Source organism: Loktanella fryxellensis, from assembly GCF_900110065.1.
In the GTDB taxonomy this organism is placed as follows: Bacteria; Pseudomonadota; Alphaproteobacteria; order Rhodobacterales; family Rhodobacteraceae; genus Loktanella; species Loktanella fryxellensis.
Genome location: NZ_FOCI01000010.1, coordinates 55078 through 112748, shown reverse-complemented (window position 1 = coordinate 112748; position 57671 = coordinate 55078). Strand labels below are relative to the sequence as shown.

The following is a 57671-nucleotide window of genomic DNA, read 5'->3' as shown; positions in this document are numbered from 1 at the left end:
CCGGGTTTTTCCAGTTCGCTCAGGATGTCGCAGATCGTGGGCAGGCCGAAGGCATCGTCCACGAAGTCCTCTGCCCTGACGCCCGACAGCGCACCGTCCTGCCCCATGATCGCGCGAATGTCGCGTCCGCAAGCCTGCACGATGCGGCGGGCGACGCCGTACGCCTCAGGATGGACGGCGGAGGCGTCGAGCGGTTCTGCGCCGTCGACCCGCAGGAACCCCGCGCACTGTTCGAAGGCACGCGGGCCCAGCCCCGCCACCTTCAACAGCGCCTTGCGCGTGGGATAGGCGCCGTGCGCGTCGCGGTGGGCCACAATGGCCTGCGCCAGCGACGGGCCGACCCCCGCCACGCGCGCCAGCAGCGGGGCGGAGGCCATGTTCAGGTCGACCCCGACGGCGTTCACCGCATCCTCGACCACCGCATCCAGCGACTGCGCCAGACGGCGCTGGTCCACGTCGTGCTGATACTGGCCCACACCGATTGCCTCTGGTGCGATCTTGACCAGTTCCGCCAGCGGGTCCTGCAGGCGTCGCGCGATGGACACCGCACCGCGCAGGGACACGTCGAGGTCTGGAAACTCCTTCGCCGCCAGTTCGGAAGCGGAATAGACCGACGCCCCTGCTTCCGACACGATCACCTTGGCGGGGCGCGGTCCGGCGGGCAGGGCGGCGATCACCGCGTCGACCAGACGTTCGCTCTCGCGGCTGGCGGTGCCGTTGCCGATGGCGATCAGCGCGATGCCGTGCCTGCGGATCAGGTCGGACAGCATGGCACTGGCCCCAGTCACATCGTTGCGCGGCTGGAACGGATAGATCGTCGCCGTCTCCAGCACCTTGCCCGTCTCGTCCACCACGGCGATCTTGCACCCGGTGCGGATACCGGGGTCGAGGCCCAGCGTCCGCTTCGCCCCCGCAGGGGCGGCCAGCAGCAGATCACGCAGGTTGCGGGCAAAGACGGCAATGGCAGCCTCGTGCGCGCGGGTGCGCAGGTCGGCCATCAGGTCCATGAACATGGTCAGGCTCAGCTTCACCTTCCACGCCCACAGGGCCGCGTCGCGCAGCCACAAATCGCCGGGGGCCTGCCCCCGGATGCCGATGGTCGCGGCGATGGCGTCGGTGATGCGGGGCAGCACGGTGTCGGGATCGGGCGCAATCTCGACGGTCACCACCTCCTCCTTCGCCGCACGCAGGATGGCGAGGGCGCGGTGCGAGGGGATCTTGGCCCATTTCTCGCGGTGATCGAAATAGTCGGAGAACTTGGCCCCCGCCGCTTCCTTGCCGGCAATCAGCCTGGCGGTGATGTCGGCCTCCTGCTGCATGATCTGGCGCAGGCGGCCCAGCAGGGCCGCATCCTCGGCCAGCTCCTCTACAAGAATATCGCGGGCCCCCGTCAGTGCGGCCTTGGTGTCCGGCACGGCCTCGGTCACGTAAGCGGCGGCCAGAATGGCAGGCTGCGCCGCGCGGTCCGCCATGATCGCCCGCAGCAGCGGGTCGAGGCCGTTTTCCCGCGCGATCATCGCCTTGGTGCGCCGCTTGGGCTTGAACGGCAGATAGAGGTCTTCCAGCGTGGCCTTGCTCTCTGCCGCGTGGATCGCGCGGGACAACGCATCGGTCATCGCACCCTGTTCGGTGATCGACCCAAGGATGGCGCTGCGCCGCTTTTCCAGCTCGCGCAGATAGGTCAGGCGATCCGACAGGGTGCGCAGCTGCGTGTCGTCCAGCCCGCCCGTCGCCTCCTTGCGATAGCGCGCGACGAAGGGGACGGTCGCCCCCCCGTCCAGCAGCGCCACCGCGGCGGCGACCTGATCGGGGCGGGCCGCAATCTCTTGCGCAATGGTGCGGGTGATGCGGGGCATGGCGTTGTCCACGGCGGTCTCCTGTTGGGTGGCCTGCGTGATAGCGCAGCACGCGCAGCATCGCAAAGGGCGCGCTGTGCGCTAGGTCTGCATGAAACGAAAGGGCGCGTCATGGACCTGCAACTGGATTGGGAATTCGTCGCCGACACGGTGATGGGCGGCGTCAGCACAGGTCGCGTGACACGCGCGCATGTCGCGGGTCGCGATGCCGCGCGGTTGACCGGGCTGGTCAGCCTGGAGAACGACGGCGGTTTCGTGCAGATGGCTGCCGACCTGCCGCCGGGCGTCGATGCCCGCGATCATGCGGGCCTGTGGCTGGACGTGTACGGCGACGGGCAATCCTATGACCTGCGCCTGCGCACCACTGATCTGGCGCGACCGTGGCAATCGTTCCGCGCGTCCTTTGCAGCCCCCGCCGCGTGGACGCAGGTGCGCATCCCCTTTGCCGCATTGGTTCCGCACAAGACGGAGGCGACCTTTCAGCCCGAAAACCTGCGGCGTATCGGCATCCTCGCCATCGGGCAGGCGGGGCCTGCGGACGTGGCGGTGGCGGGGATCGGACTTTACGTCTAGCGGGTCAACGCCGTGACCACGGCGGCGCTGGGAAAGCACGTCTCTGCCTGCCCCGTCGCCGCCTGCCAGCGCCCGATGCTGCGGCGGGTCTTGAAGCCCGCCAGCCCGTCGGCCCCGCCCACGTCGTGACCCAACCCCTCCAACCTACGCTGTGCTGCCGCCACGTCGGACCGCCGCAGGGTGTCGACGGCCCCCCAGCCTGCCGTGAAGTCGCTGACGCCATACTGGATGCGGTCGCCCACGTGGCCGACGAACAGCGCATAGACATCCGACGTGTTGTACTCCTTCAGCGCATAGAAGTTCGGCGTGACGACGAAGGCCGGCCCGGTCCGCCCCGCAGGCAGCATCAGGAAGCCGACCCCCGGCATCTCGCTGGCCGGAAAGGCAGCGCCGCCCACGCGGTTGACGCCCATCGCCGCCCAGTCGGCGATGGTGCGCCCCTGATCCGGCCCCTCCAGCGTGCAAGACACGGTGGCGGGCAGCGTGACCTCGAACCCCCAATCGCGCCCCGGCACCCAGCCGTGCCGCGCAAGGTAGGTCCCGATGGACGCGATCGTGTCCGCCTCCGACCCCCAGATGTCGGCGCGCCCGTCGCCGTCGCCATCGGCGGCATGGGCAAGGTAGTTGGACGGCATGAACTGCGGCTGCCCGAGGGCACCCGCCCAACTGCTTTTCATGCCCCTTGGCGCCGCACCCGCCTGCGCGATCTGCAGCGCCGCCACCAGCTCGTCGGTGAAATAGGCGGCGCGGGTGGACATGAAGCCCTTGGTGCCCAGCACCTGAAACACGTCATGCGGAATCTCGGCCCGGCCATAACCGCTTTCGCGCCCCCAGATGCCAAGGATGATGCGCCCCGGCACGCCGGTCGCGCGTTCGACAGCCGCCAGCGTCGCCGCATGGGTCTGCGCCATCTGCCGCCCGACGCTGGCCGCCCCGTCGAGTCCACCCCGGTCGAAATAGCGGCCCGGTGCGCCGAACTCTGCCTGCCCGCCGCCGCCCGTCGGGGCCATGCCCGGTGGCACCAGATCGGGCAGGTCCCAGTTCAACGTGACCCCGGCGAAGGCCGCATCGAACGTCGGCCTTGCCACACCGGTCTGCGCCGCGCGTGGCCAGACGGCCTGGTCGAGCCAGCCGCGGAACTGCCCTTCGACCGCAGCGCGGGATTGGGAAAACGCCATGGCGGGCCACAGCAAGAGGATCAGGATCAGGATACGCATGACGTCACAGGACCATGCCCCGCCCTGCTTGTCAAAGTCAGGCGGCGGTGCGGGGGGCTGCCCGCAGGGCGGTAACGGCATCCCATTGCGACTGGAACACCTGCCCAGACAAGTGCGTAAGGAAGTGGGTCCGTGCGAGGCGGTCCATGACCGGGCCCTTCACCTCTGACAGGTGCAGGCGGATGCCCATGTCCCCCAGCCGCGCCGACAGCGCCTCAAGGCTTTCCAGCGCGCTCAGGTCGATGGCGTTGACCGCGGAACACATCAGCACGACCTCGCGCACCACCGGATCGCGCGTCACGCGGTCCAGCACCACATCTTCGAGGTAGCGGGCATTCGCGAAATAGAGACTTTCGTCGATGCGCAGCGTCAGGATCGCGGCGTCGGTCTGCACGTCGTGGCGGGTGATGTTGCGGAAATGCTGGGTTCCGGGGATGCAGCCGACCTCGGCGATGTGCGGCTTCGACGTCTGATAGAGGTGCAGCATGATCGACAGGATCACGCCCGCCGACACGCCGACCTCGACCCCGGCGATCAGCGTGGTCAGGATCGTGACCGCCACAGCCGCGAAATCCGCCCGGGAATAGTGCCAAGCGGTGCGCAGGATCGAGAAATCCACGAGGCTGAGGACCGCCACGATGATGGTCGCGGCCAGCGTGGCGTTGGGGAGGAAATGGATCAGCGGCGTCAGCGCCACGGCGGCGATGCCCAGCCCCACCGCCGTGTAGGCTCCGGCGGCGGGCGTGTCGGCGCCTGCGTCGTAGTTCACGACAGACCGGCTGAACCCGCCCGTCACCGGGAAACCGCCGGTCAGGGACGCGGCGACGTTGGCCGCGCCCAGCCCGATCAGTTCCTGATCCGGGTCGATGCGTTGGCGTTTCTTGGCGGCCAGCGTCTGTGCCACCGAGATCGATTCGACGAACCCGATAACCGAGATCAGCAGCGCGGGCAGCAGCAACTGCCCGATCAGCGCGGGAGAGAACGACGGCAGCGTCAGCGGCGGCAGGCTGGCGGGCACCGTGCCCACGATGCCGACGCCACGCTCTGCCAGCCCGAGGCCCCAGACGACCACGGTCGTGGCGACCACCGCCAGTACCGGCCCCGCCTTGGTCAGCGCGCCGGCCAGCCCCACGCCCAGCCCCCAGCGGCGCAACAGCGGGTTCAGCCCGCGCCGGACCCAGAACAGGAACGCCAGTGCGACGCAACCGATCGCCAGCGTGACCGGATTGGTCTGGCCCACGTTGGCGGCGAGCGACACCGCAAGCTCTGGCAGCGTGTCGCCCGACGCGGCGATGCCAAGGATATGCTTCACCTGCCCCAGTGCGATCAGGATGCCCGATGCGGTGATGAACCCCGCCACGACCGGATGCGACAGGAAGTTGGCCAGAAACCCCAGCCGCAGCACACCCATTGCCAGCATCATCGCGCCGGACAGTCCCGCCAGCGTCAGCGCCGCCACGGCATAGCCCATCGTCCCCTGCTCCGCGACGCCGCCGATCGCCGCCGCCGTCATCAGCGACACCACGGCGACAGGTCCCACCGCGAGCGCGCGGCTGGTGCCGAAGATCGCATAGAGGATGATCGGTGCGATGGAGGCGTAAAGACCCGCCTCCGGCGGCAGGCCCGCCAGCATGGCGTAGGCCAGCGACTGCGGGATCAGCATGATCGTCACGATCAGCGCCGCACCCGCGTCGTTCGACAGGTTGCCGCGCGAATAGGTCCGCCCCCATGTCAGGATCGGCAGGTAGCGGGCAAGGCGGGCGGCGGTCATGGTCGGTTCTTTCAAGGTCGGGGGTCACCCCGGATCGGTCCGGGACGTGTGCCCGAGGACCCCGGGGTCCTCGGGCGGTCGTGGGTCGTCATGGGCGCGTCAGGCGTCGATCCGGTCGGGCTCGGCCATCCACTCGCGCCCCTTCAGCATGCCGTTCCAGTAGATCTGCGGCAGCGCCTGTGCCTTCAGCGCCCAGGCAAGGCGGCTGGGCTGCGTGCCGTCGATCACCCACTTGGGAAAGCTGGGCAGCACCTTGCCGCCGTAGCCGAACTCGGCCAGCACGATCTTGCCCCGTTCCACCGTCAGCGGGCAGGACCCGTAGCCGTCATAGGCGGACACGGGCGGCTTGCCAGCGATGTCGGCGATGACGTTGTCGGCCACGACGGGGGCCTGCTTGCGCGCCGCGGCCATCGTCTTGGCGTTGGGGGCGTTCATCACGTCGCCAAGGCTCCAGATGTTGGCGTGGATCCTGTGGAGCAGGGTTGCCGGGTCCACATCGACCCAGCCCGCCGCATCCGCCAGTGGTGAATTGCGGATGAACGCAGGCGCGCGCTGCGGCGGGCAGACGTGGATCATGTCGAAGCCTGTCGTGATCTCTGTCGCCGTCGTGTCGGGCTTGGCCACCCGGAACGTCGCGGTCTTCGCATCGCCGTCCACCGCCGTCAGCGTGTGAAAGAAGTTCAGCGTGGCGTCGTATTTTGCCACATACTCCATCAGCGCCAGCACATAATCCTTGACCCCGAACAGCACGCCGCCGGCGTTCATGAACTGGATGTCGATTTCGCGCAGCACGCCGCGCCGGTGCCACGCGTCGCCGGACAGATACATCGCCTTCTGCGGCGGCACCGGCGCACTTGATCGGCATGGGCGGCTGGGTAAAGATCGCTCGACCGCGCTTCAGCCCCTTCACCAGCTCCCACGTGTAGGGGGCAAGGTCATAGCTGTAGTTCGAGGTGACGCCGTTGCGCCCGAGCGTCTCGCTGAGCCCCACGATGCCGTCCCAGTGCAGCTCTAGCCCCGGACAGACGATCAGCCGATCGTAGCCCACCACGCGCCCGTCCGTCAGGGACAGGGCACAGGCGTCTGGCATGAACTCTGCCACCGCCGCCTTGATCCATGCGACGCCCTCTGTGATCAGCCCCGCCGTCTGCCGCCGCGTGTCGCTGGCGTCGAAGACGCCGCCGCCGACCATGGTCCAGCCGGGCTGGTAATCATGCACCTCCGACGGGTCGATCAGCATGATATCTAGGGTGTCGTCCCGCGCCCGCAGGCTGGCCGCAACCGCAATACCGGCAGACCCCGCACCCACGATCACGATGGCGGCGGACATGTCCGGGCGACGCGGCGGCGGCGCATCCTGCGCCACCACGCCGGTCATGTCGTACCCGGCGGCGGCGGTCAGGGTCAGCAGGTCCGCCGCAGGACGACGCCCGGCCTGACTGCGCGCCCACAGGGTCGCGGCGCGGGTGCCGGACTTGCAGAACGCCAGCACCGGACCGGGCAGGTCCGCCAGCGCGGCCCCGAACCCCGCCACGTCGGCATCCGTGATCCGCCCGGACACCACGGGCAGATGCAGGGCACGCAGCCCCGCCGCCGCGGCGGCCGTGCGGATCTGCCCAAAGCTCGGCTGGCCCGCCTCTTCGCCGTCGGGGCGGTTGCTGATCACGCTGGCAAAGCCTGCCGCGCGGATCGCAGACATGTCCGCCACCGCAATCTGCGGTGCGACCGCCACGTCCGGTGTGATCGTCCTGATATCCATGGCTTCCGCGCCTCCCCTTACCGACCGTGTGGGCCGTTCGTTGTGACAGACCGTTCAGCTTCAAAGACCGTCGACTGCTAAAGACCGTTGACCGGCACCTTCAGCATCATGTGGCCGTCGTCGTCGCGCGGCACTTCACCTGCGCGCATGTTCACCTGCAGCGACGGGATGATCAGCTTGGGCACCGCCAGCGTCGCGTCGCGCTCTGTGCGGAACTTGACGAACGCCTCCTTCGTGGCACCGTGGCCCACGTGGATGTTGTGGACCTTCTGCTCGGCCACCGTCGTCTCCCACCGGATGTCGCGCCCGCCCGGGCCATAGTCGTGGCACATGAACAGCCGCATCGCGTCCGGCAGGGTCAGCACGCGCTGGATGCTGTCATAAAGGGTGCCCGCATCGCCGCCCGGAAAGTCAGCCCGCGCCGATCCGCCGTCGGGCATGAACAGCGTGTCGCCGACGAAGGCCGCGTCGCCCACCACATGCACCATGCAGGCGGGCGTATGCCCCGGCGTGGCAAAGGCAAAGGCCTGCATCCCGCCGATCATGTAGGTGTCGCCATCGGCGAACAGCGCGTCGAACTGCGACCCGTCGCGCTGGAACGCGGTGCCTTCGTTGAAGATCTTGCCGAACGTCTCCTGCACGACCCTGATCTGGTCGCCGATCCCGATCTTGCCGCCCAGCTGCGACTGGATATAGGGGGCCGCAGACAGGTGATCCGCATGGACATGCGTCTCGATCAGCCACTCCAGCGTCAAGCCGTTGTCGCGGACATGCGCGATCATCCGGTCGGCGTGGTCATAGGTGATGCGGCCGGCGAAATAGTCGATGTCCATCACGCTGTCGATGATGGCGCAGGACGACGACTGCGGGTCCTTCACCACATAGCTGATTGTGTTGGTGGCCTCGTCGAAGAACGCGGTGACCTGCGGTTGCACGGTCATGTCCACGGGGAAATCGGTCATGGTCTAGATCCTTTCAAGCGGTCGCTGTGCGGGGGCTGCGGGCCGCAGTGATGCCCCGTGCCAGCAGGATGCCGGCGATCGATGCGCCGACGAAGATGAACACCGGCGCATCCAGCGTGCCGAGTGCGGGCAGCGCGCCGCCGGGGCAGAAGCCCGCGATGCCCCAGCCGATCCCGAACACCGCCGATCCGCCCAGCAGGCGGGCGTCGATGGCGCGGCTGGTCGGCAGGTGGAACGCATCGGCCATCGCGGGCATCGGGCGCCGCAGAACGAACCGATAGCCGATGAACGTGACGATCACCGCCCCGCCCATGACGAAGGCTAGGCTCGGGTCCCAAGTGCCAGCCACGTCGAAGAAGTTCAGCACCTTGGCCGGGTTCGCCATGCCCGACACGGAAATGCCCGTGCCGAAGATCAGTCCGATGAGGTAGAGGGAGAGGTACTTCATCTTACGCTCCGATCACGTGGCGGATGACATAGACGGTCGCGGCAGTCGCCAGCATGAAGGTCGCAACCGACGCGGCGGACCGCGGCGACAGCCGTGCCAGCCCGCAGACGCCGTGCCCGGACGTGCAGCCGGACGAGAAGGTCACGCCGACGCCCACCAGAAGGCCGCCCACGATCAGCATCGCGGTGGACACCGGCACATCGACCGCGGGCATCGCCCCGGTCAGCGCCAGCACCAGCAGCGGACCGCTGACCATGCCCGCCAGCAGCACCGCCCGCCATGTGAAGTCGGGCCGCGACGCGGGCGCGACGATCCCCGTCAGGATGCCCGTCGCGCCGAAGATGCGGCCATGCAGACCCATCAGCAGCACGGCGGCAAGCCCGATCACGACACCGCCGCCCAAACTTTGCAAGGGGGTGAACGCGGTTTCCATCAGCGCACCCGGCACGTGCTGACGCCGATCAGCGGATACAGCGGACAGAACCGCACCAGCGCCGTCACGATCATCGCCACACCGACCACCGTGGCGATCCAGAACGCCGCACCGCTGCCCAGCGCCGCCACCGGCCACACCCATGTCAGCGCCAGCAGCACCAGCCCCACCGCAAACCGCGCTACCCGGTCCATGCCACCCACATTCCGTGTCATCGTCAAAATCCCTTCGTCGATCATGACACAGGGATAGACCACCGAATCGCGTGCGTCTGTGACCTCGTCACCAACCGTCCGAAAAGATCACGCCGCTTGCGCAAGACCCGCGATGGCGTCCGGATCCAGCAGCGTGACCCGCCCGCGCGACTGGGCGACCCAGCCGCGGCGCTGGAATTCCGCCAACTGGCGCGAGATGACCTCGCGCGCCGTTCCCAGTTCGACCGCAAGATCCTGATGCGTGATCGCAACCGCATCGCCATCGCCCGCCAGCGTCAGCAACCGCTGCGCCAGCCGGATGTCGAGGCGCTGGAACGCGATCTCCTCGATCACGTGGAACAGGTCGGTGATCCGCTGCGCATAGGCGGCAAAGACGAAGTTCCGGAACGGCACCGACCGCGACACCAGATCGTCGAAGACGACGCGCGGAATCGCCACGGCGCGCACGTCCGTATCCGCATGGCCTTCGGCGGAATAATCCTCGTAGGCCAGCATGCACGCGGTCGTCAGGACGCAGCTTTCGCCAGCATTCACACGGTAGAGGACGATTTCGCGCCCCTGTTCGGAGGTCTGGTGCACGCGGACCGCCCCGTCGAGCAGCAGCAGCAGGTGTTCCGGCGACTGCCCGGGGCCAAAGATGCGCGTGCCCTTGGGCACCTCGACGATGGCGCTTTGCCCCACCAGCACGTCGCGCACGTCTGGCGACAGGGCCGCAAGGCCCGGAAAGCGGGTGATCCAGTCGTCGGTCATGGGCGGGTCCTTCTGCTGCGGGGCCGCGGGTCTGGCCGCCATCCATCTAACGGTCGTCTGTCTGACAGTCGTCGGTCTAACAGGTTGTCCACGCACCCGACATGGCAAATGGCCACACCGCCGCACCGCTTGCCCCTTGCGCACCACCCGCTACCCTTGGCCTGCAAGAACGGGGGGCAGGCATGACCATCAACACGACTCCGATCTCGGCGGGCCGGGCGCTGGATGCCCTGCGGGCGGGTCACGCGGCGCAGCGCGCGGGCACGCTTACCGCATCGTGGATGCTGCACGGCCGCCCCGGCATCGGCAAGACCGAGATCGTCAGCCAATTGGCAGCCGAGACGGGCAGTCGCCTGTTCGACCTGCGCCTGACGACGATAGAGCCGCAGGACCTGCGCGGACTGCCGTTCTATGACCACGACGCACGGCGCACGGTCTGGTATCCGCCGCAGGACCTGCCCGACGATCCCGACCGCCCGGCGATCCTGTTCCTGGACGAGCTGACGGCAGCCGCCCCCGCCCTGCAACCCACGGTCTATGGCCTGCTGCAGGAACGCCGCGTCGGGCTGCATGTGCTGCCCGCCAACACCTTTATCGTGGCCGCCGGCAATACCGTGGACGACGGCGCAATCGCCTACGAGATGGGGACCGCCCTGTCGGACCGCCTGATCCACCTGTCCGTGGTGGCAGAGGCATCGGACTGGATCACGCGCTATGCGGTGCCGCAGGGGCTGCATCCCGCCGTTACCGCATTCATCCGCACGCGGCCCGACCTGCTGGACACGACGGCGGACGCCCTGCAACGGGGCCGCATGATCGCCTGCACGCCGCGCAGCTGGGCGCGGGTCAGCGCCATCCTGCGCGCGGTGCCGGACCGCACGCTGCGGGACATCATGATCGCCGGCACCCTTGGCGACGCTGCGGCAGCAGAGTTCATCCTGTTGGAGCAGGAGATCGCCGCGACCGTGCAGGTCTCCGACATGGTCGCCGCGCGCCCCAGTGACCGCACGGCGCTCTACCCCGCGAACCTGCACGGGCTGACGGCACTCGTCTATGCGCTGGTGACGCTGGCAGAGCGTGAGACGCTGCCCGACTGCATCGCCATCGTGGCCGACATCCGCAGACTGGGCACCCTGCGCGACGATCCGGCCTTCGCCCGCCTGCCGCTGGCGGAACTGACCACCTACGGCATGGAACTGCTGATCGAACGGGCCTTGGCGCAAGGGTGGGAGGAGGCGTTCCGCACCTCGCAGCCCTATGCGGCCTACATGGCCGACCGCGCCCCGTGACGGTTCACAGTCGCCGCGCCACCCCGGCCCTGACCGCACTGGCCGAGGCCGATCCCACGCTAGCCGCCCTTGCGCTATGGTGCGATCACCGGGACGGGGCGGCGACTGCCACGGCAGGCGCCGTGATCACCTACGGCCCGGAGTTCGAGGCACTCGCGCCCCACGAACAGATCGGCCTTGCGGCGCACCACATCCTGCATGTCGCCCTGCGCCATTCGGCGCGTCTGGCCGACCTGCAGGAGCGTCATGGCGGCGCGTTGCGCGCCGACCTCTACAACCTTGCCGCCGATGCGCTGATCAATCAGGCGCTGCTGGCCGCGGACTACGCACTGCCACGCCCGGCGGTGACGCTGACGGGCCTGCTGCGCGATGGGCTGGGGCAGCCCGACGCCAGCCTCGCGGACTGGGACGTGGAGCGGCTCTATTTCGCGCTGCTGCCACGCAGTGGCGACGGGGACGGCGACGACAAGGCAGCCGACTATGCCCGCGCGCAGGGCTTTGCACCCGATCTGGACGCGGCGGATGGCAAAGGCGCATCCGACGATCCCAACGGCGACGCGGCCCGCTGGCAGCAGCATCTGGCCCGCGCCATCGCCGCGGGGCAGGCGGCGGGGCGCGGCATCGGTGCGGGGCTGCGGCATCTGGCGGATTTTCCCGATCCGCAGACCCCGTGGCCGCTGATCCTGCGCCGCGCGCTGGCGCAGGCCACCATGCCGCAGCGCACGCCCACGCCGCAGCGCCCCGCGCGGGCATGGATCGCAGGTCTCGCACAGGCGCAGGCCACCGGCACGCCAACGCCCGCGTTCCAGCCGGGTATGCGGCCCCTGACCGAGATTCCGCGCATCTGCATAGGCCTCGACGCGTCTGGCAGCATCGACGACGGGCGGCTGGCGCTGTTCTGGGCCGAGGTGACGGGCATCGCGCGGCGGATGCGCGTCGATCTGCATGTCGCGGTCTTCGACGACGGTATCCGCCACATTGCCCGCATTGCACCCGGCGACCCGCGCCCCCGGATGCCAGATCTGCCACAGGGCGGCGGCACCGATTTTGCCCCCGTCATCCGCCATGCAGTGGCGATGCAGGCCAGTGCGCTGGTGATGCTGACCGACCTCGACGGCCACTTCGGCCCGGCCCCGCGCGTGCCCGTGATCTGGGCGGTGCCCGACGCACACGGCCTGACCGCGCCGTTCGGTCGCCTGATCGACCTGAGCCGCTAGGCCCGGTCCAGCGCCGCCGCCAGCCGCGCATGGGCCGACACGCCGCGCGTGTCGAAGGTGATGTCGCGCAGGAACACGTTCTGCGCCAGGTTGATGCGGTGCAGGGTGCCTTCGTCCAACGGCGGCTGGAACAGATGACGCTGGACCAACGCCTGTTCCGCCTCGCTCAGGTCCAGCACCTGCGGCCCGTCCTCGCTTTGCACCGACACCAGCGTCAGGGGCGGCAGGCCGCGCAGGTCGGACTGTTCCACGACCAGATGCAATTGACCTGACCGAATGCCACGCGCGGCGGCAACCGCCGTCAGCACGGCCCGCCCCTGCACCCGCAGCAGATCGAGGGCGCGGTCCGCCGCCGCCGCATCGACCAGCGCCGCGCGCTTGGCCGCGGGCACGCGGATCACGCGGGATTCGACCCACCAGATCACCACGATCATCAACAGCGGCGCCTGCGCCAGCGGCAGCGCAAGGTCGGTCCACACCACGCCGATCACCACCAGCGGCAGCAGCGCAAGGGCGTAGCGGACGCTCTGAAACTCCACCAGCATCCGCAGCAGGCGACCCCAGCTTCGCCGCCGCGGCCACGGCGTCACGCGGCCGAACACCTTGCGCGGCAACTGCTTGACCGCGAGGATGGCGGGGTTGCGCAACGTGCCGTGTGTCAGAATCAGCACGAACACCGCGGCCCTGTCCGGGAATCGCCTGTGTTTGCGGCAGACCTGCCCAAGTTATTTGCCATGCCACTCCTTGCCATTATGCGTTCCGCAACCGTCTGGCCGATCCAGTGCTGCCCACGGAAAGTCCTCGACACGCCGACGGAACCGCACGCTGCCAGCGGACGTTCGCCATCGCAAGACATTTGATTGGAACCCTCCGATGCCCACCGATGCCCCACAATTCTGGGGCGCCACCCCGACCGGCCCGGACACGTGGACGGTGGCCATCTGGGCCCCGCAGGCCGGCAGCACAACCGTCGATCTGGACAGTCGACGCGTCGCGATGTCGCAAGCGGCGGACGGCGTCTGGCGTGCGGCGGTGACGGCCCCCGCCGGCACACCCTACATGTTCCATATCGACGACATGGCACTGCCGGACCCGGCCGCGCGGCAGCAACAGGGCGACGTCCACGGCCCCTCAATCCTCACGCGCCCCGTGACGCCGCCGCCGGCATGGGCCGGCGTTGCGTGGCAGGATGCCGTGATCCTTGAAATCCACATCGGGACGTTCACCGACGACGGCACCCTGGCCGCTGCCGCCCAGCGCCTGCCCGACATCGCCGCCATGGGCATCACGGTGGTAGAGTTGATGCCGATCGTGCAGTTCGCGGGTCATCATGGATGGGGGTACGACGGGGTTCTGCCCTATGCGGTGCATCTGCCCTATGGCACGCCGCAGGACGTGGTGGACTTCGTCGCGTGCGCGCACGATCTGGGCATCGCGGTGATCCTCGACGTGGTCTACAACCACTTCGGGCCGGAGGGATGCTATCTGCACACCGCCTGCCCCGCGTTCTTCGACCATGATCGAGAGACGCCGTGGGGCGACGCCATCGACTTTACCCAAGTCCCCGTGCGCGACTACTTCATCGGCAACGCCGTGATGTGGATCCGCGACTTCGGCTTCGACGGGCTGCGGTTCGATGCGGTGCACCAGATCATCGACCCCTCCTCGCCGGATCTGATGACGGAACTGTCGCAGACCCTGCGCGCCCTCGATCTGGGGCGGCCCGTGCATCTGGTGGCCGAGGACGAGCGCAACGAGACCGTGCACCGCGACGCGGGCGTGACGGACGCATCGTGGAACGACGACTATCACCACATCGTCCACACCCTGCTGACCGGCGAGGATGACGGCTATTACACCAGCTATGCCACCCAACCCATGGCGCAACTGGCGCTGTCGCTGCGCGAGGGGCAGGTGGTGCAGGGACAACCGCGCGAACCTGCGAACCATGACGCTCCGCCGCGCGGCGCACCCACCGGGCATCTGACCCCCACGGCCTTCGTCAACTTCAACCAGACCCACGACCAGATCGGCAACCGCGCCGGTGCCGGTCGGCTGATCACGCTGTGCAGTCCGCAGGCGGCACAGGTCGCCCACGCGATGCTGCTGACGCTGCCCTTCGTGCCGCTGATGTTCCAGGGCGAGGATGAAGGGTCCGCTACGCCGTTCCCGTTCTTCTGCGACTTCACGGGCGAGTTGGCAGAGCTGGTGCGCGCCGGCCGAAAGGAAGAATTCGGCGATCTCGACGGTGTCTTGACCGACCCCGTCGACCCCGCCGCGTTTCACGATGCCCGCCCCTATGCCCGGCCCAGCGCCGATGCGGACGACTGGCGTGCGCTGACCACACGCCTGCTGACTTGGCGCCGGGCGCAGGTCACACCGTTGCTGCACAGCGGCTGGACGGGCACCACGTCAAAGGTGATCGGCCCCCGCGCCGTGCAGGCGACATGGACGTTTGCGGCAGGGCGGCTGCACGCGCTGGCGCAGCTTGGTGCCCCCTTGCCCCCGGAACAGTGGCGCGGGGCGGACGGCGGCCTGACCCTTGGGGCCCCGGAACTCGATTTCGCTTATTGCACATGGACCGACCGATGATCCCTCTCACCGCCACCTACCGCCTGCAATTGCGCGAAGGCGTCACCTTCGCCACGGCACAGGACTTCCTGCCGCATCTGACGGCGAACGGGATCAGCCATCTTTACCTGTCGCCCATCTTTCGTGCGCAGGCGGGATCGACGCATGGCTATGACGTGATCGACCCCAACGCGATCGAGGCCGATCTGGGCGGCGAGGCGGGCTTTGCCACGCTGGCGCAGGCGGCCAGGGATGCTGGCATCGGTATCATCCTCGACATCGTGCCGAACCACACGGCGTTCAGCCTTGAAAATCCGTGGCTGCGCGACGTGCTGCGGCACGGCACCGACAGCGCCTTTGCGCCGCATTTCGACATCGACTGGTCTGAACGTCTGCTGCTGCCGTTCCTGACCGACACCTTCGACGCGCTGGTGGCGCAGGGCGGCGTGCATGTCGAACGCGCCGCCGACGGCCCGGTGCTGTGCATCGGCGACCTTGCGGTGCCGATCAACCCGGCCACCGCCACCATCGAGGATCTGTCCGCGTTGCACGACGCGCAGGTCTGGCGCCTGACCCCGTGGCAGCGCGAGCGGGACAGCATCACGCATCGCCGCTTCTTCAACGTCACCGGCCTGATCGGGATGCGGGTCGAGGAGCAGGCCGTCTTTGACGACATGCACCGCAAGACGCTGGACCTGATCGCCAGCGGTCAGGTGCAGGGTCTGCGGCTGGACCACATCGACGGTCTGGCCGACCCCGACGGTTATCTGACCCGGCTGAAGGCCGCGGTGGGCGACACGCCGATCTGGGTGGAAAAGATCCTGACCGGGGACGAGGCGCTGCCCGACTGGGGCATCGCGGGCACCACGGGCTATGAGGCGGCACGCCAGATCGCGCGCTTGCTGACGGACGGCGACGGTCACGCGAAACTGCTGGCCGCATGGCAGGCGCAGACCGGGCGCAGCGGCAGCTTTCACGACGCGCTGATCGACGCCAAGCACGAGGTGATCCGTCAGGATCTGGCGGCCGAGCTGCAACAGATGATCGGTCTGGCCGACGATGCCGCCGCCGCCGCCGGTGACGAACAGGGGCAGGAGGCGCTGCGCGAGGCAGTGCTGGCACTGCTGTCCGCCTTTCCGTCCTATCGCACCTACATGTGCGGCAAGGACGTACGCGCCGCCGACCTGTCCCTGATGACCCGCGTCGCCGATACGGCGGCACAGCGACTGCGCAGCGACCATGTGGTGCGCCTGCTGACGGCCTGCATGGCCGATCCGCAGACGCCTGCGGCGCACCGATTGCAGGTGCGGTTCCAGCAGGTGACGGGCGCGCTGCTGGCGAAATCGCACGAGGATACGGCGGGCTTTCGCTGGAACGCCTATATCGCCGCGAACGAGGTCGGAGCCGACCCCGACGACGTGACGATCGCCGATGCGGCAATGAACGGCTGGCTGGCCGACCGCCTGCCCACCGCACTGACACTCACCTCGTCCCACGACACGAAGCGGTCGGAGGATGCGCGGATGCGCCTTGTGGCATGCAGCCACCTGCCGGACGACCTGACAGCACTGGTGGCGGGCACCGCCGACCTGCCCGGCGCCAAGGCGGTCAGCGTCAACACCCGCTGGTATCTGGTGCAAAGCGCACTGGCGATCTGGGGCGACGAGCCTGCCACGCTTGACGACCGGCTGCGCGATCACATGACCAAGGCGCTGCGCGAGGCCAAGCGCGTCACCAACTGGACCCACCCCGACGAGGACGCCGAGGCGGTGGTGCTTGATTTCGTGGCCCCGGTGACCGCGCACTGGCACGCGACCGATCCTGCCGCCCTGCACCGTCTGATGGATCTGGGCGCACAACTGTCGCTGATCCAGACCGCCGTAAAGCTGACGATGACCGGCGTGCCGGACATCTATCGCGGTTGCCTGTCGGCGCATTTCGCGCTGACCGATCCCGACAATCGCCGTCCCGTCGATCCGGCCGTGCTGCAGACGGCAGTGGACGCCGGCGGCCTGACGGGCGACAAGGCGCGTCTGTCGCGCGACCTGCTGGCCCTGCGTCACGCGGACCCCGATTTCTTCCACGCCGCCGCCTGCGCCGTCGCACGGGATGCGACAGGCACCCTGACGCTGACCCGCACCACGGCGGACCGGACGCTGACCATCCGCTGCGATCCGGCAGCGACACCACCTGTCACCATTGACGATGCACCCCCTTTTTCCGAAACGGCCTGAGGCTCTCCCCCTCCGGTCCCATTCCATCAGGACGACACACCCCATGACCACCAAACCCGACCACGGATATTCACTCGACGCGTCGCTTTCGCGTCCCAACCGGCTCGGCTCCATCGCCCGCGACGGCGGCATCAACTTTGCGCTGTTCTCGAACGCGGCAGAACGGGTCGAAGTCTGCCTGTTCGACGAGACGGGCCAGCAAGAGACGGCCCGCATCGCCCTGCCCGCGATGGAAGGCGGCATCTGGCACGGCTTCGTCGAAGGCATCGGCGTCGGCCAGCGCTACGGCTACCGCGTGCATGGCCCCTACGATCCTGAAAACGGCCACCGATTCAACGTCAACAAGCTGCTGCTGGACCCCTACGCCCGCGCCCTGATGGGCGACATCGTGTGGGATGATGCGCTGCACGGCTACAAGGTCGGCGAAGACGACCTGACCTTCGACGACCGTGACAGTGCTGCCTTCATGCCCAAGGGCGTGGTGGTGGACGACAACCATCAGTGGGACAACTCCGCCGCGCTGCGCACCGGCTGGGACAAGACGGTGATCTACGAAGCGCACGTCAAGGGTCTGACGATGAAGCATCCGGGCGTGGTGCAGGCCGACCGCGGCACGTTTGCCGCCCTCGCGTCGGACCCGGTGCTGGACCACCTCAACAAGATCGGCGTCACCGCCATCGAACTGCTGCCGATCCACGCCTATGCCAACGACCGCTACCTGATCGAAAAGGGCCTGTCGAACTACTGGGGCTACAACACCCTGTCGTTCTTTGCCCCGCATCAGGGCTATCTGGAAGGCGCCGACATCCGGGAGGTGAAGACCGCCATCGACCGCTTCCATGCGGCGGGGATCGAAGTGATCCTGGACGTGGTGTACAACCACACCTGCGAAGGCAACGAGATGGGAACGACCCTGTCGTTCCGCGGGATCGACAACGAGAGCTACTACATGACCGGCGAGGACAAGCGTCACGCCTATGACACCACCGGCACCGGCAACACGCTGAACGTCAAGCACCCGATGGTGCTGCGCATGGTCATGGATTCGCTGCGCTACTGGGTCGAGGTCATGCACGTGGACGGGTTCCGCTTCGATCTCGCCTCCACACTCGCGCGGGGCGAGGACGGGTTCGACCGCGGCGGCAACTTCTTTGCGACGATCCGTCAGGATCCGGTGCTGTCGGCGGTCAAGCTGATCGCGGAACCGTGGGACATCGGCGACGGCGGCTATCAGGTCGGCGGGTTCGTCTGGCCGTTCCGCGAATGGAACGACAAGGCCCGCGACGACATCCGCGCCTACTGGCGCCGCGACGACAGCATGACGGCGCCCCTGTCGGAACGGCTGTCGGGATCGCCGGTGCAGTTCGACCACGACAACCGCCCCGCCACGTCGTCGATCAACTTCGTCGCCGCCCACGACGGGTTCACCCTGTGGGACACGACCGCCTACAACGACAAGCACAACGAGGCGAACGGCGAGGATGGTCGCGACGGACACGACAACAACCTGTCCGACAATCTGGGTGCCGAAGGGCCGACGACGGATGAAGCGGTGCTGGAGGCCCGTCGCCGTCGGGTCAAGGCGATGCAGGCCACCGTCCTGCTGTCACAGGGCGTGCCGATGATCCTTGCGGGCGACGAATTCGGCCAGAGCCAGGATGGCAACAACAACGCCTATTGCCAGGACAACGACATCGCCTGGCTGGACTGGGACGCGGCGGACGACAGCCTGATTCGGTCGTTCTCGGCCACCACGGCGCTGCGTCGCGATCTGGGGCACATCATCGACCCCAAGTTCGCCCGTGGCGACGATGCGGACGACCGCACGACCGCGTGGGTCCACCCCACGGGCCGCGACATGGAGGAGGGCGACTGGCATGACGGCGGCCTGCGCTGTTTCGCCAAGCGCATCACCACGCCGGGCGACCGCGAGGTGATGATGATCTTCAACGCGGGCGATGCCGCTGAATTCACGCTACCCGAGGGTGAGTGGACCAAGGTGCTGGATACCAGCGCCGACGATCCCGCGACGCAAGATGCTGTGGCGGACACGCTGAACGTGGACTGGCAATCCGTCGTCGTGCTGACGCAGGCGACCAAGGCGGCCTGACGAAAAAAGCCCCCGCCGCATCCTGTGCGGCGGGGGCGTTTCTCATGCGTTGCGCACTATGCGTTCCAGATCGCGCCGTGCCAGCCTGTCGTGCCGCCATCCATCGCATCCGCGACGATCGCAGGCGGTCCGGCGGGCAGGTTCGCAGGTTCGCCCGCACCATGACTGAACACGCCGCGCCACTGGCTGCCGTCCTGCGTGCGCAGGGTTATGTCCAGCACATCGCCCTTGGCCATGCAGGCCACCACATCGGCGGTATCCCACCCCATGTCGCGCCGCATGCCGATGATCCGCGCATAGAACCGCGCCATCTCGGCCTGTCCGCGTGCCACGCGGTCGCGGTCCCATGCCAACGGCAGCCACGGCGTGCCGGTGGTAAAGCCATAGCCCACAGCCTGCGGATCCCACGGCATCGGCACGCGCGACCCTTCACGCCCGGGCCCGTCGGGCCATTGCAGCAGGTCCAGCGGGTCGGTCACATCCTCTTTCGCCAAGTCGGGCTGCGGCAGGGCCCATTCCTCGCCCTGATAGATGATCCACGGCCCCGGCAGGAACGCCATCTGCAGCGCCAGCACCGCGTTGGACGCATCGGGTCGCCCGTGACGCGGCTGATCATGGCTCGACAGCCAGCCCGCGATGCGCTGCAGGCTGTCGGCGCGCGCGATCATGTCGGCGACACTGGCGGGGCTGCCCCGGTTTTCCGGCAGGTCGGTCGTATAGACCGCATCCAGCCGCCCCGGCGTGGTGAACTGCATCGCCAGCTCGATGGACTGGTTGCCCGACGTGTTCTCTCCGAACAGATAGGCGTCGTCACCCGCCCACGCCCGCAGCTTTTCCACATAGGCGGCACCATCGCCGGGCAGCATGTCGTAGGTGTGGTCCTGATAGGTATAGGTATTCCACGTCTCGCCCGACACCTTCGCCTGCACCTGGGGCGTGGAGGGTGGGTTGTCCTGCAGGCTTTCGTCCCACAGATAGGCGGTCACCACGTCGAAACGGAACCCGTCCACGCCGCGGTCCCGCCAGCCCCGCATCTGGGCCGCGATATGAGCCTGCACATCGGGGTGGCGCAGGTTCAGGCTGGGTTGCTGCGGCAGGAACTGGGAAAAGTAGTACTGCCGCCGCAGGTGGTTCCACGTCCAGCCGGGCAGGCCGAACTGCGACAGCCAGTTGTTGGGGGGCGTGCCGTCGGGTTTCGGGTCGCGCCACAAGTAGTGGTCCGCCATCGCCTGATCGCCCGCGATGGCGGCCTGAAACCACGGCGACTGGTCGCTGGTGTGGTTCAGCACCTGATCCATGTAGACCTGCAGTCCCAGGCCATGCGCCCGCGCCACCAGCGCGTCGAAATCGGCATCGGTGCCGAACATCGGATCGATCGCCTTGTGATCGACGATGTCATAGCCCCCGTCGATCATGGGAGAGACGTAGATCGGAGACAGCCAGATCGCATCGACGCCCAGCGCCGCCACGTGATCCAGCCGCCGGATGATCCCCTGCAGATCGCCGGTGCCGCTGCCGGTCGTGTCCTGAAACGAGCGCGGGTAGATCTGATAGATGGCGGGGGCGGGCTTACGCGTTGACAATCATGCCTCCGTTCGGATGCAGGGTCTGACCCGTGAAATAGCTGCCGTCCGACGATGCGAGGAACAGGAACGCGGTGGCGACCTCCCACGGTTGACCGGCGCGGCCCATGGGGGCGTCCGATCCGAAATCCTCGACCATGTCGGCGGGCATGGAGCCGGGAATGAACGGCGTCCAGATCGGTCCGGGCGCCACGGCGTTCACGCGGATGCCGCGTTCCACCAAATTCGACGCCATCGACCGGCTGAATGCCAGCGATGCGCCGCGCGTGGTGGAGTAGGCGATCAGCTTGGCGTTGCCCTTGAACGCGTTGACCGACGACGTGTTGACGATGCAGGCCCCTTCCTTGAGGTGCGGCAACGCGGCCTGCGTGCAGAAGAAATAGGACATCACGTTGCTGTCCATCGTGCGGCGCAGGCGTTCTTCGGACAACTCCGTCAGATCCTTGTCGATCCACTGCATCGCGGCATTGTTGATCAGGATGTCCAGCTGGCCGAGCGCCGCCACCGTCTGCTCCACGGCATCGGTCGCATGCGCCTTGATCCCCAGATCGCCGGGGATTAGCAGCGCCTGCGACCCTTCGGCCTCGACCAGCGCCTTGGTATCCTCGGCGTCCTTGTGTTCGTCGAAATACGCGATGGCGACCTTGGCCCCTTCGCGGGCGAACAGGACCGCCACGGCGCGGCCGATGCCGCTGTCGCCGCCGGTGATCAGCGCCACCTTGCCCGCCAGTTTGCCCACGCCCGGATGGCGCGGCATGTAGTCGGGGGCGGGGTCCATGCGGTGTTCGTCGCCGGGCATGGCGTTCTGTTCCTGCGCCGGGATGTGCGGTGCGTCGGTCATGGTCGGTATCCTTCGGGAGGGGTGGCATCAGATGCCGTCGCGCCCCAACCGCCCTAGGCCGCCGGAGTTCCGCGTCACAAGGTCGCGCAGCAGCCGCGCAGTCCTTGGCGCCAGCGGCGGAACAAGTCGGCCCGCGCCCGGTTATCACGCGAACCTTTCAGGTGGCACACCACAACAGGAGCGACACATGGACCTTGGCATCAAGGGGCGCAAAGCGCTGATCACCGGCGGGTCCGGCGGCATGGGCATCGAGACGATCAAGCGGTTCCTAGAGGCGGGCGTGATCGTCACCGCGACCGATCTGAAGGAAGAGGACCTTGCCCCGGTGCGCGAGGAATACGGCATCACCTGCATCGCGGGCGATCTGTCCAGCGCCAAGGGCGTCGATGCGTTCCTGAAAGAGGCCGGGACCGATTTCGACATCTGGGTCCACGCGGCCGGCGTCACGGGCGCCAAGGGCGATCCGCTGGAGATGACGGAGGAGGACTGGGAGGATGCGCTGAACATCGACTTTCTGTCCGGCGTGCGTCTGGCGCGGCACCTGTGCCCGGTGATGATCAAGAAAGGCTGGGGCCGCGTCGTGTTCGTCACGTCCGAAAACGTGGCCCAGCCTTACCCCGAGGAAACCGTTTATAACTCCGCCAAGTCCGCACTGCTGAGCTTCTCGAAAAGCATCGCCATGGCCCATTCCGGGTCGGGCCTGCTGGTGAACTGCATCGCCCCCGCCTTCATCGAGACGCCGATGACCGACGGCATGATGGAGAAGCGGATGGAGGAGGAGGGCTGTTCCTTCGACGAGGCCGTCGAAAGCTTCCTCGAGGAAGAGCGTCCCTATCTGGTGCTGAAACGCCGCGGCAAGGTCGAGGAGGTGGCACCCGTCATCGCGTTCCTGTGCAGCGAGTTGTCGTCCTTCGTGACTGGCTCGAACTGGCGCATCGACGGCGGGGCCGTCGGGTCGATCAACGTCTGATGAACCGCGCCGCGCTGGAACGCCATATCCGCGCCACACCGGTCGAGGGGTCGCCCGCAGAGATGCGGGCGGCGTTTCTGCGACTGGCGCATCCGGAGGGCGTACCTGATCTGCCCCCGCTGACGCAGGTCGGCGGTTGCGAGGGACGCTGGTTCGGGACCGATGGCGCGCCGATCCTCTGGCTGCATGGCGGTGGCTATGTCTTTGGCGGCTCCGACAGCCATGCGGCCCCTGCGGCGGCGCTGGCCCGGATCGCCGGGCGGCGGGTGTTCGTGCCTGACTATCCGTTGGCGCCGGAACACCCATGGCCTGCGCCGCTGGATGCGACAGCACCGATTCTCGATGCCCTGCCCGATTGCGACGTGGTGGGCGACAGCGCGGGCGGACATCTGGCATTGGTCCTCGCGATGACCCATCCCGGCCGCATCCGACGTCTGGCGCTGTTGTCGCCAAACACCGACCGCAGCGGGTGCAGCATCACGCGCGTGCGTAATGGCGACACCGACCTGATGAACGACGATACACAGGACCGCAGCCTGTCCGACATGGCGCTGGGCCACTTGGCCGACACGGACCCGCACGCATCGCCGCTGCTGGGCGATCTGTCGCGACTGCCGCCTGTGTGGATCACCGCCACCACGACGGAAGTGCTGCTCGACGACAGCCTGTTGCTTGCGACCGCCGCCGCGCGCGCAGGCGTCACCGTGACGCTGGAGGTGCCGAAACGTCTGTTTCACATGTGGCACCTGTGGCCTGATGCGACGCCGCAGGGACACGCCACCTTGCACGCAATCGCACGACATTTTGCCTGATCCCGGCAAAAATCGACCCTTCAGATCTAGTAATCGGCACAACATAGGCCATTTTTGGCCGATGAGGTCTGGTCGTCACAGCAAAGGTCCGCGATAAACCCGCCATGTCATTGTTCCTGATCGTTGCCCTGCCCTTCCTCGGTGCGCTTCTGCCCGGCCTGTTCATCAGGGCCGGCCGACAGGCGTGCTACATCGCCACCGTCAGCGTGACCGCGACCGCGTTCCTTGGGCTGATGCTGCACCTGCCTGCCGTGTTGCGCGGCGAGGTGCTGACCGCGCGCCTCGACTGGCTGCCCGCGCTGGGTCTGAACGTGAACCTGTTCCTCGATCCGCTCGGGTTCATGTTCGCGGCACTGATCCTTGGCATCGGCCTGCTGATCGTCACCTATGCCCGCTGGTATCTGTCGCGCGACGACAACATGGGCGAGTTCTATACCTATCTCCTGCTGTTCCAGGGCGCGATGGTGGGGATCGTGCTGTCGGACAACATCCTGATGCTGCTGGTGTTCTGGGAACTGACGTCGCTGTCGTCCTTCCTGCTGATCGGCTTCTGGAAGCATCTCCCCGACGGGCGTCAAGGTGCGCGCATGGCGCTGACCGTGACGGGCGGCGGTGGTCTTGCGCTGATCGGCGGCATGCTGATCCTCGGTCAGATCGCAGGCAGCTACGACCTGACGACGATCCTGCAGAACCGAGAGATCATTCAGGCCTCGCCGCTGTATGTGCCTGCGCTGCTGCTGATCCTGCTGGGCTGCTTTACCAAATCCGCGCAGTTCCCGTTCCACTTCTGGCTGCCGCACGCGATGTCGGCCCCCACGCCCGTGTCCGCCTATCTCCACTCCGCCACGATGGTAAAGGCGGGGCTGTTCCTGATGGCACGGCTGTGGCCGGTGCTGTCGGGCACCGAAGTCTGGGTGACGCTGGTGTGCAGCGTGGGCCTGATCACCATGATGCTGGGCGCGTTCATTGCGTTCTTCAAGGACGATCTGAAGGCGCTTCTGGCGTTCTCGACCGTCTCGCACCTCGGGTTGATCTGCTTCCTGCTCGGCACCGGGACAACGTTCGGCGCGATGGCGGCGGTATTCCACATCCTGAACCACGCCAGCTTCAAGGCGGCCTTGTTCATGGTGGCGGGCATCGTCGATCACGGCGTTCACACCCGCGACATGCGCAAGCTGGGCGGGCTGCGCCACGCCATGCCAATCACCTTCGTGCTCGCCACGTTGGCAGGGTTGTCTATGGCGGGCATCCCCCTGCTCAACGGTTTCGTGTCGAAAGAGATGATGCTGGAGGAGGCGACCTATACGACCCTGTTCGGCAACCCGCTGCTGGTCACGGTGGTGGCAACGCTGGGGGCGCTGTTCTCGGCCGCTTACTCGTTCCGCCTGATCGGGCACACCTTCCTCGGTGCGGAACGGCACGACTATCCCGCCCACCCGCATGACCCGAAACCGGGCCTGTGGCTGCCGCCAGCGTTGCTGATGGTCCCGGTCGTAGCGCTGGGCCTCTTTCCGTTCCTAGCCGAGCCGTTCGTGCGGCTGGTGACGCAGGCGGTCGTGGGCGACGTGGCCCCGATGCCGGATCAGTATCTTGCCCTGTGGCACGGTCTGACGCCTGCGCTGGCGATGTCCGGCATCGCCGTCGTCGGCGGTGCGATCTGGCTGGCGCTGTTCAACCTGCTGGCGCGGGTCTGGCACGCCATCCCGCGGCCAGAGGCGAAGGCCATGTTCGACGCCACGATCGCGGGTCTGGCCCGTGGGGCCAGCCGTGTCGGTGACGGCCTGCACGACGGCAACTTCTCGCGGTATGCGGCGATCTTCGTCGTGACGGTCGTGGCCGTGGGCGCCCATGCGTGGTTCACAGGCGACTTCGCCGGCGCGTCGCGGCAGATGCTGCCCGTCACATTCGTCGCCGTGGTGCTGTGGGGTCTGCTGATCGCCGCGACCGCGTCGCTGGTGGCCCTGCACCGCAACCGTCTGATGGTGCTGATCGTCATGGGGCTGATCGGACTGATCGTGTCCTTCGGCTTCAACTATTTCTCGGCCCCCGACCTTGCGCTGACGCAGATCACGGTCGAGGTGGTGACGATCATCCTGCTGCTGCTGGCGCTGAACTTCCTGCCGCGCACGACGCCGGTGGAATCGGGCAGCGGGCGGCGCCTGCGCGACGGCATCATCGCCATCGCGGGCGGCGTGGCCGTCACCGGCCTCGTCTGGACGATCCTGATGTCGGATTTCCCGATGACCTCGATCTCGGCCTATCAACTTGCCAACTCCTACTACGGTGGCGGCGGCACGAACGTGGTGAACGTGATCCTCGTGGACTTCCGCGGTTACGATACGTTCGGAGAGATCATCGTGCTGGGCATCGCGGCCCTCGTGATCTTCGCGCTGACCGAAACGCTGCTGGGCGGCCCCGTCCGCGCGCGCCTGCTGAACCGCAAGATCGCCGCAGTACGGGCGGGCGACCCGCATCCGATGATGATGGTCGTGCTGACCCGCGTGACGATGCCTGTGATCGTCGTGGCCGGCATCTACATCTTCCTGCGCGGTCACAACGAGCCGGGCGGCGGATTCGTGGCAGGCCTTGTGGTGTCGATCGCCGTCGTCATGCAGTACATGGCGTCCGGCATCACATGGGCGGAAAAGCGGCAACGCTTTCCCTATCACGGCATCATCGGCGCAGGCGTGCTGATCGCCGGGATCACGGGCATGGGCGCGTTCCTTGCAGGTTTTCCATTCCTGACCTCGTCGTTCGGATATTTCCGCCTGCCCCCGCTGCAGGAATTCGAGCTGGCGACGGCCATCGGTTTCGACCTTGGCGTGTTCCTTGCGGTGCTGGGCGCCGTCATGCTGTCACTGGAAAGCTTCGCCCGGCTGGGCCGTCGGAGCGAAACCGAAGATCCCGATGACGCCATGGGTATCGACCCGTCCCGCATCCTGACCGACGGAAAGGGGTGAGCCATGGAATTTCTGGTTGCCACCGCCATCGGTGCCCTGACCGCCGTGGGCATCTATCTGACATTGCGGCAACGGACGTTTCCGGTCGTCATCGGCATTTCGCTGCTGACCTATGCCGTGAACGTCTTTCTGTTCACATCGGGGCGTCTGCTGCCAGATGCGCCGGCGGTCCTGCGCGACGGCGTAGACGTCTATGCCGACCCGCTGCCGCAGGCCCTCGTGCTGACCGCGATCGTCATTTCCTTTGCCATGACGGCTGTGGTCGTCATCATGTCCCTGGGCTCGTTCCTGTCGAACGGCGAAGACCGCGTGGACGCCGCGGCCGACACCCCGCCGCCCGTGCGCAAACCCTCCGAGGAGCGGTCCTGATGTCGCACTGGATCATCGCCCCCGTCCTGCTGCCCGCCATGCTGGCCGCCATCCTGATCCTGACGGCGCGGCACGACATGCTGTTGCAGCGCGTGCTGTCGCTGGCGGGCACCTTGGCCCTTCTGGTCGTTGCTGTCGGGCTGTTCTGGCAGGCCGCCGACGACACGATCACGGTCTATCTGCTGGGTGGCTGGCAGGCCCCGTTCGGCATCGTCATGGTGGCCGACCGACTGGCCACGCTGATGGTGCTCATCACCGCCATCCTGGCACCACTCGTGCTGCTCTATGCGGTGGGCACGGGCTGGGACGCGCGCGGACGGCACTTCCACCCGCTCTACCAGTTTCAGCTGATGGGCATCATGGGGGCGTTCCTGACCGGTGACGCCTTCAACCTGTTCGTATTCTTCGAGGTGTTGCTGATCGCATCCTACGGCCTGATCGCCCATGCAGGCGGCAAGGAGCGGCTGCGCGCATCGACGCAATACGTGATGTACAACCTGCTGGGATCGACGCTGTTCCTGTTCGCGCTGGGCACGCTCTATGCCACCACGGGCACCCTGAACCTTGCCGATCTGGCGGTGCGGGTTGCCGCCCTCGACCCCGCCGACAGTGCAGGCATACGCGTCGCTGCCGTGCTGCTGTTGATGGTGTTCGCGGTCAAGGCGGCGTTGCTGCCGCTGCATTTCTGGCTGCCCGGCAGCTATGCCGCGGCCCCCGGTCCGGTCGCCGCCCTGTTCGCCGTGATGACCAAGGTCGGCGCCTATTGCATCATCCGCTTCTACACGCTGGTGTTTCCGCCGGACCTGTCCCTGACGCAGGGCCTGTTCGACACGTGGCTGATGCCCGCCGCCCTGCTGACGCTGGCGATGGGCATGATCGGTGTGCTGGGGTCGCAGCGGATCGACCGTCTGGTGGCCTTCAGCGTCATCGGGTCCATGGGCATGCTGCTGAGCGCGGTGGCCGTGTTCACGCCGCAGGGAATCGCGGCCGCGCTCTATTACGCGATCCATTCCACGTTCGCGGCCGCTGCGCTGTTCCTGCTGGTCGACGTGTTGCGTGACCGTCGCGGCACGGTGGGGGCATGGCTGCAGGACGCCATGCCCGTGGCGGGGGGTGCGGTGGTGGCCGGCATATTCTTTGCCGCGGCCATCGCGATGACCGGCCTGCCGCCCCTGTCGGGGTTCATCGGCAAGCTGCTGATCCTCGACGCGGCCCGCGACAGTGCCTTGGTCTGGTGGGTCTGGGGCACGGTGCTGACCGGCTCATTGATCGCCGTCGTGGGATTCGGCCGCGCGGGCAGTCAGGTCTTCTGGCGCGCGCATCAGGTGGCCGGTGACGTGGATCTGCAACCGCAGGGGCAGGTCCGCGACCGCCGTACCGCGCCCACGGCCCTGCCCTTGTGGGTGGTGGGCAGCCTGCTGGCGCTTCTGGTGGCGCTGACCGTGCTGGCCGGTCCCGTGAACCGGCTGCTCGCCGCCACAGCGGCGCAGCTCTTTGCCCCGCAGGCCTATGTTGCCGCCGTCCTGACACTCCCCGGCAAGGATTTCGAAGGCGAGGTGGTGCCGACCACCGACAATGTCGTGCCCGACGCCGCGCCGCCGGCGGGTGCGAACCAGCGCCTTGGCGCAGACGATGAGGAGGAGTGACATGATGCAACGCATCCTTCCACATCCGTTGCTGACCGTGATGCTGACCATCGTCTGGTGTCTGATCAACAATGAGTTCGCGCCGGGCCCGATCCTGCTGGGCCTGATCATCGGTCTGATCGTCCCGGTCCTGACCGCCGCATGGTGGCCCGACCGGCCACCTGTGGTCCGCCCGCTGCGGATGATCGCCTATCTGCTGATCGTCATCTACGACATCATCGGCAACAACCTGACCGTCGCCATGCAGGTCCTGTTCTATCGCAAGGACAGCCTGCGCCCCGCATGGATCGTGATTCCGTTGGACCTCAAGCGGCCGGAGGCGATCACGATCCTTGCGGGGACGATCACGTTGACGCCGGGCACCCTGACTGTCGATCTGGCGCAGGACGGCTGCACGCTGCTGGTGCATGCGCTGCATGCGCCAGACCCGGACGCCGTGCGCGACGATATCAAGATGCGCTATGAACGTCGCCTGAAGGAGATCTTCGCATGATGGCAACCGCGCTGTGGATTGCGTTCGGCGCCGTCGGGATGGCGCAGATCCTCGCCTTTGTCTGCCTGCTGCGCGGGCCGCACATCGGTGATCGGATCCTGGCGCTCGATACGATGGTGGTGAATGCCATCGGTCTGATCGTGCTGTCGGGCCTGTTGTTCGGCACGCAGGTTTATTTCGAAAGCGCGCTGATCATCGCCATGCTCGGCTTCGTGTCGACGGTGGCGCTGTGCCGCTTCGTGCTGCGGGGGGATATCATCGAATGACCTGGGCGCCATTGATCGTCGACATCCTGACGACCGTCCTGCTGCTGACCGGGGCCACGCTGATGCTGGCCGGATCGTTCGGCCTGCTCAAGCTGTCGAACCCCATGAGCCGGATCCATGCGCCGACGCTGGCATCCACGCTGGGCATCGGCTGCTTGCTTCTGGCGTCGATCCTCTACAACCTCGGGCAAGGCACGCCGTCGCTGCGCGAAGTGCTGGTGATGGCGTTCCTGCTCGTCACCACGCCGATCAGCGGCCATTTCATCGGTCGCGTCCATCTGCATCGCTACCGCGCCGACGCGAAATTCGACCCGCCGCCATCCGACATCGTATGGGCGACCCGCGCCGAGAACGACGACGCGCCCAGTTCCATCGACTAGGGCTTTGACAGCATCCGCGCGACAGCGGTTTCGACCATCTGCGCGATCTGCCCCTTCATCATCGTCAGCACGAGGGGGACATCCACGGTGCCCGCCACGCTGTCCGCCGTCAGGGTCGAGTCCACCACGATGGTCTGACCCATGATCCCGATGCACAGCTGCATTCCATCGTCACCGATGCGCTCGGCCTCGACCGTGCCGCCGCCGGGGATCGCCTTTTCCAGCTTTGGAATCCCTGCCAAGAGGCGCGCCGCCGCATCCTCGACCGGCAGGGTGTGTGGGACATGGAAGGCGACCTTGGGCATGATGGGATCCTCTTGCGAACTGGCGGTTCCATGTAACGCGGCCTGCGGTGCCGGAACAGTCGTTCCGTCACGTTTCACGCTCTGCTAAGGTGCGGCAACACCGCAGGAGAGTGCCCGTTGACCCATCACATGCCCACTGAGACCGCCCCGCAGGACCGCATCTGGATGGCCTTTCCGCGGACGGGTGCGACGCTTGGCGATACGTCATCCGCGCGAGAGGCGGGTTACGCCGCATGGGCCGCCGTCGCCAACACCATCGCGGATCACCAGCCGGTATCAATCATCGTCGATCCGTCGGAGGCCGACCACGCTGCGCGGATGCTGTCCGGCGACATCACCCGGATCGTGCGCCCCATCGACGATTTCTGGCTGCGCGACAGCGGGCCGACGTTCGTCCATGCCACGGATGGCAGCGTCGCGGCAGTCGACTGGATCTTCAACGGCTGGGGCGGGCCTGCGTGGACCAGCAGCGGGAACGACCGCGATCTGGCGCGTTTCATCGCCGACATGGCCGGGGTGCCGGTGGTGCCGTCGCTGCTGGTGAACGAAGGCGGCGGCATCCACGTGGACGGTGCGGGGACCATCCTGCTGACCGACACGGTGCAGCTTGACCCCGACCGCAACCCCCATGCGGACAGATTGCGGGTCGAGGAGGAGATGACCCGCACCCTCGGCACCACCCGCGCGATCTGGCTGCCCCGCGGCCTGACGCGCGATTACGACACGTTCGGCACGCGCGGCCATGTCGATATCGTCGCCTGCCTGCCCAGCCCCGGCACCCTGCTGCTGCACGACCAGCGCAACCCCGACCACCCGGATCACGCGGTGACGCGCGACCTGCGGGCGCAGCTGGCAGAGGAGGTCGACGCGCAGGGCAACCGGTTGCAGATCATCGCCCTGCCCGCCCCCGCCACGCAGACGGATGCGCATGGCCCGGTGGACTGGTCCTATGTGAACCATCTGGTCATCAACGGGGCCGTCATCGCCTGCAGCTTTGCAGAGCCCGATGCGGACCGCGAGGCGCAGGAGATCCTCGCGTCCGTCTATCCCGGGCGCACCATCGTCCCCGTGGACGCGCGCGAGCTGTTCGCCCGCGGCGGTGGCATCCATTGCATCACGCAGCAGCAACCGTCCCCCCGATGAACGTGGTCGAGGCGACGATCGCCGATCTGCAGGCGGCCCTCGCCACGGGCGCCGCGACCAGTGCCGCACTCGCCACTGCATACCTCGACCGGATCGCGCGGTTCGACCGCAGCGGGCCGTGCCTGAACGCGGTGCCCGTTCTGAACCCTGACGCGATGGAGGAGGCAGAGGCGTCCGACACCCGCCGTGCGGCGGGGCACTTGCTGGGGCCGCTCGACGGCATCCCCTATACCGCCAAGGACAGCTACAAGGTGCGCGGAATGACCGTCGCCGCCGGATCGCCCGCCTTTGCGGACCTCAAGGCTTCCGACGATGCCTTTGCCATTGCGCAACTGCGGCGCGGCGGGGCGGTCCTGATCGGGCTGACCAACATGCCGCCGATGGCCAACGGGGGCATGCAACGCGGCCTTTATGGCCGGGCGGAATCGCCCTACAGCGCCGATTGGCTGACGGCGGCCTTCGCCTCCGGCTCCTCCAACGGGTCCGGCACCGCCACCGCCGCGAGCCTCAGCGCCTTCGGGCTGGCAGAGGAGACGTGGTCGAGCGGTCGCGCGCCTGCGTCCAACAACGCGCTCTGCGCCTATACGCCCAGCCGTGGCGTCATCTCGGTCCGGGGGAACTGGCCACTGGTGCCGACCATGGACGTGGTGGTGCCACACACCCGCTGCATGGCCGACATGCTGGCGGTCCTGGACGTGATCGTGGCCGACGATCCCGACGTGCGCGGCGATCTGTGGCGCAGCCAGCCGTGGGTGCCGCTGCCCGCCGCCTCGACGGTCAGGCCCGCGTCCTACCTCGCCTTGCGCGAACCGCTGGCGGGCAAGCGGTTCGCCGTGCCCGCCATGTATATCAACGCCGACCCGGATGCCGGGACCGCGCCGGACCCCGGTAGCGGCGGGCCCACCGGGCAGCGCATCGTCACGCGCCCCAGCATCATGGCGCTGTGGGACCGTGCGCGACAGGCACTGACCGAGGCGGGGGCGACGGTCGACACCACCGACTTTCCCGTCGTCAGCAATTACGAAGGCGACCGCCCCGGCCACACCACAATCGCCACGCGGGGCCTGCTGCCAGACGGGTATCTGGCGGTCGAGACCGGCGAATTGTCGGTCCGGGCATGGGACGACTTTTTGCGCACGAATGCCGACCCCGCGCTGTCGCGGTTGGCGGACGTGGATGGCACCCGCATCTTTCCGCGCCCCCCCGGCAGTCTGCCGGACCGCTACACCGGGTTCGCCGACGACATCGCGACCTATCCCGCCATCGCCCGCAGCCTGCCGCCCGGCGAGATGCTGGACATCCCCACCCTGCCCGCAGGTTTGCGCGGGCTGGAGGAGACACGGAAGCGCGATCTGGAGGATTGGATGGACGCGGGCGGCTATGACGCCGTGATCTTTCCCGCCGTGGCAGACGTGGGGCCTGCGGATGCGGATACGAGCCCCGCCAGCGCGGACCTTGCGTGGCGCAACGGGGTCTGGGTGGCGAACGGCAACCTCGCCATCCGGCATCTGGGGATACCGACGGTCACCGTGCCGATGGGCACCATGGCTGATACCGGCATGCCCGTGGGGCTGACATTCGCCGGTCGGGCGTATGACGATAACGCCCTGCTGGCCTTGGCCGCCGCGTTCGAGGCGACCGGTCCCTATCGCGCTGCACCGCCGCGCACCGCTTGATCCCTGTCGCCCAAGGGCGCATATCGGTGCGGCAGGAGAGAACCGATGAACCACATGACCCCCAAGACGGACGGCGAAACCGATGTCACACGGCTGATCGCCGACCAGACCCGCCGTGCGCGGGTGGCAGCTACGGCGCTGGCACTGGCGACGCCAGACCAGCGCAGCGCGGCACTGACCCACGCGGCGCAGGCGTTGCGCGACCGGTCTGAAGCCATCGTGGCCGCGAACGCTGCCGATGTGGCCAGCCTCGTGGGCAGCGACAAGGATGCGGCGTTCATCGACCGGCTGACCCTGACGCCCGCACGCGTCGCCGCCATGGCCGACGCGCTGATCGAGATTGCGGCGCAACCCGACCCCCTCGGTCAGATCCTCGAGACGACCCACCGCCCCAACGGGTTGCGGATCGAACGGGTCAGCGTGCCCATCGGCGTCATCGCCATGATCTACGAATCGCGTCCCAACGTGGGTGCAGATGCAGGCGCGCTCTGCATTAAGTCGGGCAATGCCGTCATCCTGCGCGGCGGCAGCGAAAGCCTGCGGTCGTCGCGCGACATCGTGGCCTGCCTGACCCACGGCCTGACCGCCGCGGGCCTGCCTGCCGACGCGGTGCAACTGGTGGACACGACGGACCGCGCCGCCGTCCGCGCGCTGCTGCACGCCACCGGCGCCGTCGATCTGGTGATCCCGCGTGGCGGACGTGGCCTCGTGTCGCTGGTGCAGGCCGAGGCGCGGGTGCCGACGCTGCTGCACCTGGACGGCAACAACCACACCTATGTCCACGCCAGCGCCGACGTGGATCAGGCGGTGCGGCTGGTACGCAACGCCAAGATGCGCCGCACCGGCGTGTGCGGATCGACCGAATGTGCCGTGGTGGACCGCGCCATCGCGCCCATGTTCCTGCCTGCGCTGGCCGCCGCCATGACCGACTGCGAATTGCGCGGCGACGACGCCGCCTGCGCCATCGTGCCCGCCATGACCCCGGCGACGGATGCGGACTGGGACACCGAATACCTGTCCAACATCCTGTCGGTGCGCGTGGTGGACGATCTGGCAGAGGCCATCGCCTTTATCCAAGCCCACTCCTCGGCCCATACCGAGGCGATCGTAGCGACGGATACGGCCGCCGCGCGCACCTTCATGGCGGCCATTGACGCGGCCATCGTGATGCACAACGCCTCCACCCAGTTCGCCGATGGCGGAGAGTTCGGGATGGGCGCCGAGATCGGCATCGCCACAGGGCGAATGCACGCGCGCGGCCCTGTGGGGGCCGCACAGTTGACAAGCTACAAATACCTCGTGTTCGGCGACGGGCAGGAAAGGCCCTAGACCGTCTCCGCCTCTTGCACCGGGCCGGGGTGCAGGCAGGCGACCACATGGTCGCCGCCCTGCACCGATGGCACGATCTGCGCGCAATCCGCTTGCGCGCGGGGGCAGCGGGTGCGGAACACGCAGCCCGACGGTGGCGCCATCGGCGACGGCATGTCGCCATCCAGCGGGATGATCCCCTTTGCGCGTTCGATTACCGGATCGGGCACCGGGACGGCGGACAGCAGCGCCTGCGTATAGGGGTGCTGCGGGTCGGCATAGAGCGTGCGGCGCGGGGCCTTTTCCATCACGCGGCCCAGATACAGCACCATCACGTCGTGCGAGATGTTCTTCACCACGCTCAGGTCATGCGCGATGAAGATCATCGCGAGACCCAGATCGCGCTGCAACTCCTTCAGCAGATCGACGACCTGCGCCTGAATCGACACGTCCAGCGCCGACACCGGTTCGTCGCAGATCAGCAGCTTTGGTTCGACCACCAGCGCCCGCGCGATGCCGATGCGCTGGCATTGCCCGCCGGAAAACTCGTGCGGATAGCGGTTGATCATCTGCGGTAGCAGACCCACACGCTCCATCATCGCGTCAACACGTTTGCGGCGATCCTCGGCTGACAGGTCGGGGCGGTGCGTCAGCAGCGGTTCCGCGATGATCCGCCCCACGGTCATGCGCGGGTTCAGGGACGCCAGCGGGTCCTGAAAGATCATCTGGATCTGGGCGCGATAGGGTTTCATCGCACGGGGCGACAACGGGATCAGGTCGGTTTTGCCTTCCCACAGGACTTGCCCGGTGGCGGGCACCATGTTGATCAGGCCGCGCGCCATGGTGGATTTGCCGCAACCGGATTCGCCCACGACGCCGAGCGTCTGGCCGGGTTCCAGATCGAAGCTGACGCCGTTTACCGCCCGCAGGGGACGCGGTGCGGTCCACGGCATGTCACCCGCACGGGTAATGGGAAAGGTGACGCGCAGGTCGCGGACGGACAAAAGAGTGCTCATGCGGCGACCTCGGCGATGGGACGGTGACAGGCGCGGGCGCGGTCGCCGTCGAAGCTGACCAGCGGCGGCATGACGCTGCAATCGAGGGCCGCATAGGCGCAGCGGGGGCGGAACGGGCAGCCTTCGGGGGCGCCGGCCATGTTGGGCGGATTGCCGGGAATGGCGGTCATGATCGCATCCTCGTCGTCCACGCGAGGCACGGCGCCCAGCAGCCCGCGCGTGTAAGGGTGGGTCGGCTGCGCGAACAGCGGATCGACCGGGGCCTTTTCCATCACGCGGCCGCCATACATCACCACCACACGCTCGCAGAACCCTGCAACGACGCCAAGGTCGTGGGTGATCAGAACCGTCGCCATCCCGAACTCGCGCTGCAAGTCGTTCAACAGCTCCATGATCTGCGCCTGCACGGTCACGTCCAGCGCAGTGGTGGGCTCGTCCGCGATCAGCAGGTCGGGACGACACAGCAGCGACATGGCGATCATCACCCGCTGCCGCATCCCACCGGAAAACTCGTGCGGATACAGACGGATGCGCTCAGACGCGGCAGGGATGCGCACGGCATCCAGCATCCGCACGCTCTCTGCCACGGCGTCACGCTTGGACATGCCCTTGTGCAGGGTCAGCACCTCGGCCATCTGGTCGGATATGCGCATGTAGGGGTTCAGCGACGTCATCGGGTCCTGAAAGATCATCGCGATCCGCCGCGCGCGCAGCTGGTTCATCCCCTTGTGCCCGATCCCGAGGATCTCTTGCCCATCGAAGCGCACCGATCCGCTGGTGCGCCCATTGGGTGCCAGCAGACCCATGACGGCAAAGGCGGTCTGCGATTTGCCCGACCCGCTTTCGCCCACGATGCCCAGCGTCTGGCCGCGGTCGATGGACAGCGACAGGTCGTTGACCGCATGCACGGGGCCATCCTCGCCGTCGAAGGTGACGGACAGGTTGTCGATTTCAAGCAGAGCCATCAGCGGTCCTTCGGGTCGAGGGCATCGCGCAGGCCATCGCCCACGAAGAAGAAGCCGAACAGGGTCAGCACGAAGAACAGAAGCGGGAACGCCAGCTGCCAGACGGTGCCATATGAAATCGTCCCGGCCCCTTCGGCGATCAGCGCACCAAGCGACGTCAGGGGTTCCTGCACGCCGAGGCCAAGGAACGAGATGAAGCTTTCGGTCAGGATCATCAGCGGCACCAGCAGCGTCGCATAGACGATGATGACGCCCGCGAGGTTGGGCACGATGTGGCGCAGGATGATGACCGGGGCAGACACGCCGGTGGCACGCGCCGCCTCGACATACTCGCGGCCCTTCAGGCTCAGCGTCTGGCCGCGCACGATGCGCGACATGTCCATCCACGAGATCAGGCCGACGCCGACGAACAGCATGGTGATCGACCGGCCATACATCACGAGCAGCAGGATCAGCACGAACATGTAGGGAATGGCCATCAGGATATCGACCAGCCGCATCATGATGCCGTCCACGCGCCCGCCGACATAACCCGCCGTCGCGCCATAGAGGGTGCCGACGACAATGGCGATCAGGGCGCCAACAACGCCCACGGCCAATGAAATCTGCGTGCCCTGCACGGTACGCGCGAACAGGTCGCGCCCCAGATCGTCGGTGCCGAAATAGTGCCCCGACGCGATGGACGGGCCGCCCAGTTCGGCCACCTGCCCCATAACGTTGTAGTCCAGCTCTTCGTTCGACCATTGCGCAAGGAACCCGCCGAACAGGGCGAACAACGTCACGATCACCAACAGCAGCAGGCCGAATACCGCCGCCTTGTTGCGAAAGAACCGCCGCCGCGCGTCGGCCCAGGGCGAGCGACCCTTGGTGACCTGCGCGGTCGCCACGTTGTTTTCAGTGGTTGCGACCATGGATCAATACCTGATCTTGGGGTCGATCCATCCGTACAGGATATCGACCACGAGGTTGAAGAAGATCGTCAGCGCGCCAACGAGGATCGTGACGCCCATCATCACCGCGTAATCGCGGTTCAGCGCACTGTCGACGAAGGCCTTGCCGATACCGCCGGTGGAGAAATAGATGTCCACGACCACCGACCCGGTGATCATCGCGACGAACGCCGGTCCAAGGTACGAGATCACGGGCAGCATCGCGGGTTTCAGCGCGTGGCGCAGAATCACGCGGCGTTCCGGCAGCCCCTTGGCCCGCGCGGTGCGGATGTGGTTGGACGTCAACACCTCGAGCATCGACGACCGGGTGATCCGCGCGATGGAGGCCATGAAGGACGTGGACAGCGCGATCACCGGCATGATCCAGTATTCCGGCCCCTGCCAGCCGCCGCCCGGCAACCAGCCCAGCCACAGCGTGAACACGAGCACGAGGATCGGCGCCATGACGAAGTTCGGCAGCACCTGCGCGCCGATGGACGTGCCCACGGCGATGTAGTCGAGCCATGTGTTGTGCCGCACGGCTGCGGCGACGCCCAGCGACACGCCGACGATCACCGCCAGCGCGAAAGAGATCAGGCCATAGGTCAGCGTGATCGGAAAGCCCTGCGCGATGATCTGGTTCACCGTCCGGTCCTTGTAGACGAAGCTTGGCCCGAAATCGAACTGCGTGACGATGCCCCAGACGTAGGACAGGATCTGCCGCCACAGCGGCTGATCCAACCCGTATTTCGCATTCAGGTTGGCCAGCACGTCCGGCGGAATCTCACGCTCCGACGTGAACGGACCACCGGGGGCTGCGTGCATCAGCATGAACGACACCACGATCAGCACCAGCAGCGTGGGGATCGCGATGGCCAGACGCTTGAGGGAATAGGTAAACAACAGCCGGTCCTTCCGGGCTAAAGCTGAACTTGAAATGGGCTGGGTGGTGCAAATGGAAAGGGCGCGGGGACATCCGGTCGGATGCCCCCGCGCCCCTGATCGCGTGCGCTTACTGCGCGACGCGATACAGATCCTTGCCATACCACGTGTTGTTGACGTTGTTGTCCGGCAGACCCTGAATGTCCGCCGAGATCATGTCCACGTTGGCATAGTGATAGATCGGGATGATCGGCATTTCGGCCGCGAGGATGCCTTCGGCCTGCTGATACAGCGGCTGGGGATCCTCGGCCTGCTTGGAATCAGCCATCACCTGATCGTATTCGTCGTTGAACCACTCGCCATTGTTGTGACCCGAATAGGAGGTCATCAGGTCGAGGTAGGTCGACGCCTCGTTGTAGTCGCCGCACCAGGCATAGCGCGCCATGTCGAAGTCCTGGTTCTGCAGACGGTCCGTGTGGATCGTCCATTCGTAGTTGTCGAGCGTGATGTTGATGCCGATCGCCTTCAGCATCTGCGAGGCCGCGATGGCGATCTTTTCGTGATCGTCCGACGTATTGTACTGCAGACGCAGGTCCAGCGGGTTGTCGGGACCATAGCCCGCCTCGGTCATCAGGGCCGTTGCTGCCTCGATGCGCTGGGCTTGATCCATCTCGTCCGCCCACGGCAGGGCCGGACGCTCGAAATCGGAAATCGCCCAGTGGGTCCAGTTGTAGGCGGGACGCTGGCCGCCCTGCAGGATGCGGTCCACGATGATGTCGCGGTCGACGGCATAGGCCATCGCCTGACGGACGCGCACGTCCTTCAGCGCCTCCGGGCCCTTTTCGCCGACGTTCAGCATGTAGATGTAGGAACAGTTGTAGGGCGTGGATTTCGCCTGATCGGGGTATTCCTCGGCCAGACGGGGATACTGACCGGCGGGAATGTCCACGCGGTCCAGCTCGCCTGCCAGATAGCGGGTCAGGGCCTGATTGCTGTCGTTGATCGTCAGCGCGGTCAGCTGCGCGATCACCGTGTTTTCGGCGTCCCAATAGGTGTCGTTCTTTTCCATCATGACGCGCTCGCCCAGCTGGTGTTCGACCAGCGTATAGGCGCCGTTGCCGACCAGATTGCCGGCCTGGGTCCAGTTGTCGCCGAACTCTTCGACGACCGACTGCTTGACCGGAAAGGTCGAGGCGTGGACCAGCATCTGCGGGAAATACGGCAGCGGCGTAGTGATCGTCACCTCAAGCGTGGTGTCGTCCACGGCGCGGATCCCAAGCTGATCCACGGGCATTTCACCGGCGACCACCTGCGGCGCGTTCGCGACCTGCATCAGTTCCATGTACCAGGCGTATTCGGATGCGTTCGCCGGATCCGCCAGACGCTGCCAGCCATAGACGAAATCGTTGGCCGTGACGGGCGTGCCGTCGGACCATTGCGCATCGTCGCGGAGGTTGAAGGTGTAGGTCAGGCCGCCGTCAGACACGGTGTGGTCCAGCGCCACGCCGGGGACCAGTTCGCCGTTGCCGTCCTCGTTGTAGAGGCCTTCGAACAGGTTGCGCAGCACGTCGGACCCTTCGACGTCGGTGTTGATCTGCGGGTCCATCGACTTGATCGCGTCCAGCAGCCAGAAGGTATAGGTCTGGTCGTCGGCCAGCGTCGTGCCGGCGGGCACGGTGGCCGCCTGTGCCGTCGCAGCCAGACCCAGCGCCATGGCCGTGGTCGCAAGCATTCTGGTCATCTGCATGACTGTTCTCCCTGTCAGGTCAATTTCATCGCGACTTGAATCGCTGTGTTGCAATCTCACACCAATGTTGTGCGAAATTGCAATGCCTGACCTAGCGGAAGATGTCATGTGCGCGCTGTGCAGCGAATACACGGCAAGAAAGCGCTGAACGGCAGGGCCGGGCACCCCCCGGCGTCGCACCGATCACCGACCTGCGCAGCCGACTGACCGGTCCGTCATGGGGTATGCCGATGCCGTGCGGTCGTCACGACAGACCTGCAGCGACACCTCGAGGAAGGCATCCAGCACATTGGCCGCAGCGGTCAGATCGATCCGGTCCGATCGCCGCTGATCGCGCAGATGGCGTTCCGCGACGAACGCCGCATCGCCCAGAGTCTGAAGTCCAAGCGAGCCTGCGGCACCCGCGATCTTGTGCAGGACCGCCTCCGCGATGCCCGGTCCGGACCCGGCATCCTCACCGCGACGCCAGTCCTCCAGCAAGGCCTCGAGCTGTTCGTGACGCTCGAAGTGATGCTGCAAGAAACGCTGTTTCAGCCGCAGCATGCCTGCGTCGAAATCCGCGTCGCTGCCCGCAGTCCGTGTCATGCGGATGCGCCGAGATACCAGAAGTCGTCCAGATCACGTTCGGCGCGCTGCGCCTCGGCCTCTGCGGCGGTGACGGCCTGCGACAGGGCGTCCAGCGCCGTCGCACCCGACCGCCACATGATTCGCATGGCATTGCCCGTGCTGACGCGGACATGCAGCCGTGCACCCTTGCTGCTGTGCATCTCGAGCCTGTGGATCGCCAGATTCAACTGGTCGGTGAACCGCTCGAAATCGGGCAGGCGCGCACCCTCGACCACGCAGACGAAGGTTCCGTTGCCCGCATAGGCCCCGATGAAGGCGTGGGCCGCCATCGTGTCGGCCAGCGCCTCGGCGACATCGACGATCATGCACTGGAAATCGAACGGCGACATCTGGTGAAACAGCTGTTCGACGCGCCGGACAGAGACGGCGAACACGCTCGATCCGAACAGCCGCGCACGGCTCAGCTTCGCGACGTAGTTTTCCAGTGCGACCGCATCGACGATCCCGGCGATGTCGTGGATCTCGAACGGGCGATAGATCGACATCGGGTGGTCCGACGTCACGGTGCGCGCGCCGGACGGCGTGGCCACCAGCGTGGCACCCTGACGTGTCCGCGCCGCGACAAGCTCCTCCAGCACACCCAATCTCACGCGCAATTCCGTGATCTCGAACGGCTTGTTAAGATAGTCGGTGGCCCCCGCGAGGAATGCGCTGTCGATATAGCTCTTTTCCGACATCGCGGTCAGCATCAGGACCGGCGCCACTTCGTAGCCCGGGATCTGGCGCAGGGCACGGCACACCTCGATGCCGTCCATGTCGGGCATCTGGATGTCCAGCATGATGCAATCAAAGGAGTCGTCGTCGTGCAGGATGTCCAGCGCCTTGGAACCCGACGCCGCGGTCACGAGTGTGTGGCCCCCGATGTGGTCGATGATCTCACTTAGCAACTCGAGGATGAAGGGGTCGTCATCGACGGCCAAGATGAACATGATGCCGGCCTTTCTGACCAAGGACTGCGCCGACCCGTGCACAACGGCAGGCGCAGATGGTTTTTTATCTGTCTATAAGACTTGCGTGGCAAATGTGGTCGGACTTGGGCGAAAAGCGGGTGTTTCGGCGTTGTCCGGGCTGAAGCCCGCGGGACTTGCACGCCCTGCGCATAGGCGGGCCAGCGCCCGGCGGCACCCGATTTTCCTGTCGCTTACACCATGGTTGACGCTATGGCTGAAACACGTCCGTCCTCCATCGTTTTTCCGGTAGAATGTGTCCCGCATGGTCCAGTTCCTGTCGCGCCCGATCATCCGCATCCTGTTCGCGGCACTGTGTCTGGGCCTGACCTTTGCCATCGCCGCCTATGCCCGGCATGTGGACCTGAACCGCAGCCGCTCTGCCTTCCAGTCCGTCGTGACCGACAGCGGCAGCGCTCTCAGCGTGCGGATTCAAAGCTATGTCCAAAGCCTCGATGCCCTTGCTGCCCTGATGCAGTCCGCCGAGGTCGTCACCGAGGCCGAATGGGAAACCTATGTCGATACGCTCCAGATCCAGCAGTCGTTGCCCGGCGTTCTGGGTCTGGGGCTGATCCTGCCGACCGATAGCGCCGGTCTGGACCGCCTGCGTGCACAGGCCCGCGCTGCGGGAGAGGCCGATCTGATCGTGCGCCCCGAGACGGACCGCATTGAGAAGTTCATCATCCGCTACATCGCGCCGATCGCGACGAATGCCGCCGCGCGCGGGCTCGACATCGCGTTCGAGGACAACCGTCGGATGGCGGCGCTGACCTCCCGGGATACCGGGACCGTGCGACTGACCGGACCGATCAACCTCGTGCAGGGTGACCGGGACGAACCCGGCGGCCTGATCCTGCGCCCGATCTACAGCACCGGCAGTGTGCCGTCCGACACTGCATCGCGCCGTGACACGCATGTGGGCTGGGTCTACATGCCTTTCTTTACCGCACAGGCCCTGTCGGAACTGACGGCAAGCCAATCCGACCTGTTCGACGTCAGCGTGATGGATGCCGGACAGCTGCTGTACAGCAGCGCCGCGGCGCAGGCCGGGTCCGACTTTACGGTGACCGAATCCATGGATGTCCTGGGACGGACATGGACGATGACATGGGTCAGCACGCCCAGGTTCGATGCGCTGAACAGATCGCCGCTGCCGTGGCTGATCGTGTTCGGCGGCCTCTCCGCGACGCTGGTCGCGCTGCGGTCGATCACATCCTTCGCCAATCGCGAAACCGAGATCGACGCCCTTGTCGCGGCCAAGACAGAGGCGCTGTCGGACCGCGTGAAACAGAACCGATCGGTCATCAAGAATTCGGTCTTCGGCGTCATCCTGCTGGATGCGACCGGGCGGGTCGTCGATGCGAACCCCGCCGCGGCCGCCATCCTCCGCCTGCCGCGCGACGATGTGCTGGGGCGTCCGTTCGATGCCTTCCTGACCATGGACGAGGCCGACGACACCGTGGCCGATCTGCGGCATGCCACCCTGGGGACCGGTCCGCAGCAACGCCGGATCGAGGTGCAGCGCAACCTGTGGCACCGGTCTGACGGATCGCCGCGGCAGTCCGTGCTGCTGCGCGACGTGACCGCCGAGACGCAGTCGCGTCAGGCCCTGTCGGACATGGAGGAACGCTGGAGCCTTGCGCTGCAAGGCGCCGAGATCGGCGTGTTCGACGTGGACCTGACCACGAACACGCCGGTGGTGTCCGCAACCTGGCGCAACCTGCTGGCGGTCCCGGACGATCCCGACCTCGACATGCAATCGCATTTCATGTCCCGCGTGCACCCAGAGGATCTTCCCGTGCTGCGCGCCTCCGACCGGGCGGCCCTGCGCGGCGACAGTCCGCGGTCCACGTCGGAGTTCCGCGTGCTGTTCCCGGGCAACGAATGGCGCTGGATGCGGTCGGATGCGGTCGTCGTCGCGCGTGACGCGGACGGACGCGCGTTGCGCATGATCGGCGCACAGACCGACATCACCGCCCTGCGCCAGGCGCAGATGGCCCTGTCGAACAGCGAGGATATGCTGCGCCTCGTGATCGCGCGCGCGCCCGTCGGTACGGCCATCCTCGGCCATGACGGGACAGTCATGCAGTCCAACGATGCCCTGATGCTTATGACGGGCCTCACGGCGCAGGCCCTGCATGGCCAGCACATCGACGCGCTGGTGCTTGCCGATGACCGGGACGCGGTCCGTACGGCGATCGCCGACCTCTATGGCCATCCGGGCGCCACCTATCGCGGCGAACACCGGATCATGCACAAGGACGGGACGTTGCGGTGGGGCCTGATCAGGGTGTCGTGGGTGTTCGACGCGGGCAAGGAGGCCGAGCTCTATATCGTCCAGATCAACGACGTGACGCAGGAAAAGCAGGCGGAGCAGATCAAGAACGAATTCATCGCCACGATCAGCCACGAATTGCGCACGCCGCTCACGTCTATCAAGGGCGCGCTGGGTCTGCTGATGACGATCAAGGACGGTGTCCCCGCACCGTCCGCGCGCCTGCTCGACATCGCCGCGAACAACACGGATCGGCTGATCCGGCTGGTGAACGACATCCTCGATCTGGAAAAGATCAGCGCAGGCCAGATGAAGTTCCAGATCGATGCACACGACGCCAGCCGTCTGATCGCAGATGCGCTGGAACAGAACCAGCCGCTGTTGCTGCGCAACGGTTTGTCGTTCGTGCTGGAGGATGGTGCCGCCGGGGCGCAAGTCTGGGCCGACGACAACCGTCTTGCGCAGGTCTTTGGCAATCTGCTGTCGAACGCCTGCAAATATGCGCCCGCCGGGTCTGCCATCGCGGTCGCGCTTACGGCGGATGCGGACGTGGTGCGCTTTGCCGTGACAGATACGGGTCCAGGTGTGCCCATCGCGTTCCGCGACCGCATCTTTTCCCCATTCTCGCAGGCCGACGGGTCCGATACCCGCCAGCGCGGCGGCACCGGCCTTGGGTTGAACATCTCGCGGCAGATGGTCGAACATATGGGCGGCAGCATCGGATTCGACAGCGAACCGGGCGTCCGCACCACGTTCCACTTCACCCTGCCACGCGTCGCGGCGGACGCCGGGGCCGGGGCAGATGGCAGTCAACGCACCCGGCAGATCTGACCGCCGAATCGCATCGGTCGCACCGGGTTCTGGCATCGCCCACTGACAGCCTTAACTTTGCCCCAAACCATGATTAGCCATCATGCAACGAATTTGATCGGTCGCCACAGCGCCACGGAACATCCCTTGCGCCGGGCAATTATCAGGCTGGGATTTGACATGGAACTCGGATTGAAACATATGAGATCGGCACTGGCAGCATTGAATGCCCATGCCATGGTCGTCACGACGAATGCCGCAGGCCGCGTGACGTCAGTCAACGACGTCTTCGTTCGCACAACAGGACATCAACGGGCTGACGTCATCGGCATGACCCCCGGTTTCTACCCCGGGTGGGATGATGCGGCGCAGGCCGACATGCCGGTCTGGACCGGCGATCGGCAGGTCGTCACGGACGCGGGCACGTCGCTGTGGACCAAGACGACCCGCATCCACCAGCATGACGCCCACGGACAGTTTGCGGGGATGATCCTGATCCACGCGGACACCAGCGATCAGCGGACGGCCGAAACCGACCGGGACGCGGTTGCAAGCCTGCATCTGCTGAGCGAGCCTGTCTTCATCGTCGCAGCCGGCACGCACCGCGTCGTCTTTGCCAACGCGGCGGCCATGACGCTGTTCGGCTGGGCACCCGACGCTTTGGACAGCGTCGACATGGCGTCGTTGGACCTGGCCTGCGACCGGGGTGCCGTCACCGACCAGATCGCAAGGCTGGAGGCGGGCGAGATCGACCAGTTCGCGTTCGATGCGGACTATGACGGCGTGTCGTTCCGGGCGGACATGCAGGTGACGCAGTTGCCGGGGCAGGCGCGCCGCCTGTACGTCATCCTGCGCAACCAGACCGAAGTGCTGGCGGTCTCGCGCGCCAAGGACGAACTGGTGGCCACCGTCAGCCATGAATTGCGCACGCCGCTGACCTCGATCAAGGGCGCGCTCGGACTGATCCAGTCCGGCGCGGCTGGTCCGCTGTCGGACAAGGCCCGCGGTCTGCTGGACATCGCCTATCGCAATGCCGACCGGCTGGTGCTGATCGTGAACGATATCCTCGACCTCGAAAAGCTCGAGGCCGGTCACATGGATTACGACATGCAGCGCCACGATCTGACGGCAACGCTTCAGGATGCGATCGCGATGACAGCGACCTACGCGGCGCGGTTCGACGTGGCTGTCAATCTGCGCGCGGATACGCACCCGGCATGGGCCGATTTCGATACCGGGCGCATCCATCAGGTGCTACTGAACCTGATCTCGAACGCCTGCAAGTTTTCGCCCCGGGGGACGCAGATCGACGTGGTGCTGGTCAGTGGCGGTGACCGGCACCGCGTCAGCGTTGTGGATCGCGGTGCCGGGATCCCGGCTGACGCGCTGGACCGGGTGTTCGACCGGTTCACTCAGGTGGGCAAATCCAACCGCGCGCGCGGCGGTGGCACCGGGCTGGGTCTGAGCATCGTCAAGGCGATCGTCGAAAGCCATGGTGGACAGGTCGCCCTCGAAAGCGTCGAGGGTCAGGGCACATCCGTCAGTTTCACCCTGTCCCGACGTGATGCACCGGTTCAGGCCGTGTCCGTGTTGCAAATGTCTGGCACAAGAGGATAAACTTGTCTCATGACCATTCGCCTCCTCCATGTCGAAGACGACCTCGATATCCTCGAGATCGCGCTGATGTCGTTCGAGATGGCGGGCGGCTTTGACGTCATGCAATGCGACAACGGCCCGGAGGCGCTGCGTCAGGCGCCCGAGTTCCGGCCGGATGTCATGGTGTTCGACCTGATGATGCCGCAGATGAGCGGTCTGCAGCTGCTCGAGGCGATCCGTCAGGTCGATGGATTCGCCGACACGCCGGTCATCTTCATGACCGCCCGCGCCCAGGCCCACGAAAGCCGTGACATGATCGAGCGCGGCGCGCGCGGCGTGATCGTGAAACCGTTCGATCCCCTGACGCTGGGCGATCAGGTCAGGGCGCTGCTGGCCGCGTCCTGAGCCGCAGCGTCACGCAGCGGGATCGCAGATGTCCAGTTCCATGTAGAACGTCGTGCCGGGACCGGTGTTCTTGGCATAGCTGATGACGCCGTCATGTGCCGCCATGATCTTGCGCGAGATGTTCATGCCCAGCCCGGTGCCGCCGATCTTGCGCGTGTCGGACGCGTCAAGCTGGCTGAACCGGTCGAACACCTTGTCGGTGTCGTTTTCCGACAGGCCCACACCTTCGTCGATCACGCAAATGCGGATGCGCCCCGGCTGCGCCTCGGCCCGGACGCGGACCATATCCCCGGAGGTCGAGAATTTGGCCGCGTTGGACAGCATGTTCGTCAGCACCTGTTCCAGTCGTGCCGGATCGCCCAGCACCCAGCCGCCGCCCTCTCCTTCCACCCGCAGCGTCACGCCGAGGGCGTCGGCATAGGGCGTGGTCAGCGCCACGGTCCGCCCGATCAGCGCCGTGACCTCGACGGGCTGCATGTGGAATTCCATCTTGCCCGCGTCGATCTTTTGCAAATCGAGGATCTCGTCGATCAGCGCGATCAACCGGGCGCAGTTGCGCTGCGAGATGTCGAGAAGCTTGACGATACGCCCGTTCAACGCCCCGAACTTGCCGGAACTGATCAGGTCGATCGATCCCTTGATCGACGTCAGAGGCGTCCGCAACTCATGGCTCATGGTCGAAAGGAAGTCGGTCTTGATCCGGACGGCATCCTGCGCAAGCTCGTGCTGGATGGTCAGATCCTCCATCTTGACCAGATTGTCGCGATAGAGCCGCAGATGGATCCGTGAACAGTCGATGACGAAATACAGTACGAACAGCGCGGTGAACAGCTGCGCCCACAGTTCCGACCGGATTCCGGCGCCGGTCATCCAAATGTCGAAGGCGGGGATGAACACGAAGGCCATGCCGTAGATGATCAGCCGGATCGTCAGCAGGATGGGGACCTGATGGTTGTTCATCGCTGCAAAGATCGCTGCCGCGAAGAGGAAGAACAGCGACATAAAATGCGGCCCGGGTCCCTGAACCAGCGCCAGCGAAACGGCATAGTACACGATGATCGCCGCACTCAGGATCGTGCTGATGATCAGGCGGCGATAGTAGGTGCGCAGTTGTTCCGTATCGCGTCCGGTCCATTGCAGGATGCGGCGGCACAGGATGAAATCCAGCGCCTCGGAGATGACGATCATCACGCCGGCAAGCGTGGCGATCTGCAGGCTGTAATAGTATCCGGCAAGGATCAGCGCCGCCGCAAAGGTCACCTGACGCTGCACCACGAGTTCGATGCTGAGCCGCGCATGATCCTTGAGTGCTCGTCTCAGGACGAAACTGCTCACGGTCTGCCCGGAAAACAGGATCATGAGCCCGCCGTTCATTTGCGCGGCCTGTGGGCCTGTAGGTTACACGGCCCTGTCAATCGGCAACACATGCACAAACTCCTACGATCTGCCGGCGACGACGCGGCTGCGATGACGGTCCTGTCCACTGGGGTCGCAAGCGATCTGGTCTGGTCGATGTTATACCCACCGGACGGCCCGGTCCTACCGACATGCGCCATTCCACCCCCTTGATGCAACTAGAGAAAAGTTAGCGTACGATGACCATACGTCAAGCTTCGGCCACGGCGGCGGTCAGAGGTTGACGTCCCGACGCCGCGCCCTTTCGCGCGACCTGCAAACAGGCTAGCAGAAGGCAATCCCGTGCAAAGGCCGCATCCCATGTTCACGACGACCCTGATCGCTGCACCCGGACTTCTGACCGCGCCGCTGGTGGACAACCTGCGTGCCGCCTGGGGCGGCGATACCCCCGTCTGGCTTTCGCCGGCCGAGGCCGCCTGTTTCGCCATGCCTGCCCTGCCCGACACCCGCTGGACCGCATGGGACGACCTGCAGGCGATGGGCGTCGATCTTGTGGTGCAACCCACCGAAGGTCGCGCCAAGCGGATGCTGCTGGCCGACATGGACAGCACCATGATCCGGCAGGAATGCATCGACGAACTGGCCGCCGAGGCGGGCGTCGGTGCCCATGTCGCCGCGATCACGGCCCGCGCGATGAACGGCGAGATCGATTTCGAGGCGGCACTGATCGAGCGGGTGGGGCTGCTGAAGGGTCTGCCGGAGGCGATCATCGGCCACGTCCTCGACACCCGGATCCAGATGATGCCGGGCGGATACGAGCTGGTGCAGACGATGAAGGCGCATGGCGGTCACGCGGCGCTGGTGTCTGGTGGGTTCACGGCCTTTACCGCGCGCATCGCGGCGGCGCTGGGGTTCGATGAACACCGTGCCAACACGCTGCTAGCGGCGGATGGCCACCTGACCGGCGACGTGGGCCGCCCCATCCTGGGCCGTCAGGCCAAGGTCAACGCGCTGGAGGAGATCACGGCGCGGCTGGGCCTGTCAGTGGGCGACGTTCTGGCCGTCGGCGACGGGGCCAACGATCTGGGGATGCTGGGACGTGCGGGCACCGGGGTCGCCCTGCACGCGAAACTCGCCGTGCAGGCGGAATGCGACGTGCGGATCAATCACGGCGACCTGACGGCGTTGCTGTTCATCCAGGGTTATGCCCGCAGCGATTTCGTCACCTGATGTTCGAGGTTGCCACCGATGTCCTGATGTGGCTGATGCTGGCGGCCTTCGTCGCCGGTGTGGTCGATTCCATCGCCGGTGGTGGCGGCCTGATCACCCTGCCCGTGCTGGTGCTGGCCGGTGCGCCCCCCGTGACGGCCATCGCCACGAACAAGGTGCAGGGCGTGTTCGGCGCGGGCATGGCCGCCATCGCCTATGCGCGTGGCGGTCATGTGGACCTGCGCACGCAGGGACGGTCGGCGCTGATCGCATTCGGCGCCGCTGTGGTCGGTGCGCTGCTGACCTCGTCGCTGCCGGTCGATGTGATCCGTCTGGGGCTGCCTGTCCTGCTGATCGGCATCGCGCTGTTCTTTGCGCTGAAACCTGGACTGAACGACGTGGACCGCGCACAACGGATCGCACCGGGTGTGTTTGCCCTGACGGTGGTGCCGCTGGTCGCGTTCTATGACGGGCTGATCGGACCGGGGGCGGGGGCGTTCTACATGCTCGGTTTCGTGGGGCTGGCGGGTTACGGCGTCCTGCGGGCCACGGCGCATACGAAACTGCTGAATTTCGCCTCGAACCTTGGCGGCATCGCCACCTATGCGGTGGTGGCGACACCGTGGTGGGGCGTGGGGCTGGCCATGGGCGCCGCACAGGTCGCAGGGGCTTGGGTCGGATCGAAACTGGCGATGCGGGTCGGATCGCGGCTGATCAAACCGGTTCTGGTGACAGCCGCAACGGCGCTTGCGTTGCGGCTGCTCTGGCAGATGTGGGTCGAGGCTTAGGCGTCTTCGGTCGGGCCGCCGGCCTCTTTCCAGTCGGGCACGCCACCGACGTTGGTCACGTCCGTATAGCCCATTTCCTTCAACGTCTTGCCGGCCAGCGCCGCTTGACCACCGGCACCGCAGACGAGGTAATACTTCGCATCGGGCTGCATGAAATCCTTGTGATAGGGCGACGCGGGATCAGCTGCAAACTCCATGAACCCACGGGGTACGCGCTTTGCGCCCTTGATCGTGCCGGTCTTGGCAATGTCGCCGCTGTCGCGCACGTCGATCCAGATGCCACCGTCGTCCGACCCATGTGCCTTGATGGCGTCAGCGGTCGGAATGCGTGTGATCTCGGCGTTCGCGGCGTCGAGGTAGTCTTTTGCGGTCTTCGTCATCAGATTGCTCCTTTGGTGTCGGCTGCCGCATGACATAGCGCGTCCCGGCCCCCGGCAAAGGTGGACCTGTCGGTCAGGCCGCACGCCTGCGCAGCCGAATGAGCAGGCCCGACAGCACGATCAGCCCCGACCCCGCCAGCGTTGCGGGCGTCAGCGCCTCGTCGAAGATCAGAACGCCAAGGGCCACGCCGAACAGCAGCCGGGTATAGCGGAACGGTGTGACGGCAGACACATCGCCGGTGCGCATCGCCTTCATCAGGCAGGCATAGGCCGCGACGCCCACGACGACCGCTGCAGCAAGGCACGCGGCTGCGGTCCGTCCCGGCACGACGAACGCCGCCCCCTGCCACAGGGCAAACGCCGTGCCTGCAATGGTGACGGCGACGAAGCCGTAGAAGCCAAGGACCTGCGTGCCCAGCGTCGCCGGTGCGGCACGGCTGGCCAGATCGCGCCCGGCGAAACCGATCATGCCGATCACGGCCAGCACGGACGGCAGTGTGAAACTCTCGGTGCCGGGTTGCAGGATCAAGAGGACGCCGGACAATCCGATCGGAATGGCCGCCCAGCGCTGCCAGCCGACCCGTTCGCCGAAAACCAGTGCTGCGCCCGCGACGACGACCAAAGGTGTCGCCTGCAGGATCACCGTCGCTGCCGACAGCGGGATCAGCGCGATGGCCAATATATAGAACAGGCGCCCCGTCACCTCGAAAACGACGCGGATGCGCATTGCGGGGGCCAACACGTCGCGGGTGAACAGCGGCTGCCCCCCGGCCCTGGCGAGGGCGGCGAACACGATCGCCCCACCAAGCCCGAAGACGATCAGCACCTGCCCGACGGGGATGGTCGCCGACGCGGTCTTGATAACCGTATCCTCGAAGGCAAAGAATGCCATCGCAGCGATCATCCAGAGGCTGCCGCGCAGGTTGGACTGCGCATCCATGGCGGTGGCTGCCGGCGTGTAGGGTGTCATTAGTGCGGCTTCCGGGCGACCGGCCGGGTCATCCGCGCCGTTGGCTTTCGCAGGCATGACCCGCCCGGTGGGACGGGTCAATGCCGGTCATCCCAAGGCGTCAGGCCACCAGACGATAGCCGCCCTGTTCCGTCACCAGCAACCGCGCGTGCGACGGATCCGGCTCGATCTTTTGCCGCAGGCGATAGATGTGGGTTTCCAGCGTGTGAGTCGTCACACCGGCGTTGTATCCCCAGACCTCGTGCAGCAGCACGTCGCGGGCGACCACGCCATTGGCGGCCCGATAGAGGTACTTGAGGATGTTGGTTTCCTTCTCGGTCAACCGCACCTTCTTGTCGTCTTCGGTCACCAGCATCTTCTGCGCCGGACGGAACGTGTACGGCCCCAGCTGGAACACCGCGTCCTCGGACTGTTCGTGCGTGCGCAGCTGGCTGCGAATGCGGGCCAGCAGGACGGGAAACTTGAACGGCTTGCTGACATAGTCGTTGGCCCCGGCGTCGAGGCCATAGATTGTGTCCGCATCGCTGTCCTGCGCCGTCAGCATGATGATCGGGCATTTCACCCCCTGTTTGCGCATCAGGCGGCACAGCTCGCGCCCGTCGGTGTCGGGCAGGCCGACATCGAGGATGATCAGATCGTACAGCTGTTCCTTGGCCTTGGTCATGGCGCTTGCGCCGTCGTCGGCCTCGAACACGTCGAAATCTTCGGTCATCAACAACTGCTCGCCCAGCGCCTCGCGCAGGTCGGTGTCGTCGTCCACCAGCAGGATCTTCTTCAATTGCGCCATGACAACCTCCAGATTGCTCTCATCTCAGATGTGTTGCAGTCACGACATCAACAAGTTGTGCTGCAAAAGGTTCACACGGACGTGTGATTTCCCGCGGAATGTTTCAATCGGGCGCAGTAGCGCCTAGACCCGGCAGCGCCTAGATCGGCACAAAGCAGACAGGATGCGACCCGCATGGGCTTTACACCAGATGGCACCGAACGACTGGCGCGGGCGCGGGCCGACTTGCGCATGGGCGTGCCCGTGGTGGTGGCCGGTGCAGGTGTGATGGTCGCGGCGGAGACGCTGAACGCCGACCGGCTGGCCCTGATGCTGGGTCTGGATGCCTGCATGGCGATCACCGACTGGCGCGCGGCCACGCTGAAGGTCGCGGCCTATGACGGCGACGTCGCACGCATCGCCATGCCGCGCGACGCGGATGCGGGCTGGGTGCGCGGCCTCGCCGATCCAGCGGGCGATCTGCGCAACCCGATGAAGGGACCGCTGCAGGGCCTGCGCGACGGCCCTGCCGATCTGGCCCGCGCCGCCGTCGCCCTGTGCAAGTCCTCCCGCCTGCTACCGGCCGCCGTCATCGCGTCCGTGGACGACGCGGCAGGTTTTGCCGCGCGGCACGGGTTGACCGTGGTGGACGGGGCTGCGGCGCGGGCCACGGATCTGTCGCCCCTGCAATCCATCGTCAGCGCCCGCCTGCCCCTGTCGGTGTCCGAGGCAGGGCGTCTGCACGTCTTCCGCCCCGCCGATGGCGGAGAGGAGCACTACGCCGTCGAGATCGGCCAGCCCGACCGCAATGCCCCCGTGCTGGCACGGCTGCACTCGGCCTGCTTTACCGGCGACCTGCTGGGGTCGCTGAAGTGCGACTGCGGACCGCAACTCCGCGCGGCACTCGGGCGGATGGGACAGGAGGGGCACGGCATTCTTCTGTATCTGAACCAGGAAGGACGCGGGATCGGGCTGGCCAACAAGATGCGCGCCTATGCCCTGCAGGATCAGGGCTTCGACACGGTCGAGGCGAATCACCGGTTGGGGTTTCACGACGACGAACGGGATTTCCGTATCGGGGCCGCGATCCTGCGGCAGATGGGGTTTGCCGCCGTGCGCCTACTGACCAACAACCCCGCCAAGATCGCACGCATGCAGGCCTCTGGCATCGCCGTGGTCGAACGGGTGCCGCTGGCGGTCGGCGAGAATGCCCACAACCATGCGTATCTGGCCACGAAGGCCGCGAAGTCGGGTCATCTGCTGTGAGGGGCGGACGCCTCCCGCGGGGGAGTATTTTTCAAAAAGCGAGGAGGGGCGCATGAAGGCAACCGATCTGGTCGTCATGCGGACGCATGTGCGGTTTCTGGGGCGGCGGTTTCCCCGCACCATCGGGCGCGGCGGGCTGACCGACGCCAAGTGCGAAGGCGATGGGGCCACACCGCGCGGCGTGCACGGCATCGTGGGCATGCTGTATCGGCGCGACCGCATGGGGCGGCCCGCCGACTGGGCGCTGCCCATCGGGCCGTCCGATCTGTGGTCTGACGACGTTCGCGATCCGGATTACAACATGATGGTGCGGGCACCGCATGCCTTTGGTCACGAGGTGCTGCGGCGCGCAGATCCGATGTATGACATCGTGATCCTGACGAACTGGAACTGGCCCTATCCGGTCAAGGGGCGGGGGTCCGCGATCTTTGTCCATCAATGGCGCGGTCCGGGGCGTCCCACGGCGGGATGCATCGGTTTGCGCCGGGCCGATCTGCGATGGATTGCGCCCCGGATACAGCATAACACACGTCTTGTTATCGCTTAACGCGGCAGCTTTCGCGCAGGATGGGCCTGCAACGAAAGGAACCACCGCGATGAACACGCAAGGCCATTTCATGACCGTCGACCAAATCGAACAGCTGCCTTATCGCCCCTGCGTCGGCGTGATGCTGGCGAACCCGCGCGGCCATGTCTGGGTGGGTCAACGCCTGGATCGTGACAGCGATGCCTGGCAGATGCCACAGGGCGGTGTGGACGCCGGCGAAAAGACGCTGGACGCAGCACTGCGCGAGTTGTGGGAGGAAACCGGCGTCACGTCGAAGCTGGTGAGCCTGGAGGCCGAAACGCGCGGCCTGATCCGCTATGAACTGCCGCCGGAACTGGTGGGGCGCGCCTGGGGCGGCAAGTATCGCGGTCAGGAGCAGAAGTGGTTCCTGTTCCGCTTTCACGGCACCGACAGCGACATCGACATCCAGACGAAACACCCCGAGTTCTCGGCCTGGAAATGGCTACCGAAGGATCAGCTGGTCGATGCGATCGTGCCGTTCAAGCGTGCGGTCTATGCACAGGTCGTGGCCGAGCTGGGTCCGCGTCTGTAACATCGACAATGGGCGGGGTGCATGCGCCACCCTGCCCGTGATCTGACCGAACAGACGCCCCCCGACCGTCGCCTCATCTTGCCACAAATACTCCCGCCGGAGGCAGCTTCACTTCGCCTTGCGGATGCGGTTGACCTTGCGCGCGGTGCTGGCGGACTTCTTCTTCGCCGCACCCTGACGGAAGCGGGGCGGCTTGCCGCGACCTGCGGTCGGCCCCTTGGGCTGGGTGCGCCCGTCCAGTTCCAGCAACTCCACGATCAGGCCGCCGGTGACGGGCGTGGCCTCGGTCAGTCGCACGGTGGCGCGCTGGCCCAGACCGATGATCTGGCCGCTGTCCGCGCCCATCAGGGTCTGGGTTTCGGCGTCGTAGTGGAAATACTCGGACCCCAGATTGCGGATCGGGATCATGCCGTCGGCGCCGGTCCCGTCGAGTTTGACGAAAACACCGAAGCGCGCGATGCCGCTGATCCGTCCGGTGAATTCGGCGCCGACGTGTTCTGACAGGAACGCGGCGAGGTAACGGTCTGTCGTGTCGCGTTCCGCCGCCATCGACCGGCGTTCGGTGTCTGAGATCATCTTGGCCGTGTCGTTCAGGTGTTCGATGTCCCACGGCGACAACCCGTCGCGGCCCCAGCCATGGGCGGCGATCAGGGCGCGGTGCACGATCAGGTCGGAATAGCGCCGGATCGGCGAGGTGAAATGCGCGTAGTTGCGCAGCGCCAGCCCGAAATGGCCGAAATTGTCCGCGTTGTAGTAGGCCTGCGTCATGCTGCGCAGCGTGGCGAGGTTGATGAGCTCGTCCGCGTCGGTCCCTTGGGCCTGCGATAGCAACCGGTTCAGATGCGCCGTCTTCAGCACCTGCCCCTTGGCCAGCGTCAGGCCGGAGGCTGCGGCGACCTCGCGCAGCGCATCGAGTTTCTCGGGGCTGGGTTCCTCGTGCACGCGGAACAGCAGCGGCACCTTTTGCGCGATCAGCGTTTCGGCGGCGCAGACGTTGGCGAGGACCATGAACTCCTCGATCAGTCGGTGCGCGTCGAGGCGGTCCTTGAAGTTGACAGCCGTGACCTTGCCGTCGTCATCGAGCTCGATCCGTCGTTCGGGCAGGTCGAGGTCCAGCGGTTGCCGCGCGGCGCGGGCGCGGGCGAGGGCCGCGTAGGCGGCGTAAAGCGGCGTGATGACCGTTTCCAGCAGCGGTTCGGTCTGCGCATCGGGCGTGCCGTCCATCGCCGCCTGCGCCTGTTCGTAGGTCAGTGAGGCGACCGAATTCATCATGGCGCGGTGGAACGTGTGGCCGGTCTTGTTGCCGTCCGCGTCCACCTTCATCGCCACGGCGATGCAGGGGCGGTCCACGCCTTCGTGCAGCGAACACAGGTCGCCGGACAGGGTGTCGGGCAGCATCGGCACGACGCGGTCGGGGAAATAGGTGGAATTGCCGCGCTGCCGCGCCTCGCGATCAAGCTCCGACCCCGGTGTCACATAATGGGCCACGTCGGCGATGGCGACCCAGATGGTGAACGTGCCGTCGTCATGGGCATCCACGTAGCAAGCGTCGTCGTGGTCGCGCGCGTCGGCGGGGTCGATGGTCAGCAGCGGCAGGCCGCGCAGGTCGGTGCGACCCTTGATGTCCACGGGCTTGGCCGCGTCCGCCTCGGCCACGACGGCGTCGGGGAAGTGGTCGGGGATGCCGTGCTGATGGATGGCAATCAGGCTGACGGCACGGGGCCCGGCGGGGTCCCCCAGACGGGTGACGATCCGCGCCTTGGGCAGGCCCATGCGGCCCTTGGGGCCGGTCTGTTCCGCCTCAACCAACTCGCCGTCCTTTGCGCCACCGGTGGCACCGGCGCTGATGACGAACTGGCGGTCGGACCCCTTGTCGATGGGCATGACGCGGCCGCCCTCGCTGCCTGCACGAAAGATGCCGAGGATGCGCTGCGGATTGCTGCCGATGCGGCGGATCATGCGGGCCATGTAGGCGTGCGCCTCGCCCGGCGTCTCGGTCAGCCGCGCCAGAATGCGGTCGCCCGTGCCCAGCGCCGGATCGCCCGACCGCAGCGCCATCAGGATGCGCGGCGGCGGCAGGGCGTCGTTCCATTCCAGCGGACGGGCATAGAGGTCACCATCGCTGTCGGCCTCCAGCACTTCGAGCACCGAGACGGGCGGCAATTTGGCCGCATCGCGGTAGGAGGAGCGTCGTTTCGCGAGGTGCCCCTCCGCCGCCATCTCTCGCAATGTCTGTTTCAGCAGGACGCGGTCCGCACCCTTGATGCCGAAAGCGCGGGCGATGTCGCGCTTGGCCGATTGCGTCGGGTTGTCGGCAATGAACGCGAGGATGTCGGTCTTGGAGGGGATCTGTGTCATGGCGTGGCACCTAGCACGCGCAGGGCGGTTCGTCATGGGCTATGTGGACGCGCGCGGCGGCGGTGGCCGGGGCCAGCCCCGGACCCCGGAGTATTTCGCAAAAAGCGAGGGGTCAGGCGAAGTAGTCGCGCAGGATGCGGGCGTAGATCGCCTTCAGCGTGTGGATGTCGGCGACGGGGACCTTTTCGTCGACCATGTGCATGGTCTTGCCGACGAGGCCGAATTCCACCACCGGGCAGTGGTCCTTGACGAAACGGGCATCCGACGTGCCGCCGGAGGTCGAGAGTTCGGGAGTGCGGCCCGTTTCGGCCTGCACCGCGCGACCGATCAGGTCCGACAGCGCACCCGGCGGGGTCAGGAAGCTGTCGCCGCTGACCTTGACCGCCATCGCGATGCGGATGGAAGTCTCGGCGGCGACCGCATCCAGTTCCGCCTGCATCCAGTCGGTCAGGCCAGCGGCGGTATGCGCATCGTTGAAGCGGATGTTCAGCGTGGCCCGGCAGGTGGCCGGGATCACGTTGGTTGCGGGATTGCCGGTGTCCATCGTCACGACGGCAAGGGTCGAGGCGTCGAAATGATCGGTTCCGGTGTCGAGGGTATGGCTGGCCAGCCGGTCCATCAGGCGAGCCATCGCAGGCAGCGGGTTTTTCGCGCGATCCGGGTAGGCTGAGTGGCCCTGCACCCCGTGGAAGGTGAAATGCGCGGTCAGCGATCCGCGGCGGCCGATCTTCATCGCCTCGCCCATGTGGTTGGGGCTGGTGGGTTCGCCCACGAGGCAGTCGGTCATCGCCTCGCCCTGCGCGGCCATCCAGTCGAGCAGGGCGGTGGTGCCGTGTTGGGCATCGCCTTCCTCATCCCCGGTGATGGCGAGGATGATCGCCCCGTCGGGCGGCGTGTCGCGCACCATGTCGCAGGCGGCGGCGACGAATGCGGCGACGCCGGATTTCATGTCGGTCGCACCGCGCCCCCAGAGGAAGCCGTCGCGGATGTCCGCCCCGAAGGGATCGACGGTCCAGTCGTCGGGATTGCCGATGGGCACCACGTCGGTGTGGCCGTTGAAGCCGAAGCTGCGGTTCGCGCCGCGTTTGCCCCACCGCGCGTAGAGGTTGGCGATGCCCCCCC

At 66.6% G+C, this 57671-nt stretch carries 50 protein-coding genes and 1 pseudogene (2 of these 51 only partly in view); 25 read left to right on the top strand and 26 right to left on the bottom strand.

Annotated elements, in window-relative coordinates; all coding sequences use genetic code 11:
- Positions 1 to 1856: the 5' portion of a Tex family protein gene (locus BMX16_RS09655; protein ID WP_089902402.1), read on the bottom strand. The gene continues 436 nt to the left of window position 1, outside the view; 1856 of the gene's 2292 nt are visible here — the first part of the coding sequence; the start codon lies at positions 1854 to 1856; its stop codon lies off the left edge, out of view.
- 111 nt (positions 1857 to 1967) lie between these two features.
- Between BMX16_RS09655 and BMX16_RS09650 the strand changes: the two genes are divergently transcribed.
- A complete protein-coding gene (locus BMX16_RS09650; protein WP_089902366.1) occupies positions 1968 to 2429 on the top strand; it encodes a CIA30 family protein in 462 nt (153 codons plus the stop codon).
- Here the strand turns inward: BMX16_RS09650 and BMX16_RS09645 are convergent.
- The 8 genes and pseudogenes from BMX16_RS09645 to BMX16_RS09610 all read right to left on the bottom strand — a co-directional run bounded on the left by BMX16_RS09645 (position 2426) and on the right by BMX16_RS09610 (position 9984).
- Entirely contained in the window at positions 2426 to 3646 is a 1221-nt protein-coding gene (locus BMX16_RS09645; protein WP_089902363.1) for a lytic murein transglycosylase, read from the bottom strand. The genes BMX16_RS09650 and BMX16_RS09645 overlap by 4 nt on opposite strands.
- Positions 3647 to 3683: 37 nt before the next feature.
- On the bottom strand, positions 3684 to 5417 hold the full coding sequence (locus BMX16_RS09640; RefSeq protein WP_089902360.1) for a SulP family inorganic anion transporter: 1734 nt from the start codon (positions 5415 to 5417) through the stop codon (positions 3684 to 3686).
- Between the two features lie 99 nt (positions 5418 to 5516).
- Positions 5517 to 7176, bottom strand: a pseudogene (locus BMX16_RS09635) (bifunctional protein tyrosine phosphatase family protein/NAD(P)/FAD-dependent oxidoreductase).
- 77 nt (positions 7177 to 7253) lie between these two features.
- Positions 7254 to 8138, bottom strand: coding sequence for an MBL fold metallo-hydrolase (locus tag BMX16_RS09630; protein ID WP_089902356.1), 885 nt, complete (start codon positions 8136 to 8138; stop codon positions 7254 to 7256).
- Positions 8139 to 8151: 13 nt separating this feature from the next.
- The gene (locus tag BMX16_RS09625; protein ID WP_089902353.1) at positions 8152 to 8586 is read right to left on the bottom strand and encodes a DUF6691 family protein; all 435 of its coding nucleotides are present in this window, start codon (positions 8584 to 8586) and stop codon (positions 8152 to 8154) included.
- A gap of 1 nt (position 8587) precedes the next feature.
- On the bottom strand, positions 8588 to 9019 hold the full coding sequence (locus tag BMX16_RS09620; protein WP_089902350.1) for a YeeE/YedE family protein: 432 nt from the start codon (positions 9017 to 9019) through the stop codon (positions 8588 to 8590).
- Positions 9019 to 9234 (bottom strand): YgaP family membrane protein, encoded by a 216-nt coding sequence (locus BMX16_RS09615; protein WP_089902399.1) that lies wholly within the window; start codon positions 9232 to 9234, stop codon positions 9019 to 9021. The genes BMX16_RS09620 and BMX16_RS09615 overlap by 1 nt, the downstream gene beginning before the upstream one ends.
- 87 nt (positions 9235 to 9321) lie before the next feature.
- A complete protein-coding gene (locus BMX16_RS09610) occupies positions 9322 to 9984 on the bottom strand; it encodes a Crp/Fnr family transcriptional regulator (RefSeq protein ID WP_089902348.1) in 663 nt (220 codons plus the stop codon).
- A gap of 182 nt (positions 9985 to 10166) precedes the next feature.
- Between BMX16_RS09610 and BMX16_RS09605 the strand changes: the two genes are divergently transcribed.
- Both BMX16_RS09605 and BMX16_RS09600 read left to right on the top strand, forming a co-directional pair.
- Positions 10167 to 11273 (top strand): AAA family ATPase, encoded by a 1107-nt coding sequence (locus BMX16_RS09605; protein WP_089902345.1) that lies wholly within the window; start codon positions 10167 to 10169, stop codon positions 11271 to 11273.
- A complete protein-coding gene (locus BMX16_RS09600) occupies positions 11270 to 12490 on the top strand; it encodes a vWA domain-containing protein (RefSeq protein ID WP_177174626.1) in 1221 nt (406 codons plus the stop codon). The genes BMX16_RS09605 and BMX16_RS09600 overlap by 4 nt, the downstream gene beginning before the upstream one ends.
- On the opposite strand, the gene BMX16_RS09595 is transcribed toward BMX16_RS09600, so the two are convergent.
- The gene (locus BMX16_RS09595; protein ID WP_089902397.1) at positions 12487 to 13161 is read right to left on the bottom strand and encodes a hypothetical protein; all 675 of its coding nucleotides are present in this window, start codon (positions 13159 to 13161) and stop codon (positions 12487 to 12489) included. The genes BMX16_RS09600 and BMX16_RS09595 overlap by 4 nt on opposite strands.
- A gap of 202 nt (positions 13162 to 13363) precedes the next feature.
- On the opposite strand from BMX16_RS09595, the gene treZ reads away from it, so the two are divergent.
- From treZ to glgX, 3 genes are read left to right on the top strand one after another with little or no spacing between them, the layout of a single operon-like run.
- The gene (gene treZ / locus BMX16_RS09590) at positions 13364 to 15082 is read left to right on the top strand and encodes a malto-oligosyltrehalose trehalohydrolase (RefSeq protein ID WP_177174625.1); all 1719 of its coding nucleotides are present in this window, start codon (positions 13364 to 13366) and stop codon (positions 15080 to 15082) included.
- Positions 15079 to 17295: a malto-oligosyltrehalose synthase gene (treY, locus tag BMX16_RS09585; protein ID WP_177174624.1), complete on the top strand. Its 2217-nt coding sequence runs from the start codon at positions 15079 to 15081 to the stop codon at positions 17293 to 17295. Before treZ ends, treY begins: the two co-directional genes overlap by 4 nt.
- A gap of 43 nt (positions 17296 to 17338) precedes the next feature.
- Positions 17339 to 19405, top strand: coding sequence for a glycogen debranching protein GlgX (gene glgX / locus BMX16_RS09580; protein ID WP_089902335.1), 2067 nt, complete (start codon positions 17339 to 17341; stop codon positions 19403 to 19405).
- A 56-nt stretch (positions 19406 to 19461) separates the two neighbouring features.
- On the opposite strand, the gene BMX16_RS09575 is transcribed toward glgX, so the two are convergent.
- Positions 19462 to 20988, bottom strand: coding sequence for an alpha-amylase family glycosyl hydrolase (locus BMX16_RS09575; RefSeq protein WP_089902333.1), 1527 nt, complete (start codon positions 20986 to 20988; stop codon positions 19462 to 19464).
- A complete protein-coding gene (locus BMX16_RS09570; RefSeq protein ID WP_089902331.1) occupies positions 20975 to 21829 on the bottom strand; it encodes an SDR family oxidoreductase in 855 nt (284 codons plus the stop codon). The genes BMX16_RS09575 and BMX16_RS09570 overlap by 14 nt, the downstream gene beginning before the upstream one ends.
- 187 nt (positions 21830 to 22016) lie before the next feature.
- Here BMX16_RS09570 and BMX16_RS09565 point away from each other — a divergent pair, with 187 nt between their 5' ends.
- The 8 genes from BMX16_RS09565 to BMX16_RS09530 all read left to right on the top strand — a co-directional run bounded on the left by BMX16_RS09565 (position 22017) and on the right by BMX16_RS09530 (position 29725).
- On the top strand, positions 22017 to 22799 hold the full coding sequence (locus tag BMX16_RS09565) for an SDR family NAD(P)-dependent oxidoreductase (protein WP_089902328.1): 783 nt from the start codon (positions 22017 to 22019) through the stop codon (positions 22797 to 22799).
- Complete coding sequence (locus BMX16_RS09560) at positions 22799 to 23611, top strand: alpha/beta hydrolase fold domain-containing protein (protein ID WP_089902325.1); 813 nt, start codon at positions 22799 to 22801, stop codon at positions 23609 to 23611. The genes BMX16_RS09565 and BMX16_RS09560 overlap by 1 nt, the downstream gene beginning before the upstream one ends.
- A 104-nt stretch (positions 23612 to 23715) precedes the next feature.
- A complete protein-coding gene (locus BMX16_RS09555) occupies positions 23716 to 26571 on the top strand; it encodes a monovalent cation/H+ antiporter subunit A (RefSeq protein ID WP_089902322.1) in 2856 nt (951 codons plus the stop codon).
- A 3-nt stretch (positions 26572 to 26574) separates the two neighbouring features.
- The gene (locus tag BMX16_RS09550) at positions 26575 to 26940 is read left to right on the top strand and encodes a Na+/H+ antiporter subunit C (RefSeq protein ID WP_089902319.1); all 366 of its coding nucleotides are present in this window, start codon (positions 26575 to 26577) and stop codon (positions 26938 to 26940) included.
- Entirely contained in the window at positions 26940 to 28586 is a 1647-nt protein-coding gene (locus tag BMX16_RS09545) for a monovalent cation/H+ antiporter subunit D (RefSeq protein ID WP_089902316.1), read from the top strand. The genes BMX16_RS09550 and BMX16_RS09545 overlap by 1 nt, the downstream gene beginning before the upstream one ends.
- 1 nt (position 28587) lies before the next feature.
- Positions 28588 to 29079 (top strand): Na+/H+ antiporter subunit E, encoded by a 492-nt coding sequence (locus BMX16_RS09540; protein WP_089902314.1) that lies wholly within the window; start codon positions 28588 to 28590, stop codon positions 29077 to 29079.
- On the top strand, positions 29076 to 29345 hold the full coding sequence (locus tag BMX16_RS09535) for a K+/H+ antiporter subunit F (protein WP_089902311.1): 270 nt from the start codon (positions 29076 to 29078) through the stop codon (positions 29343 to 29345). The genes BMX16_RS09540 and BMX16_RS09535 overlap by 4 nt, the downstream gene beginning before the upstream one ends.
- Positions 29342 to 29725 carry a monovalent cation/H(+) antiporter subunit G gene (locus tag BMX16_RS09530; protein WP_089902309.1) on the top strand — a complete coding sequence of 128 codons (384 nt, stop codon included), beginning with the start codon at positions 29342 to 29344 and terminating at the stop codon, positions 29723 to 29725. Before BMX16_RS09535 ends, BMX16_RS09530 begins: the two co-directional genes overlap by 4 nt.
- Here the strand turns inward: BMX16_RS09530 and BMX16_RS09525 are convergent.
- Positions 29722 to 30030, bottom strand: coding sequence for a polyhydroxyalkanoic acid system family protein (locus BMX16_RS09525; RefSeq protein ID WP_089902308.1), 309 nt, complete (start codon positions 30028 to 30030; stop codon positions 29722 to 29724). The genes BMX16_RS09530 and BMX16_RS09525 overlap by 4 nt on opposite strands.
- A 129-nt stretch (positions 30031 to 30159) precedes the next feature.
- Between BMX16_RS09525 and BMX16_RS09520 the strand changes: the two genes are divergently transcribed.
- Genes BMX16_RS09520 through BMX16_RS09510 form a run of 3 tightly spaced genes read left to right on the top strand, consistent with a single transcriptional unit; the run spans position 30160 to position 34178 of the window.
- Positions 30160 to 31173 carry an agmatine deiminase family protein gene (locus tag BMX16_RS09520; protein ID WP_218139861.1) on the top strand — a complete coding sequence of 338 codons (1014 nt, stop codon included), beginning with the start codon at positions 30160 to 30162 and terminating at the stop codon, positions 31171 to 31173.
- Complete coding sequence (locus tag BMX16_RS09515; RefSeq protein ID WP_089902303.1) at positions 31170 to 32849, top strand: amidase; 1680 nt, start codon at positions 31170 to 31172, stop codon at positions 32847 to 32849. Before BMX16_RS09520 ends, BMX16_RS09515 begins: the two co-directional genes overlap by 4 nt.
- Before the next feature lie 45 nt (positions 32850 to 32894).
- Positions 32895 to 34178: a glutamate-5-semialdehyde dehydrogenase gene (locus tag BMX16_RS09510; protein WP_089902298.1), complete on the top strand. Its 1284-nt coding sequence runs from the start codon at positions 32895 to 32897 to the stop codon at positions 34176 to 34178.
- Here BMX16_RS09510 and BMX16_RS09505 read toward each other — a convergent pair.
- The 7 genes from BMX16_RS09505 to BMX16_RS09475 all read right to left on the bottom strand — a co-directional run bounded on the left by BMX16_RS09505 (position 34175) and on the right by BMX16_RS09475 (position 41252).
- Positions 34175 to 35173 carry an oligopeptide/dipeptide ABC transporter ATP-binding protein gene (locus BMX16_RS09505; RefSeq protein WP_089902295.1) on the bottom strand — a complete coding sequence of 333 codons (999 nt, stop codon included), beginning with the start codon at positions 35171 to 35173 and terminating at the stop codon, positions 34175 to 34177. The genes BMX16_RS09510 and BMX16_RS09505 overlap by 4 nt on opposite strands.
- Positions 35170 to 36138 carry an oligopeptide/dipeptide ABC transporter ATP-binding protein gene (locus BMX16_RS09500; RefSeq protein WP_089902292.1) on the bottom strand — a complete coding sequence of 323 codons (969 nt, stop codon included), beginning with the start codon at positions 36136 to 36138 and terminating at the stop codon, positions 35170 to 35172. Before BMX16_RS09500 ends, BMX16_RS09505 begins: the two co-directional genes overlap by 4 nt.
- On the bottom strand, positions 36138 to 37049 hold the full coding sequence (locus BMX16_RS09495) for an ABC transporter permease subunit (protein WP_089902290.1): 912 nt from the start codon (positions 37047 to 37049) through the stop codon (positions 36138 to 36140). Before BMX16_RS09495 ends, BMX16_RS09500 begins: the two co-directional genes overlap by 1 nt.
- A 3-nt stretch (positions 37050 to 37052) precedes the next feature.
- On the bottom strand, positions 37053 to 37970 hold the full coding sequence (gene oppB / locus BMX16_RS09490) for an oligopeptide ABC transporter permease OppB (protein WP_089902288.1): 918 nt from the start codon (positions 37968 to 37970) through the stop codon (positions 37053 to 37055).
- A 109-nt stretch (positions 37971 to 38079) separates the two neighbouring features.
- A complete protein-coding gene (locus tag BMX16_RS09485; protein WP_425434018.1) occupies positions 38080 to 39690 on the bottom strand; it encodes a peptide ABC transporter substrate-binding protein in 1611 nt (536 codons plus the stop codon).
- A 189-nt stretch (positions 39691 to 39879) separates the two neighbouring features.
- Complete coding sequence (locus tag BMX16_RS09480) at positions 39880 to 40281, bottom strand: Hpt domain-containing protein (RefSeq protein ID WP_089902282.1); 402 nt, start codon at positions 40279 to 40281, stop codon at positions 39880 to 39882.
- A complete protein-coding gene (locus BMX16_RS09475) occupies positions 40278 to 41252 on the bottom strand; it encodes a response regulator (protein ID WP_089902279.1) in 975 nt (324 codons plus the stop codon). The genes BMX16_RS09480 and BMX16_RS09475 overlap by 4 nt, the downstream gene beginning before the upstream one ends.
- A 283-nt stretch (positions 41253 to 41535) precedes the next feature.
- On the opposite strand from BMX16_RS09475, the gene BMX16_RS09470 reads away from it, so the two are divergent.
- The 3 genes from BMX16_RS09470 to BMX16_RS09460 all read left to right on the top strand — a co-directional run bounded on the left by BMX16_RS09470 (position 41536) and on the right by BMX16_RS09460 (position 46356).
- Positions 41536 to 44376, top strand: coding sequence for a CHASE domain-containing protein (locus BMX16_RS09470; protein ID WP_089902274.1), 2841 nt, complete (start codon positions 41536 to 41538; stop codon positions 44374 to 44376).
- Between the two features lie 180 nt (positions 44377 to 44556).
- Complete coding sequence (locus BMX16_RS09465; protein WP_245731461.1) at positions 44557 to 45972, top strand: PAS domain-containing sensor histidine kinase; 1416 nt, start codon at positions 44557 to 44559, stop codon at positions 45970 to 45972.
- A 9-nt stretch (positions 45973 to 45981) separates the two neighbouring features.
- Positions 45982 to 46356 (top strand): response regulator, encoded by a 375-nt coding sequence (locus BMX16_RS09460; RefSeq protein ID WP_089902268.1) that lies wholly within the window; start codon positions 45982 to 45984, stop codon positions 46354 to 46356.
- A 9-nt stretch (positions 46357 to 46365) separates the two neighbouring features.
- Here BMX16_RS09460 and BMX16_RS09455 read toward each other — a convergent pair whose 3' ends face one another.
- Positions 46366 to 47715 (bottom strand): sensor histidine kinase, encoded by a 1350-nt coding sequence (locus BMX16_RS09455; protein ID WP_177174622.1) that lies wholly within the window; start codon positions 47713 to 47715, stop codon positions 46366 to 46368.
- Positions 47716 to 48072: 357 nt separating this feature from the next.
- On the opposite strand from BMX16_RS09455, the gene serB reads away from it, so the two are divergent.
- Positions 48073 to 48942: a phosphoserine phosphatase SerB gene (serB, locus tag BMX16_RS09450; RefSeq protein ID WP_089902262.1), complete on the top strand. Its 870-nt coding sequence runs from the start codon at positions 48073 to 48075 to the stop codon at positions 48940 to 48942.
- Positions 48942 to 49709: a TSUP family transporter gene (locus tag BMX16_RS09445; RefSeq protein WP_089902259.1), complete on the top strand. Its 768-nt coding sequence runs from the start codon at positions 48942 to 48944 to the stop codon at positions 49707 to 49709. Before serB ends, BMX16_RS09445 begins: the two co-directional genes overlap by 1 nt.
- Here the strand turns inward: BMX16_RS09445 and BMX16_RS09440 are convergent.
- The 3 genes from BMX16_RS09440 to BMX16_RS09430 form a co-directional block, all read right to left on the bottom strand.
- Positions 49706 to 50089: a rhodanese-like domain-containing protein gene (locus BMX16_RS09440; RefSeq protein ID WP_089902256.1), complete on the bottom strand. Its 384-nt coding sequence runs from the start codon at positions 50087 to 50089 to the stop codon at positions 49706 to 49708. The genes BMX16_RS09445 and BMX16_RS09440 overlap by 4 nt on opposite strands.
- A 73-nt stretch (positions 50090 to 50162) precedes the next feature.
- On the bottom strand, positions 50163 to 51029 hold the full coding sequence (locus tag BMX16_RS09435; RefSeq protein ID WP_218139864.1) for a DMT family transporter: 867 nt from the start codon (positions 51027 to 51029) through the stop codon (positions 50163 to 50165).
- Positions 51030 to 51159: 130 nt separating this feature from the next.
- On the bottom strand, positions 51160 to 51846 hold the full coding sequence (locus tag BMX16_RS09430; protein WP_089902254.1) for a response regulator transcription factor: 687 nt from the start codon (positions 51844 to 51846) through the stop codon (positions 51160 to 51162).
- A 174-nt stretch (positions 51847 to 52020) separates the two neighbouring features.
- On the opposite strand from BMX16_RS09430, the gene ribA reads away from it, so the two are divergent.
- Genes ribA through BMX16_RS09415 form a run of 3 tightly spaced genes read left to right on the top strand, consistent with a single transcriptional unit; the run spans position 52021 to position 54191 of the window.
- Positions 52021 to 53091 (top strand): GTP cyclohydrolase II, encoded by a 1071-nt coding sequence (gene ribA, locus BMX16_RS09425; protein ID WP_089902251.1) that lies wholly within the window; start codon positions 52021 to 52023, stop codon positions 53089 to 53091.
- 52 nt (positions 53092 to 53143) lie between these two features.
- Positions 53144 to 53638, top strand: a complete 495-nt coding sequence (locus tag BMX16_RS09420) for a L,D-transpeptidase family protein (RefSeq protein ID WP_089902249.1) — start codon at positions 53144 to 53146, stop codon at positions 53636 to 53638.
- A gap of 49 nt (positions 53639 to 53687) precedes the next feature.
- A complete protein-coding gene (locus BMX16_RS09415; protein ID WP_245731460.1) occupies positions 53688 to 54191 on the top strand; it encodes an RNA pyrophosphohydrolase in 504 nt (167 codons plus the stop codon).
- 108 nt (positions 54192 to 54299) lie between these two features.
- On the opposite strand, the gene rnr is transcribed toward BMX16_RS09415, so the two are convergent.
- A complete protein-coding gene (gene rnr / locus BMX16_RS09410; RefSeq protein WP_089902246.1) occupies positions 54300 to 56549 on the bottom strand; it encodes a ribonuclease R in 2250 nt (749 codons plus the stop codon).
- A 112-nt stretch (positions 56550 to 56661) separates the two neighbouring features.
- Positions 56662 to 57671: the 3' portion of a succinyl-diaminopimelate desuccinylase gene (gene dapE / locus BMX16_RS09405; protein ID WP_089902242.1), read on the bottom strand. The gene runs 139 nt beyond the window's last position; only the last 1010 of its 1149 coding nucleotides appear in the window; its start codon lies beyond the right edge, outside the window; the stop codon is at positions 56662 to 56664.

Bases quoted from the DNA above. Each gene is read 5' to 3' on its own strand.
- BMX16_RS09650 (WP_089902366.1), top strand. From the start codon at position 1,968: ATGGACCTGCAACTGGATTGGGAATTCGTCGCCGACACGGTGATGGGC.
- BMX16_RS09645 (WP_089902363.1), bottom strand. From the start codon at position 3,646: ATGCGTATCCTGATCCTGATCCTCTTGCTGTGGCCCGCCATGGCGTTT.
- BMX16_RS09640 (WP_089902360.1), bottom strand. From the start codon at position 5,417: ATGACCGCCGCCCGCCTTGCCCGCTACCTGCCGATCCTGACATGGGGG.
- BMX16_RS09630 (WP_089902356.1), bottom strand. From the start codon at position 8,138: ATGACCGATTTCCCCGTGGACATGACCGTGCAACCGCAGGTCACCGCG.
- BMX16_RS09625 (WP_089902353.1), bottom strand. From the start codon at position 8,586: ATGAAGTACCTCTCCCTCTACCTCATCGGACTGATCTTCGGCACGGGC.
- BMX16_RS09620 (WP_089902350.1), bottom strand. From the start codon at position 9,019: ATGGAAACCGCGTTCACCCCCTTGCAAAGTTTGGGCGGCGGTGTCGTG.
- BMX16_RS09615 (WP_089902399.1), bottom strand. From the start codon at position 9,234: ATGACACGGAATGTGGGTGGCATGGACCGGGTAGCGCGGTTTGCGGTG.
- BMX16_RS09610 (WP_089902348.1), bottom strand. From the start codon at position 9,984: ATGACCGACGACTGGATCACCCGCTTTCCGGGCCTTGCGGCCCTGTCG.
- BMX16_RS09605 (WP_089902345.1), top strand. From the start codon at position 10,167: ATGACCATCAACACGACTCCGATCTCGGCGGGCCGGGCGCTGGATGCC.
- treZ (WP_177174625.1), top strand. From the start codon at position 13,364: ATGCCCACCGATGCCCCACAATTCTGGGGCGCCACCCCGACCGGCCCG.
- treY (WP_177174624.1), top strand. From the start codon at position 15,079: ATGATCCCTCTCACCGCCACCTACCGCCTGCAATTGCGCGAAGGCGTC.
- glgX (WP_089902335.1), top strand. From the start codon at position 17,339: ATGACCACCAAACCCGACCACGGATATTCACTCGACGCGTCGCTTTCG.
- BMX16_RS09570 (WP_089902331.1), bottom strand. From the start codon at position 21,829: ATGACCGACGCACCGCACATCCCGGCGCAGGAACAGAACGCCATGCCC.
- BMX16_RS09565 (WP_089902328.1), top strand. From the start codon at position 22,017: ATGGACCTTGGCATCAAGGGGCGCAAAGCGCTGATCACCGGCGGGTCC.
- BMX16_RS09560 (WP_089902325.1), top strand. From the start codon at position 22,799: ATGAACCGCGCCGCGCTGGAACGCCATATCCGCGCCACACCGGTCGAG.
- BMX16_RS09555 (WP_089902322.1), top strand. From the start codon at position 23,716: ATGTCATTGTTCCTGATCGTTGCCCTGCCCTTCCTCGGTGCGCTTCTG.
- BMX16_RS09550 (WP_089902319.1), top strand. From the start codon at position 26,575: ATGGAATTTCTGGTTGCCACCGCCATCGGTGCCCTGACCGCCGTGGGC.
- BMX16_RS09545 (WP_089902316.1), top strand. From the start codon at position 26,940: ATGTCGCACTGGATCATCGCCCCCGTCCTGCTGCCCGCCATGCTGGCC.
- BMX16_RS09540 (WP_089902314.1), top strand. From the start codon at position 28,588: ATGATGCAACGCATCCTTCCACATCCGTTGCTGACCGTGATGCTGACC.
- BMX16_RS09535 (WP_089902311.1), top strand. From the start codon at position 29,076: ATGATGGCAACCGCGCTGTGGATTGCGTTCGGCGCCGTCGGGATGGCG.
- BMX16_RS09530 (WP_089902309.1), top strand. From the start codon at position 29,342: ATGACCTGGGCGCCATTGATCGTCGACATCCTGACGACCGTCCTGCTG.
- BMX16_RS09525 (WP_089902308.1), bottom strand. From the start codon at position 30,030: ATGCCCAAGGTCGCCTTCCATGTCCCACACACCCTGCCGGTCGAGGAT.
- BMX16_RS09520 (WP_218139861.1), top strand. From the start codon at position 30,160: ATGCCCACTGAGACCGCCCCGCAGGACCGCATCTGGATGGCCTTTCCG.
- BMX16_RS09515 (WP_089902303.1), top strand. From the start codon at position 31,170: ATGAACGTGGTCGAGGCGACGATCGCCGATCTGCAGGCGGCCCTCGCC.
- BMX16_RS09510 (WP_089902298.1), top strand. From the start codon at position 32,895: ATGAACCACATGACCCCCAAGACGGACGGCGAAACCGATGTCACACGG.
- BMX16_RS09505 (WP_089902295.1), bottom strand. From the start codon at position 35,173: ATGAGCACTCTTTTGTCCGTCCGCGACCTGCGCGTCACCTTTCCCATT.
- BMX16_RS09500 (WP_089902292.1), bottom strand. From the start codon at position 36,138: ATGGCTCTGCTTGAAATCGACAACCTGTCCGTCACCTTCGACGGCGAG.
- BMX16_RS09495 (WP_089902290.1), bottom strand. From the start codon at position 37,049: ATGGTCGCAACCACTGAAAACAACGTGGCGACCGCGCAGGTCACCAAG.
- BMX16_RS09485 (WP_425434018.1), bottom strand. From the start codon at position 39,690: ATGACCAGAATGCTTGCGACCACGGCCATGGCGCTGGGTCTGGCTGCG.
- BMX16_RS09480 (WP_089902282.1), bottom strand. From the start codon at position 40,281: ATGACACGGACTGCGGGCAGCGACGCGGATTTCGACGCAGGCATGCTG.
- BMX16_RS09475 (WP_089902279.1), bottom strand. From the start codon at position 41,252: ATGTTCATCTTGGCCGTCGATGACGACCCCTTCATCCTCGAGTTGCTA.
- BMX16_RS09470 (WP_089902274.1), top strand. From the start codon at position 41,536: ATGGTCCAGTTCCTGTCGCGCCCGATCATCCGCATCCTGTTCGCGGCA.
- BMX16_RS09465 (WP_245731461.1), top strand. From the start codon at position 44,557: ATGAGATCGGCACTGGCAGCATTGAATGCCCATGCCATGGTCGTCACG.
- BMX16_RS09460 (WP_089902268.1), top strand. From the start codon at position 45,982: ATGACCATTCGCCTCCTCCATGTCGAAGACGACCTCGATATCCTCGAG.
- BMX16_RS09455 (WP_177174622.1), bottom strand. From the start codon at position 47,715: ATGATCCTGTTTTCCGGGCAGACCGTGAGCAGTTTCGTCCTGAGACGA.
- serB (WP_089902262.1), top strand. From the start codon at position 48,073: ATGTTCACGACGACCCTGATCGCTGCACCCGGACTTCTGACCGCGCCG.
- BMX16_RS09445 (WP_089902259.1), top strand. From the start codon at position 48,942: ATGTTCGAGGTTGCCACCGATGTCCTGATGTGGCTGATGCTGGCGGCC.
- BMX16_RS09440 (WP_089902256.1), bottom strand. From the start codon at position 50,089: ATGACGAAGACCGCAAAAGACTACCTCGACGCCGCGAACGCCGAGATC.
- BMX16_RS09435 (WP_218139864.1), bottom strand. From the start codon at position 51,029: ATGGATGCGCAGTCCAACCTGCGCGGCAGCCTCTGGATGATCGCTGCG.
- BMX16_RS09430 (WP_089902254.1), bottom strand. From the start codon at position 51,846: ATGGCGCAATTGAAGAAGATCCTGCTGGTGGACGACGACACCGACCTG.
- ribA (WP_089902251.1), top strand. From the start codon at position 52,021: ATGGGCTTTACACCAGATGGCACCGAACGACTGGCGCGGGCGCGGGCC.
- BMX16_RS09420 (WP_089902249.1), top strand. From the start codon at position 53,144: ATGAAGGCAACCGATCTGGTCGTCATGCGGACGCATGTGCGGTTTCTG.
- BMX16_RS09415 (WP_245731460.1), top strand. From the start codon at position 53,688: ATGAACACGCAAGGCCATTTCATGACCGTCGACCAAATCGAACAGCTG.
- rnr (WP_089902246.1), bottom strand. From the start codon at position 56,549: ATGACACAGATCCCCTCCAAGACCGACATCCTCGCGTTCATTGCCGAC.